Source organism: Shigella sp. SIG3, assembly GCF_053555855.1.
The window spans coordinates 1-57,671 of record NZ_JBQZXE010000011.1; the positions used below are offsets into that span (position 1 = coordinate 1).

At 51.6% G+C, this 57,671-nt stretch carries 46 protein-coding genes, 1 tRNA gene and 3 pseudogenes; 30 read left to right on the plus strand and 20 right to left on the minus strand.

The genetic code is table 11. The features are described from left to right. From ACUU1I_RS04125 to rcsC, 4 genes and pseudogenes are all read left to right on the plus strand, one after another. Nucleotides 1–2,266: pseudogene (locus ACUU1I_RS04125) on the plus strand (alpha-2-macroglobulin family protein); the annotation flags it as partial. Continuing rightward, nucleotides 2,267–3,916 carry a YfaQ family protein gene (locus ACUU1I_RS04130; RefSeq protein WP_001104552.1) on the plus strand — a complete coding sequence of 550 codons (1,650 nt, stop codon included), beginning with the start codon at nucleotides 2,267–2,269 and terminating at the stop codon, nucleotides 3,914–3,916. It begins immediately after the preceding pseudogene. A 4-nt stretch (nucleotides 3,917–3,920) separates the two neighbouring features. After that, nucleotides 3,921–4,697, plus strand: a complete 777-nt coding sequence (locus ACUU1I_RS04135) for a YfaP family protein (protein WP_001225871.1) — start codon at nucleotides 3,921–3,923, stop codon at nucleotides 4,695–4,697. A 274-nt stretch (nucleotides 4,698–4,971) separates the two neighbouring features. After that, nucleotides 4,972–7,821 carry a two-component system sensor histidine kinase RcsC gene (rcsC, locus tag ACUU1I_RS04140; RefSeq protein WP_005069833.1) on the plus strand — a complete coding sequence of 950 codons (2,850 nt, stop codon included), beginning with the start codon at nucleotides 4,972–4,974 and terminating at the stop codon, nucleotides 7,819–7,821. Nucleotides 7,822–8,020: 199 nt separating this feature from the next. Here rcsC and rcsB read toward each other — a convergent pair whose 3' ends face one another. Together rcsB and rcsD are read right to left on the minus strand one after the other, a co-directional pair. Continuing rightward, entirely contained in the window at nucleotides 8,021–8,671 is a 651-nt protein-coding gene (rcsB, locus tag ACUU1I_RS04145) for a response regulator transcription factor RcsB (protein WP_001419944.1), read from the minus strand. 16 nt (nucleotides 8,672–8,687) lie between these two features. Continuing rightward, nucleotides 8,688–11,360: a phosphotransferase RcsD gene (gene rcsD / locus ACUU1I_RS04150; RefSeq protein WP_001249095.1), complete on the minus strand. Its 2,673-nt coding sequence runs from the start codon at nucleotides 11,358–11,360 to the stop codon at nucleotides 8,688–8,690. Nucleotides 11,361–12,097: 737 nt separating this feature from the next. Between rcsD and ompC the strand changes: the two genes are divergently transcribed. From ompC to mqo, 6 genes and pseudogenes are all read left to right on the plus strand, one after another. Continuing rightward, nucleotides 12,098–13,219: a porin OmpC gene (ompC, locus tag ACUU1I_RS04155; protein ID WP_000865562.1), complete on the plus strand. Its 1,122-nt coding sequence runs from the start codon at nucleotides 12,098–12,100 to the stop codon at nucleotides 13,217–13,219. A 111-nt stretch (nucleotides 13,220–13,330) separates the two neighbouring features. Continuing rightward, a complete protein-coding gene (apbE, locus tag ACUU1I_RS04160) occupies nucleotides 13,331–14,386 on the plus strand; it encodes an FAD:protein FMN transferase ApbE (RefSeq protein WP_000406130.1) in 1,056 nt (351 codons plus the stop codon). 73 nt (nucleotides 14,387–14,459) lie between these two features. Then, on the plus strand, nucleotides 14,460–15,524 hold the full coding sequence (gene ada / locus ACUU1I_RS04165) for a bifunctional DNA-binding transcriptional regulator/O6-methylguanine-DNA methyltransferase Ada (RefSeq protein ID WP_000786340.1): 1,065 nt from the start codon (nucleotides 14,460–14,462) through the stop codon (nucleotides 15,522–15,524). Continuing rightward, nucleotides 15,524–16,118, plus strand: a pseudogene (gene alkB, locus ACUU1I_RS04170) (DNA oxidative demethylase AlkB). The gene ada and the pseudogene alkB overlap by 1 nt, the downstream one beginning before the upstream one ends. Before the next feature lie 75 nt (nucleotides 16,119–16,193). Further along, a complete protein-coding gene (yojI, locus tag ACUU1I_RS04175) occupies nucleotides 16,194–17,837 on the plus strand; it encodes a microcin J25 efflux ABC transporter YojI (RefSeq protein ID WP_000422173.1) in 1,644 nt (547 codons plus the stop codon). A gap of 340 nt (nucleotides 17,838–18,177) precedes the next feature. Continuing rightward, nucleotides 18,178–19,679: pseudogene (gene mqo, locus ACUU1I_RS04180) on the plus strand (malate dehydrogenase (quinone)). 149 nt (nucleotides 19,680–19,828) lie between these two features. Here the strand turns inward: mqo and eco are convergent. Both eco and yojO read right to left on the minus strand, forming a co-directional pair. After that, a complete protein-coding gene (gene eco / locus ACUU1I_RS04185; RefSeq protein ID WP_000712256.1) occupies nucleotides 19,829–20,338 on the minus strand; it encodes a serine protease inhibitor ecotin in 510 nt (169 codons plus the stop codon). A 113-nt stretch (nucleotides 20,339–20,451) separates the two neighbouring features. Further along, nucleotides 20,452–20,616 carry a protein YojO gene (gene yojO, locus ACUU1I_RS04190; protein WP_001296837.1) on the minus strand — a complete coding sequence of 55 codons (165 nt, stop codon included), beginning with the start codon at nucleotides 20,614–20,616 and terminating at the stop codon, nucleotides 20,452–20,454. A gap of 108 nt (nucleotides 20,617–20,724) precedes the next feature. On the opposite strand from yojO, the gene napF reads away from it, so the two are divergent. The 15 genes from napF to ccmH are packed head-to-tail and all read left to right on the plus strand — an operon-like array spanning nucleotide 20,725 to nucleotide 32,864. Continuing rightward, complete coding sequence (gene napF / locus ACUU1I_RS04195; protein ID WP_000686742.1) at nucleotides 20,725–21,219, plus strand: ferredoxin-type protein NapF; 495 nt, start codon at nucleotides 20,725–20,727, stop codon at nucleotides 21,217–21,219. After that, entirely contained in the window at nucleotides 21,209–21,472 is a 264-nt protein-coding gene (gene napD / locus ACUU1I_RS04200) for a chaperone NapD (protein ID WP_000557378.1), read from the plus strand. The genes napF and napD overlap by 11 nt, the downstream gene beginning before the upstream one ends. Beyond that, nucleotides 21,469–23,955: a periplasmic nitrate reductase subunit alpha gene (gene napA, locus ACUU1I_RS04205; RefSeq protein WP_000778079.1), complete on the plus strand. Its 2,487-nt coding sequence runs from the start codon at nucleotides 21,469–21,471 to the stop codon at nucleotides 23,953–23,955. The genes napD and napA overlap by 4 nt, the downstream gene beginning before the upstream one ends. A 6-nt stretch (nucleotides 23,956–23,961) precedes the next feature. After that, nucleotides 23,962–24,657, plus strand: coding sequence for a ferredoxin-type protein NapG (napG, locus tag ACUU1I_RS04210; protein ID WP_000091291.1), 696 nt, complete (start codon nucleotides 23,962–23,964; stop codon nucleotides 24,655–24,657). Continuing rightward, nucleotides 24,644–25,507: a quinol dehydrogenase ferredoxin subunit NapH gene (napH, locus tag ACUU1I_RS04215; RefSeq protein ID WP_000013513.1), complete on the plus strand. Its 864-nt coding sequence runs from the start codon at nucleotides 24,644–24,646 to the stop codon at nucleotides 25,505–25,507. Before napG ends, napH begins: the two co-directional genes overlap by 14 nt. Next, nucleotides 25,504–25,953 carry a nitrate reductase cytochrome c-type subunit gene (gene napB, locus ACUU1I_RS04220; RefSeq protein ID WP_000835174.1) on the plus strand — a complete coding sequence of 150 codons (450 nt, stop codon included), beginning with the start codon at nucleotides 25,504–25,506 and terminating at the stop codon, nucleotides 25,951–25,953. Before napH ends, napB begins: the two co-directional genes overlap by 4 nt. 9 nt (nucleotides 25,954–25,962) lie before the next feature. Then, the gene (gene napC / locus ACUU1I_RS04225; protein WP_000528367.1) at nucleotides 25,963–26,565 is read left to right on the plus strand and encodes a cytochrome c-type protein NapC; all 603 of its coding nucleotides are present in this window, start codon (nucleotides 25,963–25,965) and stop codon (nucleotides 26,563–26,565) included. A 12-nt stretch (nucleotides 26,566–26,577) separates the two neighbouring features. Next, entirely contained in the window at nucleotides 26,578–27,201 is a 624-nt protein-coding gene (gene ccmA, locus ACUU1I_RS04230) for a cytochrome c biogenesis heme-transporting ATPase CcmA (RefSeq protein ID WP_000525602.1), read from the plus strand. Next, nucleotides 27,198–27,860 (plus strand): heme exporter protein CcmB, encoded by a 663-nt coding sequence (gene ccmB / locus ACUU1I_RS04235; RefSeq protein ID WP_000971730.1) that lies wholly within the window; start codon nucleotides 27,198–27,200, stop codon nucleotides 27,858–27,860. Before ccmA ends, ccmB begins: the two co-directional genes overlap by 4 nt. 41 nt (nucleotides 27,861–27,901) lie before the next feature. Then, the gene (gene ccmC / locus ACUU1I_RS04240) at nucleotides 27,902–28,639 is read left to right on the plus strand and encodes a heme exporter protein CcmC (RefSeq protein ID WP_001295447.1); all 738 of its coding nucleotides are present in this window, start codon (nucleotides 27,902–27,904) and stop codon (nucleotides 28,637–28,639) included. Then, entirely contained in the window at nucleotides 28,636–28,845 is a 210-nt protein-coding gene (gene ccmD / locus ACUU1I_RS04245) for a heme exporter protein CcmD (RefSeq protein ID WP_000186540.1), read from the plus strand. The genes ccmC and ccmD overlap by 4 nt, the downstream gene beginning before the upstream one ends. Continuing rightward, nucleotides 28,842–29,321, plus strand: a complete 480-nt coding sequence (gene ccmE / locus ACUU1I_RS04250) for a cytochrome c maturation protein CcmE (protein ID WP_001026418.1) — start codon at nucleotides 28,842–28,844, stop codon at nucleotides 29,319–29,321. The genes ccmD and ccmE overlap by 4 nt, the downstream gene beginning before the upstream one ends. Further along, complete coding sequence (gene ccmF / locus ACUU1I_RS04255) at nucleotides 29,318–31,261, plus strand: cytochrome c-type biogenesis heme lyase CcmF (RefSeq protein WP_000982459.1); 1,944 nt, start codon at nucleotides 29,318–29,320, stop codon at nucleotides 31,259–31,261. Before ccmE ends, ccmF begins: the two co-directional genes overlap by 4 nt. Further along, on the plus strand, nucleotides 31,258–31,815 hold the full coding sequence (gene dsbE / locus ACUU1I_RS04260; RefSeq protein WP_000824439.1) for a thiol:disulfide interchange protein DsbE: 558 nt from the start codon (nucleotides 31,258–31,260) through the stop codon (nucleotides 31,813–31,815). Before ccmF ends, dsbE begins: the two co-directional genes overlap by 4 nt. Then, on the plus strand, nucleotides 31,812–32,864 hold the full coding sequence (ccmH, locus tag ACUU1I_RS04265; protein WP_001211575.1) for a cytochrome c-type biogenesis thiol:disulfide oxidoreductase CcmH: 1,053 nt from the start codon (nucleotides 31,812–31,814) through the stop codon (nucleotides 32,862–32,864). Before dsbE ends, ccmH begins: the two co-directional genes overlap by 4 nt. A 210-nt stretch (nucleotides 32,865–33,074) precedes the next feature. Here the strand turns inward: ccmH and narP are convergent, their stop codons facing one another. Then, the gene (gene narP / locus ACUU1I_RS04270; protein WP_005069774.1) at nucleotides 33,075–33,722 is read right to left on the minus strand and encodes a nitrate/nitrite response regulator protein NarP; all 648 of its coding nucleotides are present in this window, start codon (nucleotides 33,720–33,722) and stop codon (nucleotides 33,075–33,077) included. Nucleotides 33,723–34,041: 319 nt separating this feature from the next. Between narP and yejO the strand changes: the two genes are divergently transcribed. Beyond that, nucleotides 34,042–36,633, plus strand: coding sequence for an autotransporter YejO (yejO, locus tag ACUU1I_RS04275; RefSeq protein WP_005063684.1), 2,592 nt, complete (start codon nucleotides 34,042–34,044; stop codon nucleotides 36,631–36,633). Between the two features lie 102 nt (nucleotides 36,634–36,735). On the opposite strand, the gene ACUU1I_RS04280 is transcribed toward yejO, so the two are convergent. The 3 genes from ACUU1I_RS04280 to ACUU1I_RS04290 form a co-directional block, all read right to left on the minus strand. Beyond that, nucleotides 36,736–36,812: transfer RNA gene (locus tag ACUU1I_RS04280), tRNA-Pro, on the minus strand. Nucleotides 36,813–36,886: 74 nt separating this feature from the next. Next, nucleotides 36,887–38,647 (minus strand): LPS biosynthesis-modulating metalloenzyme YejM, encoded by a 1,761-nt coding sequence (gene yejM, locus ACUU1I_RS04285; RefSeq protein WP_000256211.1) that lies wholly within the window; start codon nucleotides 38,645–38,647, stop codon nucleotides 36,887–36,889. A gap of 19 nt (nucleotides 38,648–38,666) precedes the next feature. After that, entirely contained in the window at nucleotides 38,667–38,894 is a 228-nt protein-coding gene (locus tag ACUU1I_RS04290; protein WP_001135672.1) for a YejL family protein, read from the minus strand. 181 nt (nucleotides 38,895–39,075) lie between these two features. Here ACUU1I_RS04290 and yejK point away from each other — a divergent pair, with 181 nt between their 5' ends. After that, on the plus strand, nucleotides 39,076–40,083 hold the full coding sequence (gene yejK / locus ACUU1I_RS04295) for a nucleoid-associated protein YejK (RefSeq protein WP_000050789.1): 1,008 nt from the start codon (nucleotides 39,076–39,078) through the stop codon (nucleotides 40,081–40,083). Between the two features lie 138 nt (nucleotides 40,084–40,221). Here the strand turns inward: yejK and rplY are convergent, their stop codons facing one another. Both rplY and ACUU1I_RS04305 read right to left on the minus strand, forming a co-directional pair. Then, nucleotides 40,222–40,506 (minus strand): 50S ribosomal protein L25, encoded by a 285-nt coding sequence (gene rplY, locus ACUU1I_RS04300; RefSeq protein WP_000494183.1) that lies wholly within the window; start codon nucleotides 40,504–40,506, stop codon nucleotides 40,222–40,224. A 124-nt stretch (nucleotides 40,507–40,630) separates the two neighbouring features. Then, a complete protein-coding gene (locus ACUU1I_RS04305) occupies nucleotides 40,631–42,391 on the minus strand; it encodes a DEAD/DEAH box helicase (protein ID WP_000578070.1) in 1,761 nt (586 codons plus the stop codon). A gap of 149 nt (nucleotides 42,392–42,540) precedes the next feature. On the opposite strand from ACUU1I_RS04305, the gene rsuA reads away from it, so the two are divergent. From rsuA to ACUU1I_RS04320, 3 genes are all read left to right on the plus strand, one after another. Continuing rightward, nucleotides 42,541–43,236 carry a 16S rRNA pseudouridine(516) synthase RsuA gene (gene rsuA / locus ACUU1I_RS04310; protein WP_001234850.1) on the plus strand — a complete coding sequence of 232 codons (696 nt, stop codon included), beginning with the start codon at nucleotides 42,541–42,543 and terminating at the stop codon, nucleotides 43,234–43,236. Between the two features lie 27 nt (nucleotides 43,237–43,263). Then, nucleotides 43,264–44,454, plus strand: a complete 1,191-nt coding sequence (bcr, locus tag ACUU1I_RS04315) for a multidrug efflux MFS transporter Bcr (RefSeq protein WP_000213400.1) — start codon at nucleotides 43,264–43,266, stop codon at nucleotides 44,452–44,454. Between the two features lie 332 nt (nucleotides 44,455–44,786). After that, a complete protein-coding gene (locus ACUU1I_RS04320; RefSeq protein ID WP_000202798.1) occupies nucleotides 44,787–45,131 on the plus strand; it encodes a YejG family protein in 345 nt (114 codons plus the stop codon). Between the two features lie 3 nt (nucleotides 45,132–45,134). Here the strand turns inward: ACUU1I_RS04320 and yejF are convergent, their stop codons facing one another. The 10 genes from yejF to yeiP all read right to left on the minus strand — a co-directional run bounded on the left by yejF (nucleotide 45,135) and on the right by yeiP (nucleotide 57,574). After that, nucleotides 45,135–46,724 (minus strand): microcin C ABC transporter ATP-binding protein YejF, encoded by a 1,590-nt coding sequence (yejF, locus tag ACUU1I_RS04325; RefSeq protein WP_000194904.1) that lies wholly within the window; start codon nucleotides 46,722–46,724, stop codon nucleotides 45,135–45,137. A gap of 1 nt (nucleotide 46,725) precedes the next feature. After that, nucleotides 46,726–47,751 (minus strand): ABC transporter permease, encoded by a 1,026-nt coding sequence (locus ACUU1I_RS04330; protein WP_000088916.1) that lies wholly within the window; start codon nucleotides 47,749–47,751, stop codon nucleotides 46,726–46,728. Further along, the gene (locus ACUU1I_RS04335) at nucleotides 47,751–48,845 is read right to left on the minus strand and encodes a microcin C ABC transporter permease YejB (RefSeq protein WP_000501600.1); all 1,095 of its coding nucleotides are present in this window, start codon (nucleotides 48,843–48,845) and stop codon (nucleotides 47,751–47,753) included. The genes ACUU1I_RS04330 and ACUU1I_RS04335 overlap by 1 nt, the downstream gene beginning before the upstream one ends. Beyond that, a complete protein-coding gene (locus tag ACUU1I_RS04340; RefSeq protein ID WP_005069754.1) occupies nucleotides 48,846–50,660 on the minus strand; it encodes an extracellular solute-binding protein in 1,815 nt (604 codons plus the stop codon). A gap of 81 nt (nucleotides 50,661–50,741) precedes the next feature. Next, nucleotides 50,742–52,298 (minus strand): cyclic di-GMP phosphodiesterase, encoded by a 1,557-nt coding sequence (locus ACUU1I_RS04345; protein ID WP_000470564.1) that lies wholly within the window; start codon nucleotides 52,296–52,298, stop codon nucleotides 50,742–50,744. A 180-nt stretch (nucleotides 52,299–52,478) separates the two neighbouring features. Next, nucleotides 52,479–53,045, minus strand: a complete 567-nt coding sequence (gene mepS / locus ACUU1I_RS04350; RefSeq protein WP_000241008.1) for a bifunctional murein DD-endopeptidase/murein LD-carboxypeptidase — start codon at nucleotides 53,043–53,045, stop codon at nucleotides 52,479–52,481. Nucleotides 53,046–53,456: 411 nt separating this feature from the next. After that, complete coding sequence (gene lpxT / locus ACUU1I_RS04355) at nucleotides 53,457–54,170, minus strand: Kdo(2)-lipid A phosphotransferase (protein WP_005063524.1); 714 nt, start codon at nucleotides 54,168–54,170, stop codon at nucleotides 53,457–53,459. Between the two features lie 38 nt (nucleotides 54,171–54,208). Beyond that, the gene (yeiR, locus tag ACUU1I_RS04360) at nucleotides 54,209–55,195 is read right to left on the minus strand and encodes a zinc-binding GTPase YeiR (RefSeq protein ID WP_000198834.1); all 987 of its coding nucleotides are present in this window, start codon (nucleotides 55,193–55,195) and stop codon (nucleotides 54,209–54,211) included. A gap of 117 nt (nucleotides 55,196–55,312) precedes the next feature. Then, on the minus strand, nucleotides 55,313–56,779 hold the full coding sequence (locus ACUU1I_RS04365; protein ID WP_000848226.1) for a mannitol dehydrogenase family protein: 1,467 nt from the start codon (nucleotides 56,777–56,779) through the stop codon (nucleotides 55,313–55,315). 222 nt (nucleotides 56,780–57,001) lie between these two features. Then, a complete protein-coding gene (yeiP, locus tag ACUU1I_RS04370) occupies nucleotides 57,002–57,574 on the minus strand; it encodes an elongation factor P-like protein YeiP (protein ID WP_001136824.1) in 573 nt (190 codons plus the stop codon). Between the last annotated feature and the right edge of the window lie 97 nt (nucleotides 57,575–57,671).

Here is a 57,671-nt window from a genome sequence, read left to right on the forward strand (position 1 = left end):
AATTAACCTCGTCGCTGAAAGGTAAACCTGTTTCTGCGCAGCTAACGGTAGGCGTGGTCGATGAAATGATCTACGCGCTGCAACCAGAAATCGCGCCGAATATCGGCAAATTTTTCTATCCGCTGGGGCGTAACAATGTGCGTACCAGCTCCAGTCTGTCGTTTATCAGCTATGACCAGGCGCTCTCCAGCGAGCCGGTTGCGCCTGGCGCGACTAACCGCAGCGAGCGGCGAGTAAAAATGCCTGAACGTCCACGGCGTGAAGAGGTGGATACCGCGGCATGGATGCCGTCACTCACAACCGATAAACAAGGCAAAGCGTATTTCACGTTCCTGATGCCTGATTCGTTAACCCGCTGGCGTATCACCGCGCGTGGGATGAACGGCGACGGGCTGGTCGGGCAGGGGCGTGCTTATCTGCGTTCGGAAAAAAATCTCTACATGAAGTGGAGTATGCCAACGGTGTATCGCGTGGGCGACAAACCGGCGGCAGGACTGTTTATCTTCAGTCAGCAGGATAACGAACCGGTGGCGCTGGTGACTAAATTTGCAGGCGCTGAGATGCGCCAGACGCTGACGCTGCACAAAGGGGCGAATTATATTTCGCTGACGCAGAATATTCAGCAATCTGGCTTGTTAAGTGCAGAACTGCAACAAAATGGGCAAGTGCAGGACAGCATTAGCACAAAACTGTCTTTTGTGGACAACAGCTGGCCCGTTGAACAGCAGAAAAATGTCATGCTCGGCGGTGGCGAGAACGCGCTGATGTTGCCCGAGCAGGCGAGTAATATCCGGCTACAAAGTAGTGAAACGCCGCAGGAGATTTTCCGCAACAATCTTGATGCGTTAGTCGATGAACCGTGGGGTGGGGTGATCAACACCGGTAGCCGTCTGATCCCGCTCAGTCTCGCCTGGCGTTCGCTTGCCGATCATCAAAGTGCCGCCGCTAACGACATTCGTCAGATGATTCAGGATAACCGTCTGCGGCTGATGCAACTGGCGGGGCCCGGAGCGCGCTTTACCTGGTGGGGTGAAGATGGCAATGGTGACGCCTTCCTTACGGCATGGGCATGGTACGCCGATTGGCAGGCCAGCCAGGCGCTCGGCGTAACGCAACAACCGGAATACTGGCAGCATATGCTCGACAGTTATGCCGAGCAGGCGGATAACATGCCGTTATTGCATCGGGCGCTGGTGCTGGCGTGGGCACAGGAGATGAATCTGCCGTGCAAAACGTTGTTGAAAGGGGGGGATGAAGCTATCGCCCGGCGCGGAACTAAAGATGAAGATTTCTCTGAGGAAGACATCCGCGATATCAATGACAGCCTGATCCTCGATACACCGGAATCTCCACTGGCAGATGCGGTGGCAAACGTCTTAACCATGACGTTGCTGAAAAAAGCGCAGTTGAAGTCCACGGTGATGCCACAGGTTCAGCAATATGCGTGGGATAAAGCGGCAAACAGCAATCAGCCGCTGGCGCACACGGTTGTGCTGCTCAATAGCGGTGGTGACGCTACCCAGACGGCCGCTATTTTAATGGTTTGACCGCTGAGCAATCCACTATTGAGCGCGCGCTGGCCATGAACTGGCTGGCGAAATATATGGCGACAATGCCTCCAGTTGTTTTGCCTGCGCCTGCGGGCGCATGGGCTAAACATAAGTTAACTGGAGGGGGCGAAGACTGGCGTTGGGTTGGTCAGGGTGTGCCGGACATTCTCTCTTTTGGTGACGAATTATCGCCGCAAAATGTGCAGGTCCGCTGGCGTGAACCGGCAAAAACGGCTCAACAAAGTAACATTCCGGTGACCGTTGAACGCCAGTTGTATCGGCTTATCCCCGGTGAAGAAGAGATGAGCTTTACTCTGCAGCCGGTGACCAGCAATGAGATTGACAGCGATGCGCTGTATCTCGATGAAATTACGCTTACCTGCGAGCAGGATGCAGTTCTGCGCTATGGTCAGGTGGAAGTACCGCTCCCGCCGGGAGCCGACGTTGAGCGCACAACATGGGGCATTTCAGTCAATAAACCCAACGCCGCGGAACAGCAGGGGCAATTGCTGGAAAAAGCGCGTAATGAAATGGGCGAACTGGCCTATATGGTGCCGGTGAAAGAACTGACGGGAACGGTCACTTTCCGCCATTTGCTGCGCTTCTCGCAAAAAGGGCAATTCGTTCTGCCTCCTGCTCGTTATGTGCGTTCCTATGCACCTGCGCAGCAAAGTGTCGCGGCAGGGAGTGAATGGACCGGGATGCAGGTGAAATAAGTGAACTGGCGCAGAATCGTCTGGCTATTGGCGTTGGTTACTCTGCCAACGCTTGCGGAGGAGACGCCGTTACAACTGGTGCTGCGCGGTGCGCAGCACGATCAACTGTATCAGCTGTCGTCATCAGGCGTGACCAAAGTCTCAGCATTACCTGACTCGCTCACCACGCCGTTAGGGAGTTTGTGGAAACTGTATGTTTACGCCTGGCTGGAGGATACCCATCAACCGGAGCAGCCCTACCAGTGTCGCGGAAACTCCCCGGAAGAGGTTTATTGTTGTCAGGCTGGGGAGAGCATAACGCGCGATACCGCGCTGGTACGTTCCTGTGGGCTCTATTTTGCGCCGCAGCGGTTGCATATTGGCGCAGATGTGTGGGGGCAATACTGGCAACAGCGTCAGGCACCTGCGTGGTTAGCGTCTCTTACAACGCTGAAGCCAGAAACCTCGGTAACGGTTAAATCGCTGCTTGATTCATTAGCGACGTTACCTGCGCAAAACAAAGCTCAGGAAGTCTTACTGGATGTGGTGCTGGACGAGGCGAAAATCGGTGTCTCATCCATGCTCGGTAGTCGGGTACGGGTGAAAACCTGGAGCTGGTTTGCCGATGATAAACAGGAAATCCGTCAGGGTGGTTTTGCTGGCTGGTTAACCGATGGTACACCGCTGTGGGTTACTGGCAGTGGCACCAGCAAAACGGTACTAACCCGTTATGCGACGGTGCTTAATCGGGTTTTGCCAGTGCCGACGCAGGTTGCCAGTGGGCAATGTGTAGAGGTGGAGCTGTTTGCCCGCTATCCGCTGAAGAAAATCACAGCGGAAAAGAGTACGACGGCAGTAAAACCCAGCGTACTTAATGGGCGCTATCGTGTGACGTTTACTAATGGTAACCACATTACGTTTGTCAGCCACGGTGAGACGACCTTACTGAGCGAAAAGGGCAAACTGAAATTGCAGTCGCATCTCGATCGTGAAGAGTACGTTGCCAGAGTTCTGGATCGCGAGGCGAAAAGTACGCCACCTGAGGCAGCGAAAGCCATGACTGTGGCGATACGTACTTTTTTACAGCAAAACGCCAATCGGGAAGGTGATTGCCTGACCATCCCCGGCAGCAGCGCCACGCAGCGTGTTTCTGCTTCGCCAGCGACCACGGGGGCGCGAACGATGACCGCCTGGACGCAGGAGCTCATCTATGCAGGCGATCCGGTTCATTATCATGGCAGTCGCGCTACCGAAGGGACACTTTCCTGGCGGCAAGCCACGGCCCAGGCGGGGCAGGGGGAGCGTTACGACCAGATACTCGCGTTTGCTTATCCCGACAACAGCCTTAGCCGCTGGGGAGCTCCACGCTCAACCTGCCAGTTATTACCCAAAGCGAAAGCCTGGCTGGCGAAAAAAATGCCGCAGTGGCGGCGTATATTACAAGGCGAGACGGGGTACAACGAACCAGACGTGTTTGCGGTCTGTCGTTTAGTCTCAGGTTTCCCCTATACCGATCGGCAGCAGAAACGGCTGTTTATTCGTAACTTCTTTACGCTTCAGGATCGGCTGGATTTAACCCATGAGTATCTGCACTTGGCCTTTGATGGTTATCCCACCGGGCTTGATGAGAACTATATCGAAACGCTGACCCGACAATTATTAATGGACTAATGCTATGCGAAAGATTTTTCTTCCGTTGTTACTGGTGGCACTTTCGCCTGTCGCTCACAGTGAAGGTGTGCAGGAAGTCGAGATTGACGCACCGCTCTCTGGCTGGCATCCGGCAGAGGGCGAAGATGCCAGTTTTTCACAATCGATCAATTACCCGGCGTCGTCCGTCAACATGGCAGATGATCAAAATATCTCAGCGCAGATCAGCGGCAAAATAAAGAATTATGCTGCGGCGGGTAAAGTTCAGCAGGGCCGGCTGGTGGTCAACGGTGCCAGTATGCCGCAGAGAATTGAATCCGATGGTTCATTTGCACGCCCTTATATTTTCACTGAAGGCAGCAACAGCGTGCAGGTCATCAGCCCGGATGGGCAAAGCCGGCAAAAAATGCAGTTTTACTCAACGCCGGGTACAGGAACTATTCGTGCACGTTTACGGCTGGTTCTCTCGTGGGATATGGACAATACCGATCTCGATCTCCATGTTGTCACGCCCGATGGCGAACACGCCTGGTACGGTAACACCGTGCTGAAAAACAGTGGTGCACTGGATATGGATGTCACGACGGGGTACGGACCCGAGATTTTCGCCATGCCAGCACCAGTTCACGGGCGCTATCAGGTGTATATCAACTACTATGGTGGGCGCAGCGAAACGGAATTGACGACCGCCCAACTGACGCTGATCACCGATGAAGGATCGGTCAATGAGAAACAGGAAACATTTATTGTACCGATGCGTAATGCTGGCGAGCTGACGCTGGTGAAAAGTTTTGACTGGTGATCCATCCCTTCACACAACCTGGCTCTCTCTTTTTTCAGATAAGACTGCTGGGCGATCTGCCGACGCCAGGATATAACCATTAACAAGCGTCGGCAGATTGGTCATTTCTTATTTTTCGTACTGAGAACTGTCCATCTACTCCGGCTTTCCTGGTTAAGGCAATGGTTTCTAAGCGATACGCATTATTGCAATGGTGACAGAACATTGCGGTAACACGCTTTTACCGCTACCTTAACCACACTCCATCGGTCACCTGAGGCGGAGCTTCGCCCCTTTGAAATACCTTGCTTCTTTTCGTACAACCCTGAAAGCCTCGCGCTACATGTTCAGAGCATTGGCGTTAGTGCTCTGGCTGTTGATTGCTTTTTCATCCGTTTTTTACATCGTTAATGCGTTACATCAGCGAGAATCGGAAATTCGTCAGGAATTTAATCTGAGTTCCGATCAGGCTCAGCGCTTTATTCAACGCACCTCTGATGTGATGAAAGAGCTTAAGTACATCGCCGAAAATCGCTTATCGGCAGAAAACGGTGTGCTTTCCCCGCGTGGACGAGAAACGCAGGCGGATGTGCCTGCGTTTGAACCGCTGTTTGCCGACTCCGATTGTTCCGCAATGAGTAACACCTGGCGAGGTTCTCTGGAGTCATTGGCGTGGTTTATGCGCTACTGGCGCGATAATTTTTCTGCGGCTTACGATCTCAACCGGGTATTTTTAATCGGCAGTGATAACCTCTGCATGGCCAATTTCGGTCTGCGTGATATGCCAGTGGAACGCGATACCGCGTTGAAAGCGTTGCATGAACGCATCAATAAATATCGAAATGCACCACAAGATGATAGCGGCAGTAACCTCTACTGGATCAGCGAAGGTCCGCGCCCTGGCGTCGGGTATTTTTACGCGTTGACGCCAGTTTATCTGGCGAACCGGTTGCAGGCGCTTTTGGGTGTCGAGCAGACCATCCGGATGGAGAACTTTTTCTTACCGGGTACGTTGCCGATGGGGGTTACCATTCTTGATGAAAATGGTCATACCCTGATTTCGCTTACCGGACCAGAAAGTAAAATTAAGGGCGATCCTCGCTGGATGCAGGAACGCTCCTGGTTTGGCTATACGGAAGGGTTCCGGGAGCTGGTGCTGAAGAAAAATCTGCCACCCTCATCGCTAAGCATCGTGTATTCGGTGCCGGTTGATAAGGTGCTGGAACGCATTCGCATGTTGATCCTTAACGCAATTTTGCTGAATGTGCTTGCCGGAGCTGCATTGTTTACTCTCGCGCGGATGTACGAGCGACGTATTTTCATTCCGGCGGAAAGCGACGCCCTGCGACTGGAAGAACATGAGCAGTTCAATCGCAAGATTGTCGCCTCCGCGCCAGTGGGTATCTGCATTTTGCGTACCGCTGATGGCGTCAATATTTTAAGTAACGAACTGGCGCATACCTATCTCAATATGCTTACGCATGAGGACCGCCAACGACTGACGCAAATTATCTGTGGGCAGCAGGTCAATTTTGTTGATGTCCTGACCAGCAACAATACCAATCTGCAAATCAGCTTCGTCCATTCGCGCTATCGTAATGAAAACGTGGCCATTTGTGTGCTGGTGGATGTTTCTTCGCGCGTGAAGATGGAAGAGTCGTTGCAGGAGATGGCACAAGCAGCGGAACAGGCGAGCCAGTCAAAATCGATGTTCCTTGCCACCGTCAGTCATGAGCTGCGAACGCCGCTGTATGGCATTATCGGTAACCTGGATCTGTTGCAAACCAAAGAGTTACCGAAAGGCGTCGATCGTCTGGTGACGGCAATGAACAACTCTTCCAGCCTGTTGTTGAAAATTATCAGCGATATTCTCGATTTCTCGAAGATTGAATCGGAACAGTTGAAGATCGAACCGCGTGAGTTTTCACCGCGTGAAGTGATGAACCACATCACCGCCAACTATTTACCGCTGGTGGTACGCAAGCAGTTAGGCTTGTACTGCTTTATTGAACCGGATGTGCCAGTGGCCTTAAATGGCGACCCGATGCGTTTACAGCAGGTCATCTCCAACCTGTTGAGTAACGCCATAAAATTCACCGATACCGGCTGTATAGTTTTGCATGTTCGCGCTGATGGCGATTATCTCTCTATCCGTGTTCGCGATACCGGCGTGGGGATTCCGGCGAAAGAAGTGGTGCGCTTGTTTGATCCCTTCTTCCAGGTTGGAACGGGCGTACAGCGAAACTTCCAGGGGACCGGTCTGGGTCTGGCGATTTGTGAAAAACTGATCAGCATGATGGACGGCGATATCTCGGTAGATTCAGAACCGGGAATGGGCAGCCAGTTTACCGTGCGTATTCCGTTGTACGGCGCTCAGTACCCGCAGAAAAAAGGCGTGGAAGGGTTGAGTGGTAAACGCTGCTGGCTGGCGGTCCGCAATGCGTCGCTCTGTCAGTTCCTGGAAACCAGTTTGCAGCGCAGCGGCATCGTCGTTACAACATACGAAGGGCAGGAACCGACTCCCGAAGATGTGTTAATCACTGACGAGGTAGTGAGTAAAAAATGGCAGGGCAGAGCGGTAGTGACCTTCTGTCGTCGCCATATTGGTATTCCGCTGGAGAAAGCGCCAGGGGAGTGGGTACACAGTGTGGCTGCTCCGCATGAGCTACCGGCATTGTTGGCGCGTATTTATTTGATCGAGATGGAGAGCGACGATCCTGCTAACGCTCTGCCGTCGACGGACAAAGCGGTCAGCGATAACGACGATATGATGATTCTGGTCGTGGATGATCATCCGATTAACCGACGTCTGCTGGCAGATCAGTTGGGATCGTTGGGCTATCAATGTAAAACCGCGAATGATGGCGTCGATGCGCTTAATGTACTTAGTAAGAATCATATTGATATCGTGCTTAGCGACGTCAACATGCCAAATATGGATGGTTACCGCTTGACGCAACGCATTCGTCAGTTGGGACTGACGTTGCCGGTAATCGGAGTAACTGCTAATGCGTTGGCTGAAGAGAAGCAGCGGTGTCTGGAGTCCGGTATGGACAGCTGCCTCTCGAAGCCGGTAACGCTGGATGTGATAAAAAAGACGCTGACGGTATATGCCGAGAGGGTCAGGAAATCGCGGGATTCGTAGGACGGATAAGGCGTTTACGCCGCATCCGGCATTCAGTGCAAATGCCAGATAAGACACTGACGCGTCTTATCTGGCCTACTTTAATGTAATCTGTTGAAATAATGGGAATCGTAGGCCGGATAAGGCGTTTACGCCGCATCCGGCAATCGGTGCAAATGCCAGATAAGACACTAACGCGTCTTATCTGGCCTACAGATGATTAGTCTTTATCTGCCGGACTTAAGGTCACAGAAGAGAGATAATTCAGCAGGGCGATATCGTTCTCGACGCCCAGCTTCATCATCGCAGATTTCTTCTGGCTACTGATGGTTTTAATACTGCGGTTCAGCTTTTTAGCGATCTCGGTCACTAGGAGGCCTTCCGCAAACAGGCGCAGAACTTCACTCTCTTTTGGCGAGAGACGCTTGTCACCGTAACCACCAGCACTGATTTTTTCCAACAGGCGAGAAACGCTTTCCGGGGTAAATTTCTTCCCTTTCTGCAGCGCGGCGAGAGCTTTCGGCAGATCGGTCGGTGCACCTTGTTTCAGCACGATCCCTTCGATATCCAGATCCAATACCGCACTAAGAATCGCCGGGTTGTTGTTCATAGTCAGAACAATGATCGACAGGCTTGGGAAATGGCGCTTGATGTACTTGATTAAGGTAATGCCATCGCCGTACTTATCGCCAGGCATGGAGAGATCGGTAATCAACACATGCGCATCCAGTTTCGGCAGGTTGTTGATCAGTGCTGTAGAGTCTTCAAATTCGCCGACAACATTCACCCACTCAATTTGCTCAAGTGATTTGCGAATACCGAACAAGACTATCGGATGGTCATCGGCAATAATTACGTTCATATTGTTCATGTAATAGGCTACCTTGCTACAGCAAGCTCTTGACATAACTGTCAATGTCGCTGATGTATTTTTCTATTCTTGGAACATCCTTCTCACGAATCAGATGTTCCAGCGTTTCACATAACTGCTTGCCGGGTACCAGATTTAGCATGGCAAATACGCCTTTAAGACGATGAGCCGTTTGGGCTAACGCAGCAAAGTCACTGGTTGCTGCTTCAGTATACAGCCTCTTAACATCATCCGGTACTGTGTCTACAAAGAGCGCATAATAGCCGCTGGCATGGAGTTGCGCATTTTCATCTCCGCCCAGAGGCGATTCTGTCACCTCTTCCTGCGCCAGTTGCACTTCAATTAATTGTAAGACCGCTTCCTGCATAGCGTTGCTCATATTGAAGTTGACGCACAATTGACCAGGCCCAATTTCTCGTACGCCAGACTCATCATCGCTTAAAAGCAAGCCAGAGGCAGTAAGATTAGACGGATTATCCGTTAAAAAGATATCATAATCTTGACTAATTAATCTTTCATCGGGTGTGATACAGGTTGCACCCCAATTTTCTAACAGGCGAGTGACAATATTCCGAATTTCTGCCGAAGTAACATCCACCATTACGCAGACATCATCCAGTAAACGCTCTTCTTCCTCTTCAACTTCCGGGTCAGCGGCGAGCATTTTGATATGCACAGAGTAGCGTGTACCAAGCCCATCCCGCGTTTTGATGTTTAAATGACCGCCCAGTTTACGTGCCAGTTGATCGCTCAGCCAGAATGCCAGCGGGTCCGCCTTTCCATAACGATCGTTTTGGGTCTGGTTGATAAACGGGAAGTGCAAATTATCCATTTCATGAATACTTACGCCTTCTCCCGTGTCCAGAATGCGGAATGTCAGGCGGTCTTCAGAGGACTCATCCTGATCAACCTCAAGGGTGATTTTTCCCAATTGCGTTGAGGTCACGGCATATTGCATCAGTAGCAGCAAAATACGTCGTAAGGCATCGCGATCGCCGCGGCGCATATCGTGTGCTTTCAGATGATTGTTAATCAGCAGTTGCAGACCTTTACGCTTGATGGCAGGCAACACTGAAGGCACAACTTCATCAATTAAATCCTGCACGGAGAACAGCACCGTCTCACTTTTCCAGCTATCATCCGCAAGCATGTTCGCTAACTGTATTTCTTCGACCAGCCGCACCAGCACATCTGCCTGATTCGCCAGTTGTTTGCTTTCCGGGGCGTTGAGTTTAGCCGCACTCTCCGCCAGGGACTGTGCGGGTTCTTTCAGCGCATCGCCAATGTTTTTCATAAAGGTCATCCGCCCCTGCTGGTTTTTCTCATACAGACGCTGCGCCTGCTTGAGTTTCTTGTTTACCAGCACTTCGCGATCCTGATCGCGAATAATGAGAATTTGTGTGCGCGGCGCGACCTGGCTGCGGAACATGCGGATCTCATACAGCTCGTTATTGATCGTCGCCTGAATAATCCCCTGATGCTGTTCCGCCATGGTGGTGATGTTTTGCAGATTCAGATGCGGCAGCAAATGATCGGCAATTTTGTTACTTATGACAGTGCGGTTCGATTCCTGATCGTGAACCAGCAGGCCGAGCGGCAACAGTGAGACTATCTCTTCATTAATTGCCCGTAAAATGCGCAATTCGTTATTGACCGCCGTGCTGGGGACGCTTTCTGTACTGCGGCTGGAGAAATGGCGGAATGTGGTATAGCCAAATAACGCCAGCGCCAGCAAACCGATGTTCAGCAGCAGTGGCAGCAGAATGTTTTGCAACGTATCCAGCAATAAGGTGCCATAAGGAACCTGCCAGACCAGGCGCATATCGGTAGAGTTGAGTGCCGAGGAGATTTCAATCTTCGTACTGTTAAAGTGGATACTGACGCTATCCGTCCCTTCTTTCTCATTATCATTGTTTCCCGTTGCCGTCGCGTCTGGCTCAAGGCGGAAACTGTCCAGCGGCATACCCGGTGGGATCAAATCATTAATCGGCAGATCAAAAGCCACGACCGTTGCCAGATGTCCCGGCTGGTTGAACGTGGTACGCAAGGTAAAGTAATGACCGTTCTGCCAGGCCAGGCGGCGCATGTTAGAAAAACTTTCGCGTTCATCGAGGGCGTTGGCCTGTTGCAACATTTCTGCACGACGTGAATCAACAATGTCACTGACGGTCGATTCTTTAAATCCGGAGGTGAGATCTTTAAGGGGTAGGGTTGAGATCAGCACCAGACTGTTATCCTGACCATTCAGGTAATACATCGACCACGGTACATTTTCTGCACCCCACAATGTATCCAGATAAGTGGACATCCGCTGAGTCATCTCAAGCGTTGAGTTGTCGTGAGAGCCAAAGATTAACGCTTCCGTTTTGCGGCGTGGTTTCTCCAGATAGTAGACATCCTGTTTCAGGCGCGTCTCTTGTAAACCTTCGCCGGAGGAGGGGGAGGTCGTCGCGGCAATGTTGTCGTAGATCTGCCTGGTCACGTAACGCCAGGTATCGACGCGCTTTTGGATTGCGTGGGTAATGTCGACAATCTGGTAACTTTTATCTTTCAGCCAGGCGTTAACGGCACTTTGTACCATTACCCCCATCGTCACCAGTAACACAATGATCAACAGTAAAAAGAAGCGGGTAATGCTCCCCGGTAGGAGTGAAAAGCGGGTCGTGGCCGTTGTCTCTTTCTGACGCATTCGTGTTTATGACCTGTTAAAACTTCGCGAAGTGATAGGGCAGTATAAAGGGTACAGTGTGAAATTCCAGACTCTTACCTGATTGATGATTCTCTATTCTCCCGTGATATTTATCATCCTGTATGGGGGGAAATAGATGTACAAGCGCCATTTTGCTGTACAAATAACCTACAAAAAGCCCAACGAAATTAATTGTAAATAAACAAAGATTGCTGGAAATTATGCTGATGTTAATTATTTGTGAAATAGTTAACAAGCGTTATAGTTTTTCTGTGGTAGCACAGAATAATGAAAAGTGTGTAAAGAAGGGTAAAAAAACCGAATGCGAGGCATCCGGTTGAAATAGGGGTAAACAGACATTCAGAAATGAATGACGGTAATAAATAAAGTTAATGATGATAGCGGGAGTTATTCTAGTTGCGAGTGAAGGTTTTGTTTTGACATTCAGTGCTGTCAAATACTTAAGAATAAGTTATTGATTTTAACCTTGAATTATTATTGCTTGATGTTAGGTGCTTATTTCGCCATTCCGCAATAATCTTAAAAAGTTCCCTTGTATTTACATTTTGAAACATCTGTAGCGATAAATGAAACATCTTAAAAGTTTTAGTATCATATTCGTGTTGGATTATTCTGCATTTTTGGGGAGAATGGACTTGCCGACTGATTAATGAGGGTTAATCAGTATGCAGTGGCATAAAAAAGCAAATAAAGGCATATAACAGAGGGTTAATAACATGAAAGTTAAAGTACTGTCCCTCCTGGTCCCAGCTCTGCTGGTAGCAGGAGCAGCAAACGCTGCTGAAGTTTACAACAAAGACGGCAACAAATTAGATCTGTACGGTAAAGTAGACGGCCTGCACTATTTCTCTGACGACAAGTCTGTAGATGGCGACCAGACCTACATGCGTCTTGGCTTCAAAGGTGAAACTCAGGTTACTGACCAGCTGACCGGTTACGGCCAGTGGGAATATCAGATCCAGGGCAACAGCGCTGAAAACGAAAACAACTCCTGGACCCGTGTGGCATTCGCAGGTCTGAAATTCCAGGATGTAGGTTCTTTCGACTACGGTCGTAACTACGGCGTAGTTTACGACGTAACTTCCTGGACCGACGTACTGCCAGAATTCGGTGGTGACACTTACGGTTCTGACAACTTCATGCAGCAGCGTGGTAACGGCTTCGCAACCTACCGTAGCACCGACTTCTTTGGTCTGGTTGACGGTCTGAACTTCGCTGTTCAGTATCAGGGCAAAAACGGTAGCCCGGAAGGTGAAGGCATGACCAACAACGGTCGTGAAGCTCTGCGTCAGAACGGTGACGGCGTTGGCGGTTCTATTACTTATGATTACGAAGGCTTCGGTATCGGTGCTGCAGTTTCCAGCTCCAAACGTACTGATGACCAGAACTTCGGTCTGAACCGTTATGATGAGCGTTACATCGGTAATGGCGACCGCGCTGAAACCTACACCGGTGGTCTGAAATACGACGCGAACAACATCTACCTAGCTGCTCAGTACACCCAGACCTACAACGCAACTCGCGTAGGCAACTTGGGTTGGGCGAACAAAGCACAGAACTTCGAAGCTGTTGCTCAGTACCAGTTCGACTTCGGTCTGCGTCCGTCCCTAGCTTACCTGCAGTCTAAAGGTAAAAACCTGGGTGTCATCAATGGTCGTAACTACGACGACGAAGATATCCTGAAATATGTTGATGTTGGTGCGACCTACTACTTCAACAAAAACATGTCCACCTACGTTGACTACAAAATCAACCTGCTGGACGACAACCAGTTCACTCGTGACGCTGGCATCAACACTGATAACATCGTAGCTCTGGGTCTGGTTTACCAGTTCTAATCTCGATGGATATCGAACAAAGGGCCTGCGGGCCCTTTTTTCATTGTTTTCAGCGTACAAACACAGTTTTTTGGTGTACTCTTGCGACCGTTCGCATGAGGATAATCACGTATGGAAATAAGCTTTACCCGCGTGGCACTGCTGGTTGCCGCGCTCTTCTTTGTTGGTTGCGATCAAAAACCACAACCCGCCAAAACCCACGCTACTGAAGTTACCGTTCTTGAAGGCAAAACCATGGGTACCTTCTGGCGTGCCAGCATCCCGGGCATTGATGCCAAACGCAGTGCCGAACTTAAAGAAAAGATTCAGACCCAGCTGGACGCCGACGATCAGCTGCTTTCGACCTATAAAAAAGATTCCGCGCTGATGCGCTTTAACGACTCGCAAAGTTTGTCGCCGTGGCCGGTAAGTGAAGCGATGGCCGATATCGTCACCACCTCGCTGCGCATTGGGGCAAGGACCGATGGTGCGATGGATATTACCGTCGGGCCGCTGGTGAATCTGTGGGGCTTTGGCCCGGAACAACAGCCGGTTCAAATTCCGAGCCAGGAACAGATCGATGCGATGAAAGCCAAAACCGGCTTACAGCACCTGACGGTCATCAATCAGTCGCATCAGCAATATCTGCAAAAAGACCTGCCGGATTTATATGTCGATCTCTCCACCGTCGGTGAAGGTTATGCGGCGGATCACCTGGCACGCTTGATGGAGCAGGAAGGGATTTCCCGCTATCTGGTGTCGGTGGGCGGCGCGCTGAACAGCCGTGGTATGAACGGTGAAGGCCAGCCGTGGCGGGTAGCGATTCAAAAACCAACCGATAAAGAAAACGCGGTTCAGGCTGTGGTGGATATCAACGGTCATGGGATTAGCACTTCTGGCAGCTACCGTAACTATTACGAACTGGACGGCAAACGTCTTTCCCATGTTATCGATCCGCAAACCGGGCGTCCCATCGAACACAATCTGGTATCCGTGACGGTGATTGCTCCGACGGCGCTGGAAGCCGATGCCTGGGATACTGGCTTGATGGTACTCGGGCCGGAGAAAGCCAAAGAGGTTGTTCGCCGGGAAGGGCTGGCGGTTTATATGATCACCAAAGAAGGCGATAGCTTTAAAACCTGGATGTCACCACAGTTTAAAAGCTTCCTTGTCAGCGAAAAAAATTAAAGCGCAAGATTGTTGGTTTTTGCGTGATGGTGACCGGGCAGACTAAAGGCTATCCTTAACCAGGGAGCTGATTATGAAAAACGCCACATGCTTAACTGACGATCAACGCTGGCAATCTGTCTTAGCCCGCGACCCGGATGCCGACGGCGAATTCGTTTTCGCCGTGCGCACCACGGGTATCTTTTGCCGTCCGTCTTGCCGCGCCAGACATGCCTTGCGGGAAAATGTCTCCTTCTACGCAAATGCCAGCGAGGCACTCGCCGCCGGATTTCGCCCCTGCAAACGTTGTCAGCCAGACAAAGCCAATCCCCGGCAACATCGGTTGGATAAAATCACCCACGCGTGTCGACTGCTGGAACAGGAAACGCCTGTAACGCTGGAAGCCTTAGCCGACCAGGTGGCGATGAGTCCATTTCATCTACATCGGTTGTTTAAAGCTACTACCGGAATGACGCCTAAAGCCTGGCAACAGGCCTGGCGCGCTCGCCGTTTGCGCGAATCGCTGGCGAAAGGGGAGAGCGTGACGACGTCTATTCTTAACGCCGGATTCCCCGACAGCAGCAGTTACTACCGCAAAGCCGATGAAACGCTGGGCATGACGGCTAAACAATTCCGTCACGGTGGCGAAAATCTGGCGGTGCGTTACGCGCTGGCTGATTGTGAGCTGGGTCGTTGCCTGGTGGCAGAAAGCGAGCGGGGGATTTGCGCGATATTGCTGGGCGATGATGACGCGACATTAATCAGCGAGTTGCAGCAGATGTTTCCCGCTGCCGACAACGCGCCTGCCGATCTGACGTTTCAGCAACATGTGCGTGAAGTGATCGCCAGCCTCAATCAACGCGATACGCCGCTGACGTTACCGCTGGATATTCGCGGCACTGCTTTTCAGCAACAAGTCTGGCAGGCACTGCGCACGATACCTTGTGGTGAAACCGTCAGTTATCAGCAACTGGCTAACGCCATCGGCAAACCGAAAGCGGTACGGGCCGTTGCCAGCGCCTGTGCCGCCAACAAGCTGGCTATCGTAATACCCTGTCATCGAGTGGTCCGTGGTGATGGCACACTTTCCGGTTACCGCTGGGGCGTGTCGCGTAAAGCGCAACTGCTGCGCCGCGAAGCTGAAAATGAGGAGAGGTAATGTTGGATCTGTTTGCCGATGCTGAACCGTGGCAAGAGCCACTGGCGGCTGGTGCGGTAATTTTACGGCGTTTTGCTTTTAATGCTGCGGAGCAACTAATCCGCGATATTAATGACGTTGCCAGCCAGTCGCCGTTTCGCCAGATGGTCGCTCCAGGCGGATATACCATGTCGGTGGCGATGACCAACTGTGGGCATCTGGGCTGGACGACCCATCGGCAAGGTTATCTCTATTCGCCCATTGATCCGCAAACAAATAAACCGTGGCCCGCCATGCCACAAAGCTTTCATGATTTATGTCAACGTGCGGCTACGGCGGCGGGCTATCCAGATTTCCAGCCAGATGCTTGTCTTATCAACCGCTACGCTCCTAGCGCGAAACTGTCGCTGCATCAGGATAAAGACGAACCGGATCTGCGCGCGCCAATTGTTTCTGTTTCTCTGGGCTTACCCGCGATTTTTCAATTTGGTGGCCTGGGGCGGTGAATCGCGGCTGTTTTATCACGGTATTCAACCGTTGAAAGCGGGGTTTCATCCACTCACCACCGACTGCCGCTACAACCTGACATTCCGTCAGGCAGGTAAAAAAGAATAAAAATAAGAATTATTATTGCTGTGCGCGCGAAGATGTTTAAACTGCGGGCTGTAATTCATTGTCCGGGTTTTCTGCATGGAACTTCTTGTACTTGTCTGGCGGCAGTATCGCTGGCCATTTATCAGTGTGATGGCGCTAAGCCTCGCCAGTGCGGCATTAGGCATTGGCTTAATTGCTTTTATCAATCAGCGCCTTATCGAAACGGCGGATACCAGTCTGCTGGTGTTACCGGAGTTTCTGGGATTATTGCTGCTGTTGATGGCAGTCACTCTCGGATCGCAACTGGCGCTCACCACTTTGGGGCATCACTTCGTTTACCGACTGCGTAGTGAATTTATCAAGCGGATTCTGGATACCCACGTCGAGCGCATTGAACAACTCGGTAGCGCCTCGTTGCTGGCGGGATTAACCAGCGATGTGCGCAATATCACCATTGCTTTTGTGCGTCTGCCGGAACTGGGGCAGGGGATCATTCTCACTATCGGTTCATCGGCGTATCTGTGGATGCTGTCGGGCAAAATGTTGCTGGTAACGGCTATCTGGATGGCGATCACCATCTGGGGCGGTTTTGTGCTGGTGGCGCGGGTGTACAAACATATGGCGACCCTACGTGAAACCGAAGACAAGCTGTACACGGATTTTCAAACTGTACTTGAAGGGCGCAAAGAGCTGACTCTGAACCGGGAACGCGCCGAGTATGTGTTTAACAACCTCTACATCCCCGATGCGCAAGAGTATCGCCATCATATTATTCGCGCAGACACCTTCCATCTTAGTGCCGTGAACTGGTCAAACATCATGATGCTGGGCGCTATCGGCCTGGTGTTCTGGATGGCGAACAGTCTCGGTTGGGCTGATACCAACGTTGCTGCGACCTATTCGTTGACGCTGTTATTCCTGCGTACGCCGCTGCTTTCGGCGGTTGGCGCATTGCCGACGCTGCTGACGGCGCAGGTGGCGTTTAACAAGCTGAACAAATTCGCGCTCGCGCCTTTCAAAGCTGAGTTTCCGCGCCCGCAGGCGTTTCCCAACTGGCAAACGCTGGAGCTGCGTAACGTGACGTTTGCTTATCAGGATAACGCGTTTTCCGTTGGTCCGATTAATCTCACCATCAAACGTGGCGAGCTGCTGTTTCTGATTGGCGGCAACGGTAGCGGAAAATCGACGCTGGCGATGTTGTTGACGGGCTTGTATCAGCCACAAAGCGGCGAAATCTTGCTGGATGGCAAACCTGTCAGCGGCGAACAACCGGAAGATTATCGCAAACTGTTTTCGGCAGTGTTTACCGATGTCTGGCTGTTTGATCAACTGCTGGGGCCGGAGGGGCAACCCGCTAACCCGCAACTGGTTGAGAAGTGGCTGGCGCAGCTGAAAATGGCTCATAAGCTTGAGTTAAGCAACGGGCGTATTGTTAACCTGAAGTTATCAAAAGGGCAGAAAAAACGCGTGCCGCTGTTGCTGGCGCTGGCAGAAGAACGCGATATTATCCTGCTGGATGAATGGGCGGCGGATCAGGATCCACACTTCCGTCGTGAGTTTTATCAGGTGTTGCTGCCGCTGATGCAGGAGATGGGTAAAACTATTTTCGCTATCAGTCATGATGATCATTACTTTATCCACGCCGACCGCCTGCTGGAAATGCGCAATGGGCAACTTAGCGAGCTGACGGGCGAAGAGCGCGATGCCGCTTCGCGTGATGCCGTTGCCCGGACGGCATAATATTACGACGCTGACCTGGCGGACTGCTGCCGTCAGGTCAATATGCTAAAAATCCCTTCATTTCTAATAACCCTATAATTAATCAACGAAATTATAATGTTTCTAAAATTAGAATATAATTTATAAACATTATTTAAATGTTGTTACTTAAGTGTTACCGTTGATGCCGCGCAAATCTCACCTGCAATAAAGCGACTAAAAGTAAGGCATTAACAAGATGAAAAAAGTGACTGCCATGCTCTTCTCGATGGCCGTGGGGCTTAATGCCGTTTCGATGGCGGCAAAAGCGAAAGCGTCCGAGGAGCAGGAAACTGATGTACTGTTGATTGGCGGCGGCATTATGAGCGCCACGTTGGGGACCTATTTACGCGAGCTGGAGCCTGAATGGTCGATGACCATGGTGGAGCGCCTGGAGGGGGGCGCGCAGGAGAGTTCGAACGGCTGGAACAACGCCGGAACCGGGCATTCTGCACTGATGGAACTGAACTACACCCCGCAAAACGCCGATGGCAGCATCAGTATTGAAAAAGCAGTCGCCATTAACGAAGCATTTCAGATTTCCCGCCAGTTCTGGGCGCACCAGGTCGAGCGCGGCGTGCTGCGTACTCCGCGTTCATTTATCAATACCGTTCCGCATATGAGCTTTGTCTGGGGCGAGGATAACGTTAATTTCCTGCGCGCCCGTTACGCCGCGTTGCAACAAAGCTCGCTGTTTCGCGGTATGCGTTACTCTGAAGATCACGCGCAGATCAAAGAGTGGGCACCGTTAGTGATGGAAGGGCGCGATCCGCAACAGAAATTGGCACTGATGTGAACTATGGTGAGATCACCCGCCAGTTAATTGCTTCCTTACAGAAGAAATCTAACTTCTCGCTGCAACTCAGCAGCGAAGTCCGCGCCCTAAAGCGTAATGACGATAACACCTGGACCGTTACCGTTGCCGATCTGAAAAACGGCACTGCACAGAACATCCGCACCAAATTTGTCTTTATCGGCGCGGGCGGTGCGGCGCTGAAGCTGTTACAGGAATCGGGGATTCCGGAAGCGAAAGACTACGCCGGTTTCCCGGTGGGCGGACAGTTCCTTGTTTCGGAAAATCCAGACGTGGTTAATCGCCATCTGGCGAAAGTTTACGGTAAAGCATCCGTTGGCGCACCACCGATGTCGGTTCCGCATATCGATACCCGTGTTCTGGACGGTAAACGCGTAGTGCTGTTTGGGCCATTTGCCACCTTCTCAACCAAATTCCTCAAAAACGGTTCATTGTGGGATCTGATGAGTTCCACCACCACCTCTAACGTGATGCCGATGATGCACGTCGGGCTGGATAATTTCGATCTGGTGAAATATCTGGTGAGTCAGGTGATGTTGAGTGAAGAGGATCGTTTTGAAGCGTTGAAAGAGTACTATCCGCAAGCGAAAAAAGAGGACTGGCGTTTGTGGCAAGCGGGGCAGCGTGTGCAGATTATCAAGCGTGATGCCGAGAAAGGTGGCGTACTGCGTCTGGGTACCGAAGTGGTCAGTGACCAGCAAGGGACCATTGCGGCGCTGCTGGGGGCATCGCCAGGGGCGTCAACCGCCGCGCCGATTATGTTGAATCTGCTGGAAAAAGTATTTGGCGATCGCGTTTCCAGCCCGCAATGGCAGTCTACGTTGAAAGCGATCGTTCCGTCTTATGGACGCAAGCTGAACGGTGATGTAGCGGCAACAGAACGCGAGTTGCAGTACACCAGCGAAGTGCTGGGGCTGAAATACGACAAACCGCAAGCAGCAGATAGTACGCCGAAACCGCAGTTGAAACCGCAACCCGTTCAAAAAGAAGTGGCGGATATTGCGTTGTAATGATGTGCCACATCCGGCATGGTATGCCGGATGTGGCGTATACTGATAAGACGCGCCAGCGTCGCATCAGGCAACCGGCTCGGGCGTTAGATGTTGGATGCGGCGTAACCGCCTTATCCAACCAACGGGGTGCCGTACTTCACAACAGTTTAGCGAACTTCCGCGTTGTCAATTTTCTCTTCCGCCTTCCAGACGCGGTATTTCACATCTACATTGTCTGGCGTATACACCACGATCGGCAGCTTGCTGTTGTAACGCAGCATTCCAGCATCGCCCAGATACGCGGTGACAAATTTCTTCTCTTTCTTGCCATCCGGGCAGGCCATCATCGTGGAAACCGGCGAGCTAACTTTATCAAAGACATAATAATCATAGCCCCAGCCTTCCAGCGTTTTGCTTTCCAGCTTCCCGCCGAGACGATGCAAATTGCAATCGACTTCCAGCGTCTGACCGATTAACAGTTCTACTTTCAGGGTAGATTCATCTTCTTGCGGGGTTAACTGAATCACCTGACGCTTCATGCCTGTTTCAGCTTGTGGATAAGGCGCGATTTTTTCCAGTGGCTGGACGCTTTCTGCCGCCCAGGCGGAAGTGGTAGCGAAAGCGGCAAACAATACTGCAGGTAGAATGGTCTTCATTTTTTTGCTTTCCTTCTTCATTTATAGGTTTTCACCGATGATGTCGCTGAAGGTTAACATATTCATCAGATTTATTAATTTGCTTTATGAATAACTTAAAGAACATTCAGACAATTTTACCTGCTCTTTTAGTGTTAAATTCTGATGAGGGAGCAAACAAGCAGAAATATCTCTGGTGAATTAATCGCTATATAAATATGTTTATAACCATTTGAAATGTGAGCAAAAGCCCGTTTTTGCCACGCTTCCCGCCACTCTTTTGATCCTGCTACAGGTTTTACCCCGATCGGGGTATGCATCTTTGACACATCCTTTAATATCTTAGCGGCTATAAAAATGGCTTATTAATTATGCGGTCTATTTGGTTGCTCTCAATTTTCAGAGCGCGTTAATGATGGAAGGTCAATGTGAAGATTGATGCATCCCGTCGGGGCATACTCACTGGTCGCTGGCGCAAAGCCAGTAACGGTATCCGTCCGCCCTGGTCCGGTGATGAATCTCATTTTCTGACCCATTGCACCCGCTGCGACGCCTGTATTAATGCTTGTGAAAACAACATTCTGCAACGCGGCACGGGTGGCTATCCGAGCGTTAATTTCAAAAATAACGAGTGCAGCTTCTGTTACGCCTGCGCGCAGGCTTGCCCCGAATCGCTATTTTCTCCGCGCCACACCAGGGTCTGGGATTTGCAGTTCACCATCGGGGACGCGTGCCTGGCGTATCAGTCAGTTGAATGCCGCCGCTGTCAGGATAGCTGTGAGCCAATGGCAATTATCTTTCGCCCGACGCTCTCCGGGATCTACCAGGCGCAACTTAATAGCCAACTTTGCAACGGATGTGGAGCATGTGCAGCCAGCTGTCCGGTATCAGCCATAACTGCGGAGTATCTCCATGCACACTAACTGGCAAGTTTGCAGCCTGGTCGTGCAGGCCAAAAGCGAACGAATTTCAGACATCAGCACCCAACTGAACGCCTTTCCCGGCTGTGAAGTTGCTGTCAGCGACGCGCCGAGCGGTCAGTTGATTGTGGTGGTGGAAGCAGAAGACAGCGAAACGCTGATCCAAACCATTGAGTCAGTACGCAACGTAGAGGGCGTGCTGGCGGTGTCGCTGGTTTATCACCAGCAGGAAGAGCAAGGTGAGGAAACACCATGAAACTCAGTCGTCGTAGCTTTATGAAAGCTAACGCCGTTGCGGCCGCTGCGGCGGCTGCCGGTCTCAGCGTGCCGGGCGTTGCCCGCGCCGTTGTTGGTCAGCAGGAAGCCATTAAATGGGATAAAGCGCCGTGCCGTTTCTGCGGTACTGGTTGCGGCGTTCTGGTCGGAACGCAGCAGGGGCGTGTGGTGGCCTGTCAGGGCGACCCGGACGCACCGGTTAACCGTGGCCTGAACTGCATTAAGGGCTATTTCCTGCCCAAGATCATGTACGGTAAAGACCGTTTGACGCAGCCGCTGCTGCGTATGAAAAACGGTAAATATGACAAAGAAGGCGAATTTACCCCAATCACCTGGGATCAGGCCTTCGATGTGATGGAAGAGAAATTCAAAACCGCCATGAAAGAAAAAGGGCCGGAATCGATCGGTATGTTCGGTTCTGGTCAGTGGACTATCTGGGAAGGTTATGCCGCGTCCAAGCTGTTCAAAGCGGGCTTCCGTTCGAACAACATCGACCCGAACGCACGTCACTGTATGGCGTCGGCAGTAGTTGGCTTTATGCGTACCTTTGGTATGGATGAGCCGATGGGCTGCTATGACGACATCGAGCAGGCTGACGCGTTTGTGCTGTGGGGCGCTAACATGGCGGAGATGCACCCGATCCTCTGGTCACGCATCACTAACCGTCGTCTCTCTAACCAGAACGTCACCGTGGCGGTGCTTTCTACCTACCAGCATCGTAGCTTCGAGCTGGCGGATAACGGCATCATCTTTACGCCGCAATCTGACCTGGTGATCCTGAACTACATCGCCAACTATATCATTCAAAACAATGCGATAAATCAGGACTTCTTCAGCAAGCACGTTAACCTGCGCAAAGGGGCGACGGACATCGGCTACGGTTTACGTCCGACCCATCCGCTGGAAAAAGCAGCGAAGAATCCGGGTTCTGACGCCTCCGAACCGATGAGCTTTGAAGATTACAAAGCCTTCGTTGCTGAGTATACGCTGGAAAAAACCGCTGAAATGACCGGCGTGCCGAAAGACCAGTTAGAACAACTGGCGCAGCTGTATGCCGATCCGAACAAGAAAGTCATCTCCTACTGGACGATGGGCTTCAACCAGCATACCCGTGGTGTGTGGGCCAACAACCTGGTCTACAACCTGCACCTGCTGACCGGCAAAATTTCCCAGCCGGGTTGCGGTCCGTTCTCCCTGACCGGGCAACCTTCTGCGTGTGGTACTGCGCGTGAAGTGGGCACCTTTGCTCACCGTCTGCCTGCGGACATGGTGGTAACTAACGAGAAACATCGTGATATCTGTGAGAAGAAGTGGAATATCCCGAGCGGCACCATTCCGGCGAAAATCGGTCTTCATGCGGTGGCACAAGACCGTGCGCTGAAAGACGGCAAGCTGAATGTTTACTGGACCATGTGTACCAACAACATGCAGGCCGGGCCGAACATCAATGAAGAGCGTATGCCGGGCTGGCGCGATCCGCGCAACTTCATCATCGTCTCCGATCCGTATCCGACAGTCAGTGCGCTGGCCGCCGACTTGATCCTGCCGACCGCAATGTGGGTAGAGAAAGAGGGCGCTTACGGTAACGCCGAACGCCGTACTCAGTTCTGGCGTCAGCAGGTACAGGCGCCAGGCGAAGCGAAATCGGATCTCTGGCAGTTAGTCCAGTTCTCCCGCCGCTTCAAAACTGAAGAAGTATGGCCGGAAGAGCTGCTGGCGAAGAAACCGGAACTGCGTGGCAAAACGCTGTACGAAGTTCTGTATGCCACCCCCGAAGTGAGCAAATTCCCGGTATCCGAACTGGCGGAAGATCAGCTGAACGATGAATCCCGCGAGCTGGGCTTCTATCTGCAAAAAGGGCTGTTCGAAGAGTACGCATGGTTTGGTCGCGGTCACGGTCACGATCTGGCACCGTTCGATGACTACCACAAAGCGCGCGGTCTGCGCTGGCCGGTGGTGAATGGTAAAGAAACACAGTGGCGTTACAGCGAAGGTAACGACCCGTACGTGAAAGCGGGCGAAGGCTATAAGTTCTACGGTAAACCGGATGGCAAAGCGGTGATCTTCGCACTGCCGTTCGAACCGGCGGCGGAAGCACCGGATGAAGAGTACGACCTGTGGCTCTCTACCGGACGCGTTCTGGAGCACTGGCACACCGGCAGTATGACTCGCCGTGTGCCGGAACTGCACCGCGCCTTCCCGGAAGCGGTCTTGTTTATTCACCCGCTGGATGCGAAAGCGCGCGATCTGCGCCGTGGCGACAAAGTGAAAGTGGTTTCTCGCCGTGGCGAAGTGATCTCGATTGTTGAAACGCGCGGTCGTAACCGTCCGCCACAGGGCCTGGTGTACATGCCGTTCTTCGACGCCGCACAGCTGGTTAACAAACTGACGCTGGATGCGACCGATCCGCTCTCGAAAGAGACGGACTTCAAGAAGTGCGCGGTCAAACTGGAGAAGGTGTAAGCCATTATGTCCCGGTCAGCGAAACCTCAAAATGGTCGCCGCCGCTTTCTGCGCGATGTCGTTCGCACAGCAGGCGGGCTGGCTGCCGTGGGTGTGGCGCTGGGGTTACAACAGCAAACCGCACGCGCATCTGGCGTGCGGTTGCGCCCGCCCGGAGCCATAAACGAGAACGCCTTTGCCAGTGCCTGTGTGCGTTGCGGTCAGTGTGTTCAGGCTTGCCCTTACGACACCTTAAAACTGGCGACGCTGGCCTCTGGTCTGTCGGCGGGCACGCCATATTTTGTCGCACGGGATATTCCTTGCGAAATGTGTGAGGACATTCCGTGCGCCAAAGTGTGCCCAAGCGGTGCGCTGGATCGTGAGATTGAATCGATCGACGACGCGCGGATGGGGCTGGCGGTACTGGTGGACCAGGAAAACTGTCTCAACTTTCAGGGGCTGCGCTGCGATGTTTGTTATCGCGAATGCCCGAAAATTGATGAGGCCATCACCTTGGAGCTGGAGCGCAACACGCGTACCGGTAAGCACGCCCGCTTTCTGCCGACGGTTCACAGCGACGCCTGTACCGGTTGCGGTAAGTGCGAAAAAGTATGCGTGCTGGAACAACCGGCAATCAAGGTGTTACCGCTGTCACTGGCGAAAGGGGAGTTAGGTCACCATTACCGCTTCGGCTGGCTGGAGGGGAACAATGGCAAATCGTAAACGTGACGCCGGGCGCGAGGCGCTGGAGAAAAAAGGCTGGTGGCGCAGTCACCGTTGGCTGGTGTTACGTCGCCTTTGTCAGTTCTTCGTGCTGGGGATGTTTTTGAGCGGTCCATGGTTTGGTGTGTGGATCTTGCACGGCAACTACAGCAGTAGCCTGTTATTCGACACCGTTCCGCTGACCGATCCGCTGATGACGCTGCAAAGTCTTGCCAGTGGTCATCTGCCTGCCACGGTGGCGTTGACCGGTGCGGTGATTATCACCGTGCTCTACGCCTTGGCGGGAAAGCGATTATTTTGCAGCTGGGTCTGCCCGCTGAACCCGATTACCGACTTAGCGAACTGGTTACGCAGGCGCTTTGACCTCAATCAGTCTGCGACGATCCCTCGCCACATTCGCTACGTGCTGTTGGTGGTCATTCTGGTGGGATCAGCCTTAACTGGCACGCTCATTTGGGAATGGATCAACCCCGTTTCTCTGATGGGGCGTAGCCTGGTAATGGGCTTCGGCAGCGGCGCGCTGCTTATTCTCGCGCTGTTTTTATTTGATCTACTGGTCGTTGAACACGGCTGGTGCGGGCACATTTGTCCGGTTGGCGCGCTGTATGGCGTGCTGGGTAGCAAAGGTGTGATTACCGTTGCGGCCAGCGATCGGCAGAAATGTAACCGCTGTATGGATTGTTTTCATGTTTGCCCGGAACCGCATGTGCTACGTGCCCCGGTGCTGGATGAACAAAGCCCGGTGCAGGTCACCAGCCGCGATTGCATGACGTGCGGTCGCTGCGTGGATGTCTGTTCTGAGGATGTATTTACAATAACTACACGATGGAGTTCGGGAGCGAAATCATGAAAAGCCATGACCTGAAGAAAGCGCTGTGTCAATGGACGGCGATGCTGGCCCTGGTGGTAAGCGGCGCGGTTTGGGCGGCTAATGGCGTCGATTTTAGCCAGTCGCCGGAAGTATCCGGGACGCAGGAAGGGGCCATTCGGATGCCAAAAGAGCAGGATCGGATGCCGCTGAACTATGTGAATCAGCCGCCAATGATCCCGCATAGCGTTGAAGGTTATCAGGTAACGACCAATACCAATCGCTGCTTGCAGTGCCACGGTGTCGAAAGCTATCGCACCACTGGCGCGCCGCGTATCAGTCCTACTCACTTTATGGACAGCGACGGCAAAGTGGGCGCGGAAGTGGCTCCGCGTCGTTATTTCTGTCTGCAATGTCACGTACCGCAGGCCGATACCGCGCCAATCGTGGGGAATACCTTTACCCCATCAAAAGGTTACGGGAAATAAGAGGTTATTATGGGAAATTCTGACCGTAAGCCTGGTCTGATTAAGCGCCTGTGGAAATGGTGGCGTACCCCCAGCCATCTGGCGCTGGGGACGCTGCTGTTGATCGGTTTTGTTGGCGGCATCGTCTTCTGGGGGGGCTTTAACACCGGGATGGAAAAAGCCAATACCGAAGAGTTCTGCATTAGCTGCCACGAAATGCGCAACACGGTGTATCAGGAATACATGGATTCCGTGCACTACAACAACCGTAGCGGCGTCCGTGCGACCTGTCCGGATTGTCACGTTCCGCACGAGTTTGTGCCGAAGATGATACGCAAGCTCAAAGCAAGTAAAGAGCTGTATGGTAAAATTTTTGGCGTTATTGACACGCCGCAGAAATTTGAAGCTCATCGTCTGACGATGGCACAGAATGAGTGGCGGCGCATGAAGGACAATAACTCGCAGGAGTGCCGTAACTGTCACAACTTCGAGTATATGGATACAACCGCCCAGAAATCGGTTGCCGCGAAGATGCATGACCAGGCGGTGAAAGATGGGCAAACCTGTATTGATTGCCATAAAGGGATCGCGCACAAGCTGCCCGATATGCGTGAAGTCGAGCCAGGTTTTTAACAGGGTTATTGCGTGGGTATGCTTGAAGCCAGAGAGGTACTTTGTGAGCGGGATGAACGAACCTTATTTAGTGGCTTGTCATTTACGCTGAACGCAGGAGAGTGGGTACAAATCACCGGTAGCAACGGCGCGGGGAAGACAACGCTTCTCCGTTTGCTGACGGGGTTGTCTCGCCCTGACGCTGGCGAGGTTCTCTGGCAAGGGCAGCCCTTGCATCAGGTACGCGACAGCTACCATCAAAACCTGTTATGGATAGGCCATCAGCCGGGGATCAAAACCCGGCTGACGGCGTTAGAAAATCTGCACTTTTATCATCGCGATGGCGATGCCGCACAATGTCTGGAAGCCTTGGCGCAGGCCGGGCTTGCCGGATTCGAAGATATTCCGGTAAATCAACTTTCTGCCGGGCAACAACGCCGCGTCGCTTTAGCGCGTCTGTGGTTGACCCGTGCCACATTATGGATCCTCGACGAGCCTTTTACCGCGATTGACGTTAACGGCGTCGATCGTCTGACCCAGCGTATGGCGCAGCATACGGAGCAGGGGGGGATTGTGATTCTGACTACCCACCAGCCGCTCAACGTTGCTGAAAGTAAAATTCGCCGCATTTCACTGACGCAAACGAGGGCCGCATGATGTTCTGGCGTATTTTCCGTCTTGAACTGCGCGTAGCGTTTCGCCATAGCGCCGAAATCGCCAACCCGCTGTGGTTCTTCCTGATTGTAATTACCCTTTTTCCGCTCAGTATCGGTCCGGAGCCGCAACTGCTGGCGCGTATTGCACCGGGCATTATCTGGGTTGCTGCGCTGCTTTCATCCTTGCTGGCGCTGGAACGACTGTTCCGTGACGATTTGCAGGACGGCAGTCTTGAACAATTGATGTTGTTGCCGTTACCCTTGCCCGCCGTTGTGCTGGCGAAGGTGATGGCGCACTGGATGGTAACCGGTCTGCCGTTACTCATCCTTTCGCCACTGGTAGCAATGCTACTGGGAATGGATGTTTATGGCTGGCAAGTGATGGCGCTGACGCTGCTGCTGGGAACGCCTACGCTTGGCTTTCTCGGTGCACCGGGCGTGGCGCTGACAGTGGGACTTAAGCGCGGTGGTGTGCTGCTCAGCATACTGGTGTTACCGCTGACTATCCCATTACTCATCTTTGCCACCGCCGCGATGGACGCGGCTTCTATGCATTTGCCCGTTGATGGGTATCTGGCAATTTTAGGCGCGTTGCTGGCAGGCACCGCGACATTAAGTCCTTTTGCGACGGCGGCAGCGTTACGAATCAGCATTCAATAACGCTGGATTACTGATTTTTGTTCGAGTCTGGTATCGAAACTATGTGGAAAACACTGCATCAACTGGCGATCCCACCACGGCTGTATCAAATCTGTGGCTGGTTTATACCGTGGCTGGCAATTGCCAGTGTGGTCGTGCTTACCGTCGGCTGGATCTGGGGATTCGGCTTTGCTCCGGCTGATTATCAGCAGGGAAATAGCTACCGCATTATCTACCTGCATGTGCCTGCGGCGATCTGGTCGATGGGCATTTATGCATCAATGGCGGTGGCGGCGTTTATTGGCCTTGTCTGGCAGATGAAAATGGCCAACCTGGCGGTGGCGGCGATGGCCCCCATTGGTGCCGTGTTTACCTTTATTGCCCTGGTTACCGGCTCTGCATGGGGAAAACCGATGTGGGGCACCTGGTGGGTATGGGATGCACGTCTGACTTCTGAACTGGTGCTGCTGTTTTTGTATGTGGGTGTGATTGCCCTGTGGCACGCCTTCGACGACCGCCGTCTGGCGGGCCGTGCGGCAGGTATCCTGGTGCTGATTGGCGTGGTGAATCTGCCGATTATTCATTACTCCGTGGAGTGGTGGAACACCCTGCATCAGGGATCAACGCGGATGCAGCAAAGTATCGATCCGGCGATGCGTTCGCCGCTGCGCTGGTCGATTTTTGGCTTCCTGCTCCTGTCTGCCACGCTGACGCTGATGCGGATGCGTAATTTGATTTTGCTGATGGAAAAACGCCGTCCGTGGGTGAGTGAACTGATACTGAAAAGAGGCCGTAAATGACCCCTGCATTTGCTTCCTGGAATGAATTTTTCGCAATGGGCGGTTACGCCTTTTTTGTCTGGCTGGCGGTGGTGATGACCGTTATTCCGCTGGTGGTTTTGGTCGTGCACTCGGTGATGCAACATCGCGCAATTCTGCGTGGTGTGGCGCAACAGCGGGCGCGTGAGGCGCGTTTACGTGCTGCGCAACAGCAGGAGGCTGCATGAATATTCGCCGTAAAAACCGCTTGTGGATTGCCTGTGCCGTGTTGGCAGGGCTGGCGCTGACTATCGGTCTGGTGCTATATGCGCTGCGCTCGAATATCGATCTCTTTTATACGCCGGGGGAAATTCTCTACGGCAAGCGTGAAACTCAGCAGATGCCGGAAGTCGGTCAGCGTCTGCGCGTTGGCGGGATGGTGATGCCGGGTAGCGTGCAGCGCGATCCCAATTCGCTGAAAGTGACCTTCACCATTTACGATGCTGAAGGCTCAGTGGATGTCTCTTACGAAGGCATTTTGCCGGATCTGTTCCGTGAAGGGCAGGGCGTTGTGGTGCAGGGCGAGCTGGAAAAAGGCAATCATATCCTCGCGAAAGAAGTGCTGGCGAAACACGACGAAAACTACACGCCGCCAGAAGTTGAGAAAGCGATGGAAGCTAACCACCGTCGCCCGGCGAGTGTTTATAAGGACCCAGCATCATGATGCCGGAAATTGGAAACGGGCTGCTGTGCTTGGCGTTAGGGATTGCGCTGCTGCTGTCCGTGTATCCGCTATGGGGCGTGGCGCGCGGAGATGCGCGCATGATGGCGTCTTCCCGCTTGTTTGCCTGGCTGCTGTTTATGTCTGTGGCTGGCGCATTTCTGGTGCTGGTCAATGCTTTCGTGGTCAACGACTTTACCGTCACCTATGTTGCCAGCAACTCCAATACCCAGCTTCCGGTGTGGTATCGCGTGGCGGCTACCTGGGGCGCGCATGAAGGTTCGCTTCTGCTGTGGGTGCTGCTGATGAGCGGCTGGACCTTTGCGGTGGCGATTTTTAGTCAGCGTATTCCGCTGGATATTGTGGCCCGTGTACTGGCGATAATGGGGATGGTCAGCGTCGGCTTTTTGCTGTTCATTCTCTTTACCTCTAACCCGTTCTCACGCACGCTGCCGAACTTCCCGATTGAAGGGCGCGATCTTAACCCGCTGTTACAGGATCCGGGGCTGATCTTCCATCCGCCTCTGCTTTATATGGGGTACGTGGGTTTCTCGGTGGCGTTTGCTTTTGCCATTGCTTCTTTGCTGAGCGGGCGTCTGGACAGCACTTATGCGCGTTTTACTCGCCCGTGGACGCTGGCGGCGTGGATTTTCCTGACGCTCGGCATTGTGCTCGGTTCCGCATGGGCCTATTACGAACTCGGCTGGGGTGGCTGGTGGTTCTGGGATCCGGTAGAAAACGCCTCGTTTATGCCGTGGCTGGTGGGGACTGCACTGATGCACTCACTGGCGGTCACTGAACAACGCGCCAGCTTCAAAGCGTGGACATTACTGCTGGCAATCAGTGCCTTCTCGTTGTGTCTGTTGGGGACTTTCCTCGTGCGTTCCGGCGTGCTGGTATCGGTACACGCGTTTGCGTCTGATCCGGCGCGCGGTATGTTTATCCTCGCCTTTATGGTGCTGGTGATTGGCGGTTCGCTGCTGCTGTTTGCCGCGCGTGGACACAAAGTTCGCTCACGCGTAAACAATGCGCTGTGGTCGCGGGAATCTTTGCTGTTAGCGAACAACGTTTTGCTGGTCGCCGCGATGCTGGTGGTGTTGCTGGGGACGCTGCTGCCGCTGGTGCACAAGCAACTTGGACTGGGCAGTATTTCGATTGGCGAACCGTTCTTCAACACCATGTTTACCTGGCTGATGGTGCCGTTTGCGCTACTGCTTGGTGTCGGTCCTCTGGTGCGCTGGGGGCGCGATCGCCCACGTAAAATCCGCAATTTATTGATTATCGCCTTCATCTCTACGCTGGTGCTGTCTCTGCTGTTGCCGTGGCTGTTCGAAAGCAAAGTTGTGGCGATGACGGTGCTCGGCCTGGCAATGGCCTGCTGGATTGCGGTGCTGGCAACTGCGGAAGCTGCGCTGCGTATTTCACGCGGCACGAAAACCACCTTCAGTTATTGGGGGATGGTGGCGGCTCACCTGGGGCTGGCAGTGACAATTGTTGGCATTGCCTTTAGCCAGAATTATAGCGTTGAGCGTGATGTGCGCATGAAGTCCGGCGATAGCGTCGATATTCATGAATATCGCTTCACCTTCCGTGATGTCAAAGAGGTGACTGGCCCGAACTGGCGCGGCGGTGTGGCGACTATTGGCGTAACGCGAGAGGGTAAACCGGAAACGGTGCTGTATGCGGAAAAACGTTATTACAACACTGCCGGGTCGATGATGACCGAAGCGGCAATTGACGGCGGCATCACGCGTGACCTGTACGCCGCGCTCGGTGAAGAGCTGGAAAACGGCGCGTGGGCCGTGCGTCTTTACTACAAACCATTTGTTCGCTGGATTTGGGCGGGCGGGCTGATGATGGCGTTGGGCGGACTGCTGTGTCTGTTTGATCCTCGCTATCGTAAGCGCGTGAGTCCGCAAAAAACTGCGCCGGAGGCCGTATGAAGCGCAAAGTATTGTTAATTCCGTTGATTATCTTCCTGGCGATTGCCGCGGCGCTGCTGTGGCAGCTGGCGCGTAATGCCGAAGGGGATGATCCGACCAATCTGGAATCGGCGCTCATTGGCAAGCCTGTGCCGAAGTTTCGTCTCGAATCACTGGACAATCCGGGGCAGTTTTATCAGGCGGATGTGCTGACTCAGGGCAAACCAGTACTGCTTAACGTCTGGGCGACTTGGTGTCCGACCTGCCGTGCGGAACATCAATATCTGAATCAGCTTTCAGCGCAGGGCATTCGCGTGGTCGGCATGAACTATAAAGACGATCGCCAGAAGGCAATCAGCTGGCTGAAAGAGCTGGGCAATCCTTACGCGCTAAGCCTGTTTGATGGCGACGGCATGTTAGGGCTGGATCTCGGTGTCTATGGCGCGCCAGAAACCTTCCTTATTGACGGCAACGGTATCATTCGCTATCGCCATGCGGGCGATCTCAATCCTCGCGTCTGGGAAGAAGAGATCAAGCCGCTGTGGGAGAAATACAGTAAGGAGGCCGCACAATGAGGTTTTTATTGGGCGTGCTGATGCTGATGATCTCCGGCTCAGCGCTGGCGACCATCGACGTGTTGCAGTTTAAAGATGAAGCACAGGAACAACAGTTCCGTCAGCTCACTGAAGAACTGCGCTGCCCGAAATGCCAGAACAACAGCATTGCCGATTCCAACTCGATGATTGCCACCGACCTGCGTCAGAAAGTGTATGAACTGATGCAGGAAGGTAAAAGTAAAAAAGAGATTGTCGATTATATGGTGGCGCGTTACGGCAACTTCGTCACTTACGATCCGCCGTTAACGCCGCTGACCGTGCTGCTGTGGGTGCTGCCAGTAGTGGCTATTGGCATTGGCGGTTGGGTCATATACGCCCGCTCGCGGCGTCGGGTACGCGTGGTGCCGGAAGCGTTTCCTGAACAAAGCGTGCCGGAAGGTAAGCGTGCCGGATATGTTGTTTATCTGCCGGGTATTGTGGTGGCGTTAATTGTGGCTGGCGTCAGCTACTACCAGACTGGCAATTATCAGCAGGTGAAAATCTGGCAGCAGGCCACGGCACAGGCTCCGGCGTTGCTGGACAGGGCGCTGGACCCGAAAGCCGATCCGCTCAACGAAGAAGAGATGTCGCGCCTTGCGCTGGGGATGCGTACTCAACTGCAAAAAAATCCGGGAGATATAGAAGGCTGGATTATGTTGGGCCGCGTTGGCATGGCGCTGGGTAACGCCAGTATCGCCACCGATGCATACGCTACTGCGTATCGCCTCGATCCGAAGAACAGCGATGCCGCACTGGGATACGCTGAAGCGTTGACTCGTTCATCTGATCCCAACGACAACCGCCTCGGCGGTGAACTGCTACGTCAGCTGGTGAGAACGGACCATAGCAATATCCGTGTGCTAAGCATGTATGCGTTTAATGCCTTTGAGCAGCAGCGATTTGGCGAAGCCGTTGCCGCGTGGGAGATGATGTTGAAACTCTTACCTGCCAACGATACTCGCCGTGCGGTGATTGAACGTAGTATCGCGCAGGCGATGCAACATTTGTCGCCGCAGGAGAGTAAATAAAAAGAGGCCCGATGGTGATGCCATCGGGCTAGACTGATGACAAAGTGCGCTTAGTTTATGCCGGATGCGGCGTGAACGCCTTATCCGGCCTACAAAATTGTGTAAATTCAATAAATTGATCGATCCACGTAGGCCTGATAAGCGTAGCGCATCAGGCAGTTTTGCGTTTGTCATAAATCTCAGCCCGATGATAAATCCATCGGGCTATTTTTATTGTGCCCCGCGTTGTTGCAGGAACAGAATGGTGGCCGCCACGCGTGAGCGGACATTGAGTTTACGCAGCAGATTGCGAATATGTACTTTTACTGTCTGCTCGGAAATATTCAACACCGATGCAATCTGTTTATTTGACAGCCCCTGTGCCAGCTCGTGCAGAACATCCAGCTCGCGCTCCGTCAGCACGCTGAAGGGATCTTCTTCCGCGCCAAACATTTCACGTTCACGTAAGTACTGATTGACGCGTTCGCTAAAGACTTTGTTGCCTTTCGCTCCGGTACGAATCGCTTCCAGCAATACTTCCGGGTCGCTGTCTTTCAACAGATAACCGTCTGCGCCTGCGTCTATCAGCGCAAAGACATCGCTGGAGGCATCGGATACGGTCAGGATAATAATTTGCGCGGTAACGCCATCCCTGCGCAAGGCATTGAGGGTATCCAGGCCACTCATACCTTTCATATTGAGATCCAGCAAGATCACGTCGATATCCAGTCTATTCGCCAGATCGATCGCGCTCGCGCCGTCGCCCGCTTCGGCGACCACTTCAAAGCCAGGATCAAGCTCCAGTAACTGACGAACACCGCGTCGCATAAGTGGATGATCATCCACAATCATCACCTGAAAAGGCGTTGCTTCAGGCATAGTAGTCTCCTGAGGTTTTATTAGAATCATTATGTTTGAGCGTAGCGTTGGTAACGCTACCAGGCGCGTGAATGTTACCCCATTTTATGTATGGACATGTAGTGAAAACTACAACCTTGTCGTTCGCTTTGGCATCATTTTCATTATAAAGACGGAATTTTGCATCAGCTTCTCATCAAGAAAAACAACTAAAAAATCAATCACAATACTTGTGCATTTCTTTAAACAGTTTTTAAAAACTGACTCCGGGTATGGAGCTATGGGTATTTTCTGTACCCAATGCTTTTAACTGCAATTAATTTCATAGGATGAAAGCTCAATGCATCAATCTGGTTCTGTTTCTCTTTGTCGTTCCGCAATATCTGTTCTGGTGGCTACAGCGTTATATTCACCCATAGCATTGGCATCAACAGTTGAGTATGGTGAGACAGTTGATGGTGTTATCCTGGAAAAAGATATCCAGCTGGTTTATGGGACCGCCAATAATACGAAAATCAATCCTGGCGGAGAACAGCATATAAAAGAATTTGGTGTAAGTAGTAATACTGAAATTAACGGAGGGTATCAATACATTGAAATGAATGGTACCGCAGAATACTCAGTATTAAATGATGGTTATCAAATTGTTCAAATGGGTGGCGCGGCAAACCAGACTACCCTCAATAATGGTGTGCTACAGGTTTATGGCCCAGCGAATGATACCACGATTAAAGGCGGGCGCTTAATCGTTGAAAAAGATGGGGGGACCGTTTTTGCCGCTATCGAAAAGGGAGGACTACTGGAGGTTAAAGAGGGGGGATTTGCGCTTGCGGTAGATCAGAAAGCAGGCGGTGCTATTAAAACAACCACGCGGGCCATGGAGGTATTCGGAACAAACCGTCTCGGTCAGTTCGATATCAAGAATGGTATTGCTAATAATATGTTGTTGGAAAACGGCGGAAGTTTGCGAGTTGAAGAAAATGACTTCGCTTATAATACTACTGTGGATAGTGGCGGCTTACTGGAGGTTATGGATGGCGGGACTGCAACTGGCGTTGATAAAAAAGCAGGCGGGAAATTAATTGTCTCAACGAATGCGCTGGAAGTGAGTGGTACAAACAGTAAAGGCCAATTTAGTATAAAGGATGGTGTGTCAAAAAATTATGAACTGGATGATGGTTCCGGGCTCATTGTTATGGAGGACACGCAGGCTATTGACACTATCCTTGATGAGCATGCCACTATGCAATCGCTGGGAAAGGATACTGGTACGAAAGTGCAGGCAAATGCGGTATATGATCTCGGTCGATCAGACCAGAATGGAAGTATCACGTATTCCTCAAAAGCCATCTCTGAAAATATGGTAATCAACAATGGCCGCGCTAATGTCTGGGCTGGCACAATGGTTAACGTGTCAGTCAGAGGGAATGATGGCATTCTTGAGGTCATGAAGCCGCAAATAAATTATGCACCCGCTATGTTGGTGGGTAAGGTAGTGGTTTCTGAGGGCGCTTCTTTTAGAACGCATGGTGCCGTGGATACCAGCAAAGCGGACGTTTCGCTCGAAAATAGCGCATGGACCATCATTGCCGATATCACTACGACGAACCAAAACACTCGCCTCAACTTAGCCAACCTTGCGATGTCCGGCGCAAATGTGATTATGATGGCTGAGCCAGTGACTCGTTCATCTGTGACGGCAAGTGCGGAAAATTTCATTACGTTGACCACCAATACCCTGTCGGGAAACGGCAATTTTTATATGCGTACCGATATGGCCAATCATCAGAGCGATCAGCTCAACGTCACCGGTCAGGCAACAGGTGATTTCAAAATATTCGTGACGGACACCGGTGCCAGCCCGGCAGCAGGAGATAGCCTTACACTGGTAACAACGGGCGGCGGTGATGCTGCATTTACGTTGGGCAATGCCGGAGGCGTTGTTGATATCGGTACGTATGAATATACCTTGCTGGATAATGGCAACCATAGCTGGAGCCTCGCAGAGAATCGCGCGCAAATTACCCCTTCAACCACCGATGTGCTGAACATGGCAGCCGCACAACCGCTGGTATTTGATGCAGAACTGGACACCGTGCGTGAGCGTCTTGGTAGCGTAAAAGGCGTTAGTTACGATACGGTGATGTGGAGTTCGGCAATTAACACCCGCAACAACGTGACCACTGATGCGGGAGCTGGTTTTGAGCAAACATTGACGGGCCTGACGCTCGGTATCGATAGCCGTTTCTCCCGTGAAGAAAGCAGTACAATTCGCGGCTTGTTCTTTGGTTACTCTCATTCTGATATTGGTTTTGATCGCGGCGGAAAAGGTAATATCGATAGCTATACCCTGGGGGCTTATGCCGGTTGGGAGCATCAGAACGGTGCCTATGTTGATGGGGTGGTGAAAGTTGACCGTTTTGCCAACACCATCCATGGCAAGATGAGTAATGGGGCAACAGCGTTTGGCGATTACAATAGTAACGGCGCGGGTGCTCATGTTGAGAGCGGGTTCCGTTGGGTTGACGGATTGTGGAGTGTTAGACCCTATCTGGCCTTTACCGGCTTTACCACAGATGGTCAGGACTACACGTTATCAAACGGCATGCGCGCGGATGTGGGAAATACCCGGATATTACGCGCTGAAGCGGGAACGGCGGTAAGCTATCACATGGACCTGCAAAACGGTACGACGCTGGAACCCTGGCTGAAAGCCGCCGTGCGTCAGGAATACGCCGATTCTAACCAGGTGAAAGTTAATGACGATGGCAAATTTAATAATGATGTGGCTGGAACCAGTGGCGTTTATCAGGCTGGGATAAGGTCATCGTTTACCCCGACGTTAAGCGGTCATTTGTCAGTCAGCTATGGCAATGGCGCAGGGGTAGAATCGCCGTGGAATACTCAGGCGGGTGTGGTCTGGACGTTCTGATAACAGAAAATAAACAGGCTGTGATGTGTCACGGTCTGTTTATCGAATTAATTGCAGATATAAAAAAACCAACCGTAAGGGTTGGTTTTTTCTTGGGATTTTTGGTCGGCACGAGAGGATTTGAACCTCCGACCCCCGACACCCCATGACGGTGCGCTACCAAGCTGCGCTACGTGCCGACTCGTGGCTGCTAATACTACCGTTTTCCACACCGATTGCAAGTAAGATATTTCGCTAACTGATTTATAATTAATCAGTTAGCGATAAAACGCTTCTCGTCTGTCAGCACTTGCAATAACAAACTTAACTGTGGTTTTTCATCTTTCACTCTTTCACCACGTAAGTTGTAAGTGCGGTATTTACCGTTATTGTTCAGCACCAGCGTCTTTTTCGGGGTGGTAATTGCCAGCGTATCGTTATCCGCAGCAGTAACCCAGTAATGACGGCGTTGAGGGTTGAACAAATCCTGACCTTGCGAATATTCGCTGGCAGGTGTGCTGACATGCAGCAGGCGTTGCATCAGCGTCGTCATCAGATCGGTATGATCAGTCAGAGCATTAATACGCTGCGCCGGCGTGCCTGGCCAGTGAATCACTAATGGCACCTGCAGATGACCGTGGGACCAGTCAAAGGTTTCTTCCTCTTCGCTCAGTGGAATACCCCGACCGGCAGTGATAATCACCACCGTATTGTCCAGTTTGCCAGAATCACGCAGTGCATTGAGCACGCGTTTGATCTGGTCATCGACATTGCCTGCCGCCCGGCTATATTTCCGTGCAAATGCCTGCTGATTGCTGTCGTCAATGTTAGTGCCATTGAAAGAAACCCACGAGAACCAGCGGTTATCTTCTTGTGCGTAGCGGCCCAGCCAGTTGATCCACTGCGTGGCGGTCTGATCGTCAGATTGGGTGCGTACGCTCGGCATCGAGAAATCTGACAACAATGCCTGGCGATACAGCGGGCTGGTAAAGCCATCTGATGAGAATAACCCCAGCTGATAGCCTTGCTGATTAAGCGCAGTAATTAATGCCGCAGGCGTACGGGTCGACAGAATGCCGTCCATATAGCTCGGCGAGATGCCATAGAACAGGCCAAAGATGCCGTTGTCTGTAGTGTTGCCGGAGCTCATATGGCGCGTGAACGAAATATTTTGCTCAGCAAAACCTGCCAGCGCAGGCATCTGCTTCTCGAAGCGTGAGTAGTTCAGGCCATCGACAGTAATCAACAGCACATTCTGCCCGGTGCCCATATCGCGATAGCGCAGTTCGCTTAACGGATACTGTACGGAAACGGTGTCTGGATTACCTTGCTCAATAAGACGGCGTTGATACTCCTGCGCATCAAGCAGGCCATGCTTCTCAAGGAAACGTCGCGCCGTCATCGGGTACGAAAGCGGCAGGTTAGCGCGCTGCATGGTGATCGGGCGATAGAAGTTGGCATCGGCCCAGATATACACCACATGCGAGGCGATAAAGGCGATAAATAAGAATGCGGCCAGCGGGCGCGCGAAGCGTCGACGACGCGTCAGGCTGCGCAGCTTTTGCCAGCTCCACGTCGCAAACACCAGTTCAAGCAATAAAATAACCGGCACGCTGATGAACATCAGCTGCCAGTCGCGCGCCATCTCATTTTCGTCTGGGTTGATAACCAACTGCCAGACGATGGGATTAAGATGGAGATGGAAACGAGTAAAGACTTCGCTATCGATCAGTAATAGCGTCATTCCCGCCGTCGCCAGAATGACGGACAAAAACCTCATCAGCCTCTGGGAGCCGACGATAAAGGTCAGCGGGAAGAGGATCAGCAAGTAGGTGGCGAACACCAGGAAGCTGAAATGGCCGATAATGCTTACGTAGGAATAAATGCGACCAGCAAGCGTTGTCGGCCAGTCGGCGATAAACAGGTAACGGCTGCCAATGACGAGCGAAAGCAGAATATTGAACAGTGCAAACCAGTGCCCCCAACTGACCATCTGGGAGACTTTTTCACGGTAGCGCTGACGATGAGTTACCATAACCTGTTATCTGTTTCCCTTAGTGCGCTTTGTCTTCGTTGATAGAGGACTGTAAGGCGCGGGCAAAAGAGTTGGCAATTGCCTGGCGTTGGGCCGGGGCAATGCTGGTGTTGATAAGGTTAGTGACCATGTTGCCTAACACCATCAGGGAAAGGTCGGTCGGAGCCTTATGTTTTTCCAGTACGTTGAGCAGCTCTGCGAGCAATTGTTCAACCTGTTCATTACTGTAGCGGGAAATTTGTGGCATAAATCGAAATCAGTTAGTTGATGAAAGGGCAACATATTACCGTAGCAACGGTTTTTTTTCTGCTTTTTTATGCGTTAAATCATTCTCGTTACGCTGCCTTCTGTAAAATGACCGCCATCTTTTATTGCGTCGCTTAACCGGCGGTGGTTGAATACCGCCCGGTCTTAAAGGAGAGTTTATCATGAGTCTGGATATCAACCAGATTGCTCTGCACCAGCTTATCAAGCGTGATGAGCAGAACCTTGAGCTGGTGTTGCGCGATTCATTGCTGGAACCGACAGAAACCGTCGTTGAGATGGTGGCAGAACTGCATCGGGTCTATAGCGCCAAAAATAAAGCTTACGGCTTGTTTAGCGAAGAGAGTGAACTGGCGCAGACGCTGCGCTTACAGCGTCAGGGCGAAGAGGACTTTCTGGCATTTAGCCGCGCGGCAACCGGTCGCCTGCGTGACGAATTAGCGAAATATCCTTTTGCTGACGGTGGATTCGTGCTGTTTTGCCACTACCGTTATCTGGCGGTGGAGTATCTGCTGGTGGCAGTTCTGAGCAACCTGAGCAGTATGCGCGTTAACGAAAATCTCGACATCAACCCAACCCATTATCTTGATATCAATCATGCGGATATTGTTGCGCGTATCGATTTAACCGAATGGGAAACCAATCCAGAGTCCACCCGCTATCTCACTTTCCTGAAAGGGCGAGTAGGGCGCAAAGTGGCGGATTTCTTTATGGATTTCCTCGGGGCCAGCGAAGGATTGAACGCGAAAGCGCAAAACCGTGGGCTGTTGCAAGCGGTTGATGATTTCACTGCCGAAGCACAACTGGATAAAGCAGAGCGACAGAACGTGCGCCAGCAGGTTTATAGCTACTGTAATGAGCAGCTGCAGGCAGGCGAAGAGATCGAACTGGAATCGCTGTCGAAAGAGCTGGCAGGCGTAAGCGAAGTGAGCTTCACGGAGTTTGCGGCTGAAAAAGGCTACGAACTGGAAGAGAGCTTCCCGGCAGACCGTAGCACACTGCGTCAGTTGACGAAGTTTGCCGGTAGCGGCGGTGGCTTGACTATTAACTTTGATGCGATGCTGTTAGGTGAACGCATCTTCTGGGATCCAGCAACCGATACCTTGACCATTAAAGGCACGCCGCCGAATTTGCGCGACCAATTGCAGCGCCGGACGTCTGGCGGCAATTAATCGGTTTTGTGTTCTGAATGCCAGATGCGGCGTGAACGCCTTATCTGGCCTGCAAAAAATAGCAATACCGTAATCAGGCATAATCTGCAGATACAAAAAACCCCGCCGGAGCGGGGTTTTTTACAACTTATTCAGCAATTAAGCGCGAACGAAGTCGATGTGCTGCAGCTTCGGTTTGTACGGGTGACGCTGTACGTCCTGAGCTTTAACTTTGATTTCTTTACCGTCAACAACGATGGTCAGAACTTCGCTGTAGAATTCAGCTTTAGCTTGCATGTTCATGACTTTGTCGTGATCCAGCTCGATAGCCAGCGGTGCTTCTTTGCCACCGTAGATGATTGCCGGGAACTTGTTAGCGGCACGCAGGCGGCGGCTCGCACCCTTACCCTGCTCTTTACGTACTTCTGCGTTGATAGTAAACATTTCTTTCTCTCTTAAATTAATCCTGCTACAGGCGACCCAGCAACAGGTAAGTGATCTGCTTTGCGTATGCAAAAGCGGGCGAGATTCTATACTCAATCGCCTTATACATCAATCAAAACTACCATTAACCGCGTAATTCGTGCGCCCGACGAAAACGACCTTCGTAATCGAACACTTTTTCACGCACTTGCCAGTACTGACCTTTCATGCGGGCGACGACAAAATCCGGATGTCGCAGTAAGGCTTGCTGGGCGAGGATATCGGCGGCGGTGATCCAGCGCAGAGGGATGCCCGGTGTGCGCGTATGCGGGCGGATAAAAAGCTGCTCGAAGGCGGTACGCTGGGCGGGCGTTTGCAGACGGAAACGCTCACTCACATCCGCGCCGTCTTCATCGTAATAGGTGATTTTCAACCATTCGCCTTTCTCGTCGTGCCCATGCTGCAAAGACATGCCGCTACAGCGTAATACCAGCGCATCTTTCAGTCGTAGCGCCGCTTTTAACATATCATCCGGATCAACCAGTACCGTGTCACATTCGCGGCAGCGGCGAGCGGCAATATCATTTTCTGCGTTACATTGCGGGCAATTTTTAAAACGGAAACGGAAGTCACACTGTTCGCGATGACCGTCGTCATCTTCAAACCATCCCTGACAGCGGCGACCAAAGTGTTCAATCAATGTCCCGTCGGCGGTCGTTTTCCCCCAAAAGGTGTTGGCAAAACCGCAGGCAGGGCAGAAAACCTGTACCGGAACGTTGTCACTTTTGCCTTTCGGTGTACCAACTTCCGGCGCGTAGAGATCGTGAGGATTACCCGCATAATCAAGAATTAAACAATCAGTCTTGCCCGGAGCGAGACGCAGACCGCGCCCGACAATTTGTTGGTAAAGACTCACTGATTCGGTAGGGCGCAGAATGGCGATAAGATCGACGTGCGGGGCGTCAAATCCGGTGGTCAGTACTGCGACGTTGACCAGATAGCGAAAACGCTGGGCTTTAAAATCTTCAATTAACACATCGCGCTCAGCGCCGGGGGGGTCGCCAGTAATCAGTGCAGCATCTTCGGCAGGCAGTAATCCCACAATCTCTTTTGCGTGTTCAACGGTGGCGGCGAAAATCATTACCCCTTTGCGCTTTTCGGCGAACTCCATGATCTGGCTGATGATATGTGGCGTAATGCGTTGCTGTTTTTTCAGCTCACGGTTGAGATCAGCTTCGCTGAACAGCCCGTTACTCTGTGCCTGCAAGCGGCTGAAATCGTATTGCACTACTGGCATATCCAGTCGTTCTGGCGGCGTCAGATAGCCGTGTTTAATCATATAACGCAGCGGCAGCTCATAAATGCAGTCACGGAAAAGGGCTTTCTCATCGCCGCGTACCATGCCGTGATAATGGAACTGGTAGATCCAGCCTTTGCCCAATCGAAAAGGCGTGGCAGTCAGCCCCAGCAGGCGTAAGTGGGGATTCACTTTAGTCAGGTGAGTGAGGATTTGCTGATACTGGCTCTCTTCATCGTCACCAATACGGTGGCATTCATCGACAATCAACAGCGAAAATTCACCCTGAAAGGCATCAAGATTACGGGCGACCGACTGAACGCTGCCAAATACCACTTTACCGTGGCTCTCTTTGCGCTTTAGCCCGGCGGCAAAAATATCGGCTTCCAGCCCCAGCGCCTGATACTTTGCATGGTTTTGCGCCACCAGTTCTTTAACGTGTGCCAGCACCAGTACGCGACCACGCGCCAGCCGTGCCAGTTCCGCTATCACCAGGCTTTTACCTGCGCCGGTGGGCAGCACGATAACGGCAGGGGTTTTATGACGACGAAAATGGTTGAGCGTGGCATCCACGGCTTCTTGCTGATATGGGCGGAGTGTAAAAATCATGGTTTCGCGTAGGTAGATTATTCTGCTAATAGTATGCCACGGTTCTTTTTCCCTTGAGGGAAGTTATTAGACCGCTATACTGGGCAGACAACAGTTCAGATTTTCGGGTCATTACCCGACCTCCGTTTTTTACAGGCAAAATCACACACATGCGACTTGATAAATTTATCGCACAGCAACTCGGCGTTAGCCGTGCTATTGCCGGGCGTGAAATCCGCGGCAATCGTGTCACCGTCGATGGCGAAATCGTTCGTAATGCAGCGTTCAAACTGCTCCCTGAACATGATGTCGCTTACGATGGCAACCCGCTGGCGCAGCAACACGGTCCACGTTACTTCATGCTCAATAAGCCTCAGGGCTATGTTTGCTCCACGGACGACCCGGATCACCCGACGGTGCTCTATTTTCTGGATGAACCGGTAGCGTGGAAACTGCACGCCGCAGGACGTCTGGATATCGATACCACCGGTCTGGTGCTGATGACTGATGATGGTCAGTGGTCGCACCGCATTACTTCTCCGCGCCATCATTGCGAGAAGACCTATCTGGTGACACTGGAATCACCTGTAGCTGACGATACGGCAGAGCAATTTGCTAAAGGCGTGCAGCTGCATAACGAAAAAGATCTCACTAAGCCGGCGGTGCTTGAAGTGATTACCCCAACGCAGGTTCGTCTGACCATCAGCGAAGGGCGTTATCATCAGGTGAAACGCATGTTCGCCGCCGTGGGTAACCACGTGGTTGAGCTGCATCGTGAACGTATTGGCGGTATTACGCTGGATGCTGATTTAGCCCCCGGTGAATATCGTCCGTTAACTGAAGAAGAAATTGCCAGCGTCGTCTAACTTTTCAATGACTTTCAGGAGCCCGTTGTGACCACCCGACAGCATTCGTCGTTTGCTATTGTTTTTATCCTTGGCCTGCTGGCCATGTTGATGCCGCTGTCGATTGATATGTATCTGCCCGCGCTACCGGTAATTTCAGCGCAGTTTGGCGTATCGGCGGGCAGTACGCAGATGACCCTCAGTACTTATATTCTGGGCTTTGCGTTGGGGCAGTTAATCTACGGGCCGATGGCAGACAGCTTCGGGCGTAAGCCGGTGGTTCTTGGCGGGACGCTGGTGTTTGCCGCCGCCGCGGTGGCGTGTGCGTTGGCACAAACCATCGATCAGCTGATTGTGATGCGTTTCTTCCACGGGCTGGCTGCGGCTGCGGCCAGCGTGGTTATCAACGCTTTGATGCGTGATATTTACCCGAAAGAAGAGTTCTCGCGGATGATGTCGTTTGTCATGCTGGTGACGACCATTGCACTGCTGATGGCACCGATAGTTGGCGGCTGGGTGCTGGTGTGGCTGAGCTGGCATTACATCTTCTGGATCCTGGCATTAGCGGCGATTCTGGCTTCGGCAATGATTTTCTTCCTGATTAAAGAAACCTTACCACCGGAGCGTCGTCAGCCATTTCACATTCGTACCACTATTGGTAACTTTGCGGCGCTGTTCCGCCATAAACGTGTCCTGAGCTACATGCTTGCCAGTGGTTTCAGCTTTGCCGGGATGTTCTCATTCTTAAGCGCCGGACCGTTTGTTTATATTGAAATTAACCACGTCGCGCCGGAAAACTTTGGTTATTACTTTGCGCTAAACATTGTTTTTCTGTTCGTGATGACCATCTTTAACAGCCGCTTCGTCCGCCGCATTGGCGCGTTAAATATGTTCCGCTCGGGGTTGTGGATACAATTTATTATGGCAGCGTGGATGGTCATCAGTGCGCTGCTGGGGCTGGGATTCTGGTCGCTGGTGGTTGGCGTTGCGGTGTTTGTGGGCTGCGTGTCGATGGTGTCATCCAATGCGATGGCGGTCATTCTTGATGAGTTTCCCCATATGGCGGGAACGGCATCTTCGCTGGCAGGAACCTTCCGTTTTGGCATAGGGGCAATTGTTGGCGCATTGCTTTCTCTTGCGACCTTTAACTCTGCATGGCCGATGATTTGGTCAATTGCATTCTGCGCAACCAGCTCCATTCTCTTCTGTCTGTACGCCAGTCGGCCGAAAAAACGGTGATCTATTGCACAACGAGGAAGGTAAAAGGCTTCCTTTGTTGATGCATGTCAACCACAAATCTATCATTTCCCCGATATATGTTTATTTTATGTAAAATCAATTTATGTAAAAAGTCACATCATTGTAGTTAAAAAGGTTGAGTTAGATCGCAGAAACGGGTACATATAGCCCCGCAAACGTGACCACGCCCGCAGATATTACTTAAATCAGAGCCATAGAGGCCACGCAGGCGAGGCATCAATCTTTACGATCTGTATAAAGACGGATTGTTGATGATGTGTTAAAATTGATGTAAACAAATTGTGAAGCGAATGTACTTCCGGGGAAAATAAGTGACTTCATTACAACTCTCAATCGTCCATCGACTGCCGCAGAACTATCGCTGGTCTGCTGGTTTCGCAGGTTCGAAGGTTGAACCGATTCCGCAAAATGGACCGTGCGGTGACAACAGCCTGGTGGCGCTTAAATTGCTTAGCCCGGATGGTGATAATGCATGGTCGGTGATGTATAAACTAAGCCAGGCGTTAAGCGACATCGAAGTTCCATGTTCGGTGTTGGAGTGTGAAGGTGAGCCGTGCCTGTTTGTAAATCGCCAGGACGAGTTTGCTGCAACATGCCGATTGAAAAATTTTGGTGTGGCAATTGCCGAACCCTTTTCAAACTACAATCCTTTTTAAGCGTCAGCTCAACGCCAGTAACTGACGCGTATACTCCTGCTGCGGTGTGGCAAACACGCGCGCGCACGGTCCTTGTTCCACTACTTCCCCTTGTCGCAGTACGATAACCTGATGACATAACGCGCGGACAACGTGCAAATCGTGGCTGATAAACAAATAGGCCAGTTGATGCTTTTGTTGCAATGATTTCAAAAGCGTCAATATTTGCGCCTGTACCGTTTTGTCGAGTGATGATGTCGGTTCATCAAGTATGATCAGCGAGGGCTTAAGAATTAATGCCCTGGCAATCGCAATACGTTGTCGCTGACCACCAGAGAACTCCGCCGGATAACGGTGGCGTGTTTCAGGATCTAATCCCACTTCATGCATCACGGCTATCACTTGTTGTTCGCGTTGTGCGGCAGAAAGCGTCGGCTGGTGAACCCGTAAGCCTTCCTCAATAATCTGCAAAACGTTGAGTCGTGGGTTGAGCGAGGAGTTTGGATCCTGAAATACCACCTGAATACGATGACGAGTAGGTAACAGCTGGCGGCGATTTAAATCTTGCAGTGGCTGACCGTCAAAGACGATGCTGCCCTGAGAGGTAATCAGTCGCAGCAGCGCCAGTCCCGTCGTGCTTTTCCCGGAACCAGACTCGCCCACTAAACCCAGTGTTTCACCCGCCCGTAGCGTAAAACTGATGTTTTTCACCACCACATTATGATCCACAATGCGCTTCAAAATCCCTTTGCGAATGGGGAAGGCAACCTGAAGCTGTTCAACATCCAGCAACGTTGAGGCAGGTTCTGGCAACGGTACCGGATCGCCTGACGGTTCACTGTTGAGTAGCTTTTGTGTGTAAGGATGAGTGGGTGAGGCAAATAGCGTAGCGGCGTTATTTTGCTCGACACAGCGACCGTTTTGCATTACCGCCACGCGGTGGGCCAGTTTTCTGACAATGCTGAGGTTATGAGTAATAAACAGCATGCCCATATTCAGCTCGCCTTGCAGTTCGCGCAACAGCTGTAAAATCTGCGCCTGGACAGAGACGTCCAGTGCGGTGGTCGGTTCATCGGCAATTAATAATTCCGGTCGCGTTAACAGCGCCATCGCAATCATCACCCGCTGGCGTTCGCCGCCGGAGAGCTGATGCGGATAATCTGTCAGCCGTTTTGCCGCCTGGCGGATACCGACGCGATCAAGGCAGTTAAGAATTTCGCCACGAGCCGCTTCCCGACGCATCCCGCGGTGGAGTGAAAGCACTTCATAAAGCTGTTTTTCCAGGGTATGCAATGGATTTAACGACAGCATCGGTTCCTGAAAAATCATGGCGATCTTATTACCGCGTACACCGCGCAACGTTTGATCGCTGGCATGAAGCAGCGATTCGCCATGAAAACGAATATCGCCGGAGAGATATTCAACCGGCGGGGAAGGGAGCAGGCGTAAAATTGACAGCGCGGTAACGCTTTTGCCTGAACCTGACTCACCCACCAGCGCCAGCGTTTCGCCAGCCTCAATCTGTAGTGAAACATCATTGACTACTGTACGTACGGTTTGCTGATGGCGAAAACCCACCGACAAATTTTCAATCGCTAACAGAGTTTGCGTCATGCTACACCGCCTTATTAGGATCAAATGCGTCGCGGACGGCTTCACCAATAAAGATCAGCAAAGACAATAATATCGCCACCGACAAGAAGGCGGTGATCCCAAGCCACGGGGCCTGAAGGTTATTTTTCCCTTGTAACAGCAGTTCACCGAGTGACGGTGAACCGAGCGGTAGACCGAAGCCGAGGAAATCGAGCGAGGTCAGGGTGGTTATCGAACTACATAAAATAAACGGTAAAAAGGTGAGGGTCGCGACCATGGCATTAGGCAACATATGACGCAGGATGATACTGCGATCGCTGACGCCAAGCGCCTGTGCCGCACGAATGTAGTCGAAATTACGAGTACGTAAAAACTCCGCCCGCACCACGCCGACCAGACTCATCCAGCCAAACAAGACAGTAATTGCCAGCAGCCACCAGAAGTTAGGCTGTACGACGCTGGAAAGTAAAATAATCAAAAACAGCGTCGGCATCCCCGACCATACTTCAATAAAGCGTTGCCCCCAGAGATCGACTTTACCGCCGTAATAGCCTTGTAGCGCCCCCGCCAGCACGCCCATCACGCTGGAACAGAGAGTCAGCATCAGGCCAAACAGAACCGAGATCCGCGTGCCATAGAGAATGCGTGCCAGCACATCGCCGCCGTTTGCATCCGTTCCCAGCCAGTTTTGCCGGGAGGGTGGAGAAGGGAAGGGCTTATCGGTAGCAAAGTTGATACTGGTAGCACCAAAGCGAATCGGTGCCCACAGTACCCAGCCGTTATTTTCCAGCCGTTGTTTCAGCCACGGGTCCTGATAATCAGCCTGACTTGCCAGCGGGCCGCCAAAATCGCTTTCGCTGTAGTTTTTCAACAACGGGAAATACCAACTGCCGTCATAACGCACCAGCAACGGTTTATCGTTAGCGATAAGTTCAGAACACAAACTCAAACCAAACAAAACGAGGAAAATCCATAACGACCAGTAGCCGCGACGGTTATGACGAAAACGCGCCCAACGGGCCTGATTGACGGGGCTGAGTCGCGACATTAACGTCCCTCAAAATCTATACGCGGATCAACCAGCGTATAGCTGATATCACTGACAATATTCAGCAGCAGGCCAATCAGGGTGAAAATATACAAGGTACCAAACATTACAGGATAATCGCGCGAGACGGTCGCTTCGTAGCCCAGTAAGCCAAGACCATTGAGTGAAAACATCACCTCAATCAGCAGCGAGCCGGTAAAAAACATGCTGATAAACGTCGCCGGAAAACCGGCAATCACCAGCAGCATGGCGTTGCGGAACATATGTTTCCAGAGAATGTTTTTCTCACTTACCCCTTTCGCACGCGCGGTCACCACGTATTGCTTGCGCACTTCATCAAGGAATGAGTTTTTGGTCAGCATGGTCAGCGCCGCAAAGCCACCAATCACTGTCGCCAGCACCGGTAGCGTGATATGCCACAGATAATCGGTGATTTTCTGATACCACGGCAGCGAATCAAAGTTAGCGGAAACCAGGCCGCGTAGAGGGAACAGGTCGAAATAGCTGCCGCCCGCGAAGAAGACAATCAGCAGGATGGCAAACAAAAAGGCCGGAATGGCGTAGCCGATGATGATAAATGCGCTACTCCAGACGTCAAAGCGACTCCCATTATAAACAGCTTTGCGAATGCCTAACGGAATCGACACCAGATAGATAATCAGCGTGCTCCACAATCCGAGGGTGATGGAAACCGGCAGACTGTCTTTAATCAGCGTCAGCACCGACGCGCTGCGAAACAGGCTATCACCAAAATCAAAGCGGATGTAGTCCCAGAGCATTTTGAAGTAACGTTCGTGGATCGGCTTATCGAAACCGTAGCGATGAGTGATCTCAGCGATCACTTCTGGATCTAATCCGCGTCCGCCACGGTAATTACTGTCGCTGATATTGCCGACACCCGTTTGCGCATGGCTGGCACGAACACCTTCACCGCCTGCGCCGGGTAATACTCCGGCATTACCAAACTCAATGGCGGCGATGGCCTGATCGACCGGACCGCCAGGCGCAATTTGCACGATGAAAAAGTTGATAGTGATAATAGCCCATAACGTTGGGATCACCAGCAACAGACGGCGAATCAGGTAAGCGCCCATCTACTCTCCCTGTTGTCTGGCTGACGGCAGTTTGGCCGCTTTATTAACGTCATACCACCAGGTATCGATACCTAGGCTGTAAACAGGGCGTACAGCGGGTTGGGAGAATTTATCCCACCAGGCGAGACGGTCTTCCGCCATGTACCACATTGGCAGCATGTAATAATTCCACGTTAATACGCGATCCAGTGCTCGCCCCAACGGCAGTAATTTTTCTTTATTTCCCTGCGCGGCAATAATTTGGTTGATCAGCGAGTCGATAACCGGGCTTTGCACGCCGGGGGCATTATAAGTGGAATTGATATATTCCGATGACCAGGAAATCTGTAAATCGGAACTGGGCCACGGCATCGCCCGCCATAGGCGCGGCATCATGTCATAGTCGCGATTGCGCATGCGGTTAGTGATTTGCGAGTTATCCACCTTGCGAATGTCCATATTGATACCCAGCCGTTGCAGGCTGTGCTGGAACGGCAATACCCACTGACTATTGCTGCTTGCGGGAAGCAATAATTCAAAGCTGAGCGGCTGACCCGTTGTGGCATTAACGCGTTGCTGACCCTTCAGCACCCAGCCCGCTTCGTTGAGAAGTTTGTCGGCTTTTAACAGGTTGTCACGATCGTAGCCATCGCCTTTAGATACCGGCGGCTGGTAGATTTGTGTGAAGACTTCTGGCGGTAGATCTTTTTTCATTGGTGCCAGAAGCACCAGCTCCGCGGCGTCGGGGTAATTTCTGGCCGCGTATTCGGTATTTTGAAAATAACTGTTCGTGCGACTCCAGGCGTTGTAAAACAACGCCTTGTTCATCCATTCAAAGTCAAAGGCGAGAGTGATTGCTTCCCGCACCCGGCGATCGCTGAATACCGCACGTTGGATATTAAACGCCAGCCAGCGCGTATCCTGGGCTGATTCGTTCTTTTGCTCATCTTTGATGATGTATTTTTTATCGAAATTTTTACCGGTATAACGCGTGGCCCAGTTTTTAGCGTCGTTTTCCATACGCAAATCAAAGGCACCTGCTTTAAACGCTTCAAAGGCGACATTATCATCGAGGTAATAATCGTAGCGAATGGTGTCGAAATGCCAGCGTCCACGGTTTACCGGTAAGTTTGCTGCCCAGTAATCTTTCACGCGGGAATAGACAATATTTTGCCCCATTTTCCAGGACGTAACGTGGTACGGACCACTGGCAAGCGGAGGCGTGGCGAGCGGGTCGCTAAGTTTGTGATCCTTCCAGTACTTTTCTGGAAATACCGGCAGCGAAAACAGACTCAACATATCTTCTTTGCCGGGTTTAGCTAACTCAATGCGCACGGTTAACGGCGCAATGGCTTTGACGGTGGTGCCTTTGTAGACCAGACGAAATTGCGGCACGCCTTCGGTCAGAAATTTTTGAAAAGTAAACTCTACATCGCGGGCAGTAATGGGAGAACCATCATGAAAACGGGCGCGCGGATTAATAGCGACCTCCACCCAGGAATAATCGTCAGCATAGCGTGCACTTTCAGCAATCAGCGGGTAATAACTGCCTGGTTCGTCATCGGAAGTCGTAAATAACGTGTCGTACAGCTGCTCGGTGCGTGCGCCCGGGTTGCCGCGCAGTGCATAGCGGTTGAAATTATCGAAGGTACCGAGGGCTGACAACGTTATCTGCCCACCTTTTGGCGCGGCGGGGTTCACATAATCAAAATGGTTGAAATTAAACGCGTACCGGGGTTCGCCCAGCACGGCAAAGGTATAGCTTTCCTTGATAGCCTGCGCCTGCGCACCGAAGGTGAACAGAGCGATAAACAGCAGCAGTATGCGCACAATCATCTGCAACGGATTTCCTTTTACTCATCATTAGCCGCAATCCGGCATGCTTTCACTATGAATAATAAGGGACGTAAGCACACCTTACCACTGCGGCGTATACGGTTTCTTCAGCCAGCGAACAAAATCGTCCAGCGGTAACGGGCGACTAATCCAGTAGCCTTGCATGAAATTAACGCCGCGTTCGCTTAGCCATCGCGCTTGTTCCGGCGTTTCGACCCCTTCAGTAACTGTCAGCATATTGAGACGTTTCGCCAGCGTCAGCACCGCGTCAAGTACGGGTGAAGTGATCGTTTCCGTACCGATGGCGTTGATAAATCCACGGTCAATTTTCAGATAATCGAGCGTAAAACGCTCAAGATAGATAAGCGCGCTGTGCCCGGTGCCGAAGTCATCAATAGCAATTTCTACGCCGACCAAGTGCAGCCAGGCGAAGAGTTGTGTGGCTTCTTGCTCTTTCAGCATATCGCGCTCGGTAATTTCCAGCACAATCTGGAAATGGTGTGCGGGCAGGGAAGTGAGCAGTTTCTGGATATCTGCTTTAAAGCTTTCGCTGTGCAGATGGTCCGGCGCAATGTTAATGCCAAATTTGACGCCTACCGGCAGTACTTTTTCTAATTCTGCGGCATCGCGGGCAATTAACTCAAACAGGTGCTGAGTCAGCGGCACAATCATCTTTTGCGATTCGGCAAAGTTAATGAAGGCATCCGGGGGAATTTCTCCCGCTACAGGATGCCGCCAGCGTAGCAGTACTTCCAGGCCCGTTACCCGCAAAGCTTGTGTATCCACCACCGGTTGATACGCCACGTAAAATTGTTCGCGCTTGATGGCGGTCATGATTTCTCTGCCGGGGCGCATACGTACGCTCATCAGGTAATAGCAAAGCAGGCCAACGACAGTTCCACTCATGCCGCCCAGTAAAAATGCGTACCACACATCGTTCCATGTCCAGTCATCCGCATAAAGCCGAACGGTCAGAGGAATGCCCGCAATTTTAGTTTCACGGACCGGCATGTCGGTTAATTCATTAACGTTCATCAAACGTGAAGAAAAGGTAGATAGCGCAGTATTGCCAATAATGAGGGCGACGCCATCGTAATCTTCCTGCCGTGAACTATAAAAGAGAGAAGGCGTCAGGTTGAGATTCAGAGCGGCAAACACACCGCTATTTTTCAGCAAAGGGTTGCGATACCAGATGACGATTGCGGGTTTGTTCGGCACCATCGGCGTGCCGGGTAAGATCGCCATATCGACGTTTTTATTAATGTCGAGCGCCGGAATCAATTCATTGAGTGGAATGTCCATCTCACCAGTCGCAGATGAACAGAATGTTTTTTTATCTTTCACCAGCACAAACGTACGGACATTCATGCTAAACGCCGCGCGAGCGGTCAGTTCGGGGTTAGCCTGCTGGCAGGTATCTAAGGTCAGCGGCTGAAGCCGGTCAGTAGTGGATTTCAGGTCGGCAAAATAGGTATCGAGATACTTTTGTACGTCGATAATCAGTGTGTCGTATTTGACTTCGTGCTTATGCCTGGCCACTAAAAACTGAAGGCAGCTAACCAGTATCGCAATCATCACGCCTGCTACAATGCAGGTAAGCAGGAGCTTACGTCCAGAATTGGGAGCGCGTATGAACATGATTCCGTTAATTTCCTGAAATTACGACAACATTTAAAAGATAACAATGACCGGACTATAGCCTGGATCAAGACGCGGAAACATCATTTTCTCTGATGAATGAAAACAAAAAAGCACTGCCTAAGCAGTGCTTTCAGTTAACTCGTCAGGATAGCCAAGGGATTGCATCCAAACGGTTTATTAGCTGCGGCTGAGAACCCGGCGTGCTTCGTTGTAACGCTTCTTCCAGTACGGTTCATTCATGCTGGAAATAATAACACCACTGCTGGTGGAAGCATGGACAAACTGATTGTTGCCGATATAAATACCGACATGGCGTCCCGTTGAACCGGCACGGAACAGAACTAAATCACCCGTACGCAAATTACTGCGGGAAACAGATTTACCCATTTCCTGCTGTTCGTAAGTCGAACGCGGAAGTTCTAAGCCAAATTGCTCACGGAATGTACGCTGTACGAAACCAGAACAATCGATACCTTTTTTAGTGCTGCCGCCCAGACGATAACGTACGCCTTTCCAGTCAGCATACTGATCCATAATTCGCGATTTTACGTCGACATTACGAACCAGGTTTTCAAATTCATCCTGAGAAGCTTGCAGTGATGATGTTTCACTACCCATTGCACGTGTCTCAGGATGCATATTCTTTGCGGTGTTATTTGCACTACATGCAGAAAGCAGAACCGCTACTGCAATCGCGGGAATCCCGCGCAAGATATATCTCAAAATCGGTTGAGATTTGACCATGTTGTTTGTTTTCCCTTGAAGTCCTTAACGACAAATATCGTTATAAAAAAATGCCAGGCGACACGAGACTAATTACCTGGGCATGTTGAAACAATTCCTTAAGGCCAAATCTGTGGACTAACGCACAAAATTATATGCTGTGAGGATAATCTACCGCCGAGGCAAAACGAGTTCGAGATTACCCGATTGGTGCGGTCTTGGCGAGCGGTTTTACATGATTTTTTATAAGAAAAAGTGATACAGAAAGTTAATAAGCGGGGTTGGTCAATTAAAGTACAATTGAGTGAAACGCATGCAATCCATTCATTTACTTAGAGAATGATTTTTGCGTTCGATAGATGAAAGCACGGTGCGCATCATCAGGATTATCCTCACTATAAAAATAACCCTGATGATGTTAATTACTGTGAGTTATTTGTTTTGGAAATGTTTGTTTTTTCCTGGTAGTGATTTGTCAAAAAAGGTGATTAATCGATCACTTAATGGCGTCAGCAACACCCAGGGCAAACCGATCAATATCACGGTCATCGAACCGACAATGATGTCAGTAAACCAGTGTGCGCCAATCATTACTCTGGGAAATGCAAAAACCACAAAAATAATAAGGGCGATAAGGCCTGCAACTTTGCCGAAATAACGCCACATGAATGCCGAAAAAATAAGCAGCATCATGCCGTGATCGCCGGGAAAGCTATCTCGTGAGGCATCTTTCGTGGGAACAGAGAGCAGTTCGCTGACGCGGTTAATATCGGTAAAAGTCAATGTTGGGCTGGCCCGTTTTACAGGAATTAATGCCTGACCCAGCTGGTTTAATACCACTGCAGTTAATAGCATGACCAGACCCATAATCACGATACGTCGTCTGCCAGGGGCGTTTTCTTTCAGCCAGAAACTCAGCATCAACATACCCATCGCCAGCAGTGAACAACCGTCGAAGGCGCGATTGTTAGTCAATGCAACCAGCCATAAAAAGGCCTTACTTTCGACCAGTTTCTGATTAAAGAAATAAAAAATATCCGCATCAATCGGCAACCAGAATCCATGATTAACGGGAATATACCAGGAAAGAAACAGCGCGGGGCCGACAATATTCAACAACACTATTTGCGGCAAATTTTTAATCATATTTTCTCTAATTATCTTACTGAAAAACGCAGGCAACCTTACGCGGTAGTCGCTAAACGAAGCTTCAACAGCGCGCTCTGCAAGGCATTCCAGTCAGCTTCGCTGCTGGAAATCAGCTCAATACGGCTGTCCGGTGGCGCAACGTTTTGCGTTTCAATGTGCAGGTCATCGCCCTGACGGTTGATTCGTACCAGCCCTTCGGGAATACGCAGCACGCCTTTGACGCGTTCCACCGGTGCAAGTCGCGCCCATTCCAGAATGCCAATGGTGTCGAATACCGTATCAGCGTCGAATATCCAGCCGCAGGCCTGATATCCTTGCCCGCTGTTCAGACTGCGACGCCAGCGTTGATGCTCTGGCAGGCTTAACGCTGCTAACCCTTTTTTCACGACATGCTGATGAGAATGCGCGGCGCTGGCGGGCAACTCGGCTAAATTGCGACGCGGCAAATCCAGAAGATGACCGTCAACTTTCCCATGCTCACTGTGAATTAATTGTCGATCGCCACCATTTTGCTGCCACCAACGCTGTAGCGCTTGCTCACTTTCGGGCGTCGCACGGTCGGATTTATTGGCGACAATGATGTCTGCGGCAGCCAGCTGGTCACGGAAGTTTTCATTGCTGGCGCTTTTTTCGTCCAGCAGCAGGCGTGGATCGAGAATGCACAAGGTGGCGCGCAGATCTATCCACGGTTCATAGACTGGTGCGGTTAACAGATCGAGGAGCTGTTTCGGATGGCCCAGCCCGGTCGGCTCTATCAACAAGCGGTCTGGTTTTCCCTGACGCAGTAAGGTATTCAACCCTACCTGCATGGGTAAACCATTAACGCAGCACATGCAGCCGCCGGGGATCTCTTTCAGCAATGCGCCGCTATCGGCGAGCAAAGCACCATCAATTCCGACTTCCCCAAATTCATTAACCAGTACCGCCCATTTTTCGTTGGGATCTTTATGGGCTAACAGATGAAGAATCGACGTGGTTTTCCCGCTGCCGAGAAAACCGGTGATGAGGTTGGTCCTGGTCACAACGGCTCCGCAATACTCTGGTAAGTTAACTGAGCGTTAATCCTGGCTAAAAAAGGCAGAAAAGAGAAGGGGAGAGCGGACGAAGGTGAGCTTCATCCGCTTTAACCGCAGAAATCGTTAAATTTTGAGGGGGTTTAATAGCGCCTGATGTGCGCCGAATTGTACGATTTGTTGCCAGGCTTGTTCGATGGCCTGCACAAAATGCGGGTTATCTGGCAGATCATCACCGAAAACTTCACGCAGGGAAAGCAGGGCGGTTACGCGTTGTTCACTGCTGCTGCCCGCAACAAGTTCGCGAATTTTATCGCTAAGCGGATCGCGAACATCAATGGCATTTCCGGCATCATCAACGCCGCTGACGTAACGCATCCAGCCAGCAACGCCTAATGCCAGCAACGACCAGTCCGTTTCACGCCCCAGATGTATGCGAATACCTGCCAGCATACGTTGCGGTAATTTCTGGCTGCCATCCATCGCGATTTGCCAGGTCTTATGTTTCAGCGACGGATTAGCAAAACGTGCAATTAACTTATCCGCATATTGTGTTAAATCGACATCTTTAATTTGCAGTGTCGGCGCTTGCTCATCCAGCATTAATGTTCTGGCAGCATAGCGAAATACGCGATCCTGCATGCAATCACTGATATAGGCGAATCCTGAGAGGTAACCCAGATAAGCGAGAAAAGAGTGGCTGCCATTAAGCATACGCAGTTTCATCTCTTCCCATGGCAGGACATCATTCACCATTTGTACACCTGCGACTTCCCAGGCAGGACGCCCAGCGATGAAGTTATCTTCAACCACCCACTGGATAAACGGTTCGCAGCTAATCGCGCAGGGATCATTTACCCCCAGATGCTGGCTGATTTCTGCCAGTGATTCGTCGGTTGCAGCCGGAACAATGCGGTCGACCATGGTTCCCGGAAAACTGACGTGTTCTTTTATCCACCCGGCGAGTTCTGGCGAACGTTTTTCTGCCATTCTCAGCACCGCGTTTTTCACCACATGGCCATTGTCGGGAATATTGTCGCAGGAGAGCACGGTAAACGGTGTAAGGCCGCGCTCACGGCGGCGTTTCAGTGCTTCGACGAGAATACCCGGTGCGGAGTGAGGTTCTTCAGGGGTTTGTAGATCGTGAATAATCCGCGGATTACTGGTGTCGAGTGCACCGGTGGCCGGGTCAATACAATAGCCTTTTTCGGTAATCGTCAGGGAAACAATTGCCACCTGTGGCTCGCAAAATTTCTCAATAATTGCCGCTAAGGAATCCAGTTTTGCATTAAGGCATTCGTGAACGGCACCGACAATTATCACCTGATTGCCGTCCGCACCTTTCTCCAGCACGGTATATAAATGGTTCTGTGCGCGGAGCTGGCTCATCAGTTGATCACCGCTGAACAAGCTGATTTCACAGATCCCCCAGTCGCCGCCCTGGGCATTCAGCACACGATCGGTCAGTAACGCCTGATGAGCGCGGTGAAAGGCGCCAAAGCCAAAATGAACGATACGTGATTGCAACTGCTGGCGATCGTAGCGTGGAGCGTGTACATGATGCGGGAGCGTAACGGAGGCAATTGTCTTCATAGGAGTCACGTCTTAGTAACGATAAATTAACAATGACAGTGTAAAGTTATATGACAGCAATTGAAATTGGTCTGGATTGTTAATGCGATGAAGTGTGAGGGCGATCAATCAACGAGTGAAAATTGAGGGCGTAAGGTGTTCAGGAAGCGCAAAATAGAAGATTGGTATAATAAATTAAAAAAGGGACAGCCTGAGCTATCCCTTTTCTGCATGCGGCTGAAGTTAGTCAGCACGCCCCATATAACGGCGTTCTTCGATATGGATACGAATTTTTTCGCCCGGGCTTAAGTATTCTGGTACCTGAATCACCAGACCAGTGCTCAATGTCGCCGGTTTGTTACGGGCGCTGGCAGATGCCCCTTTGATGCCTGGTGCGGTTTCAACGATTTCCAGATCAACGGTCTGCGGCAGCTCAAGCGCCAGCAGTTGACCGTCCCAGGTCAGCACCTGCATGTCCGGCATGCCGCCCTCTGGCATAAACAGCAACTCTTCTTCAATCTGATCTTTGGTGAAGGTATACGGGGTATAGTCTTCTTTATCCATAAAGACATATTCGTTGCCATCGACATAGGAGAAGTCAACGTAACGGCGGGTCAGCGTCACGGTGTCAACGATATCATCACCTTTGAAACGCTCTTCTACTTTCAGCCCGGTACGGACATCAGAAAAACGCATTTTGTACAGCGTAGCGGCACCGCGGGCAGTGGGCGACTGAATATCAATATCCTTAGCCAGCAGCAGTTTGCCGTTGTAATTCAGTACCATACCTTTTTTAATTTCGTTCGCTCTTGGCATCGAAAAATTCCTGTAGTCGAAAATGTCAAAAATATCGCGACAAAGTACTCGCGATGGGCCTTTCGGGCAAGTGGTATTCGCACTTTTGCTGGTGCAA

Excerpts from the sequence above, each read along its gene's own strand:
- ACUU1I_RS04135 (WP_001225871.1), top strand. The coding sequence starts at position 3,921 with ATGCGAAAGATTTTTCTTCCGTTGTTACTGGTGGCACTTTCGCCTGTC.
- rcsB (WP_001419944.1), bottom strand. The coding sequence starts at position 8,671 with ATGAACAATATGAACGTAATTATTGCCGATGACCATCCGATAGTCTTG.
- rcsD (WP_001249095.1), bottom strand. The coding sequence starts at position 11,360 with ATGCGTCAGAAAGAGACAACGGCCACGACCCGCTTTTCACTCCTACCG.
- ompC (WP_000865562.1), top strand. The coding sequence starts at position 12,098 with ATGAAAGTTAAAGTACTGTCCCTCCTGGTCCCAGCTCTGCTGGTAGCA.
- apbE (WP_000406130.1), top strand. The coding sequence starts at position 13,331 with ATGGAAATAAGCTTTACCCGCGTGGCACTGCTGGTTGCCGCGCTCTTC.
- ada (WP_000786340.1), top strand. The coding sequence starts at position 14,460 with ATGAAAAACGCCACATGCTTAACTGACGATCAACGCTGGCAATCTGTC.
- yojI (WP_000422173.1), top strand. The coding sequence starts at position 16,194 with ATGGAACTTCTTGTACTTGTCTGGCGGCAGTATCGCTGGCCATTTATC.
- eco (WP_000712256.1), bottom strand. The coding sequence starts at position 20,338 with ATGAAGAAGGAAAGCAAAAAAATGAAGACCATTCTACCTGCAGTATTG.
- yojO (WP_001296837.1), bottom strand. The coding sequence starts at position 20,616 with ATGCATACCCCGATCGGGGTAAAACCTGTAGCAGGATCAAAAGAGTGG.
- napD (WP_000557378.1), top strand. The coding sequence starts at position 21,209 with ATGCACACTAACTGGCAAGTTTGCAGCCTGGTCGTGCAGGCCAAAAGC.
- napA (WP_000778079.1), top strand. The coding sequence starts at position 21,469 with ATGAAACTCAGTCGTCGTAGCTTTATGAAAGCTAACGCCGTTGCGGCC.
- napG (WP_000091291.1), top strand. The coding sequence starts at position 23,962 with ATGTCCCGGTCAGCGAAACCTCAAAATGGTCGCCGCCGCTTTCTGCGC.
- napH (WP_000013513.1), top strand. The coding sequence starts at position 24,644 with ATGGCAAATCGTAAACGTGACGCCGGGCGCGAGGCGCTGGAGAAAAAA.
- napB (WP_000835174.1), top strand. The coding sequence starts at position 25,504 with ATGAAAAGCCATGACCTGAAGAAAGCGCTGTGTCAATGGACGGCGATG.
- napC (WP_000528367.1), top strand. The coding sequence starts at position 25,963 with ATGGGAAATTCTGACCGTAAGCCTGGTCTGATTAAGCGCCTGTGGAAA.
- ccmB (WP_000971730.1), top strand. The coding sequence starts at position 27,198 with ATGATGTTCTGGCGTATTTTCCGTCTTGAACTGCGCGTAGCGTTTCGC.
- ccmC (WP_001295447.1), top strand. The coding sequence starts at position 27,902 with ATGTGGAAAACACTGCATCAACTGGCGATCCCACCACGGCTGTATCAA.
- ccmD (WP_000186540.1), top strand. The coding sequence starts at position 28,636 with ATGACCCCTGCATTTGCTTCCTGGAATGAATTTTTCGCAATGGGCGGT.
- ccmE (WP_001026418.1), top strand. The coding sequence starts at position 28,842 with ATGAATATTCGCCGTAAAAACCGCTTGTGGATTGCCTGTGCCGTGTTG.
- ccmF (WP_000982459.1), top strand. The coding sequence starts at position 29,318 with ATGATGCCGGAAATTGGAAACGGGCTGCTGTGCTTGGCGTTAGGGATT.
- dsbE (WP_000824439.1), top strand. The coding sequence starts at position 31,258 with ATGAAGCGCAAAGTATTGTTAATTCCGTTGATTATCTTCCTGGCGATT.
- ccmH (WP_001211575.1), top strand. The coding sequence starts at position 31,812 with ATGAGGTTTTTATTGGGCGTGCTGATGCTGATGATCTCCGGCTCAGCG.
- narP (WP_005069774.1), bottom strand. The coding sequence starts at position 33,722 with ATGCCTGAAGCAACGCCTTTTCAGGTGATGATTGTGGATGATCATCCA.
- yejO (WP_005063684.1), top strand. The coding sequence starts at position 34,042 with ATGCATCAATCTGGTTCTGTTTCTCTTTGTCGTTCCGCAATATCTGTT.
- yejM (WP_000256211.1), bottom strand. The coding sequence starts at position 38,647 with ATGGTAACTCATCGTCAGCGCTACCGTGAAAAAGTCTCCCAGATGGTC.
- ACUU1I_RS04290 (WP_001135672.1), bottom strand. The coding sequence starts at position 38,894 with ATGCCACAAATTTCCCGCTACAGTAATGAACAGGTTGAACAATTGCTC.
- yejK (WP_000050789.1), top strand. The coding sequence starts at position 39,076 with ATGAGTCTGGATATCAACCAGATTGCTCTGCACCAGCTTATCAAGCGT.
- rplY (WP_000494183.1), bottom strand. The coding sequence starts at position 40,506 with ATGTTTACTATCAACGCAGAAGTACGTAAAGAGCAGGGTAAGGGTGCG.
- ACUU1I_RS04305 (WP_000578070.1), bottom strand. The coding sequence starts at position 42,391 with ATGATTTTTACACTCCGCCCATATCAGCAAGAAGCCGTGGATGCCACG.
- rsuA (WP_001234850.1), top strand. The coding sequence starts at position 42,541 with ATGCGACTTGATAAATTTATCGCACAGCAACTCGGCGTTAGCCGTGCT.
- yejF (WP_000194904.1), bottom strand. The coding sequence starts at position 46,724 with ATGACGCAAACTCTGTTAGCGATTGAAAATTTGTCGGTGGGTTTTCGC.
- ACUU1I_RS04330 (WP_000088916.1), bottom strand. The coding sequence starts at position 47,751 with ATGTCGCGACTCAGCCCCGTCAATCAGGCCCGTTGGGCGCGTTTTCGT.
- ACUU1I_RS04335 (WP_000501600.1), bottom strand. The coding sequence starts at position 48,845 with ATGGGCGCTTACCTGATTCGCCGTCTGTTGCTGGTGATCCCAACGTTA.
- ACUU1I_RS04340 (WP_005069754.1), bottom strand. The coding sequence starts at position 50,660 with ATGATTGTGCGCATACTGCTGCTGTTTATCGCTCTGTTCACCTTCGGT.
- ACUU1I_RS04345 (WP_000470564.1), bottom strand. The coding sequence starts at position 52,298 with ATGTTCATACGCGCTCCCAATTCTGGACGTAAGCTCCTGCTTACCTGC.
- mepS (WP_000241008.1), bottom strand. The coding sequence starts at position 53,045 with ATGGTCAAATCTCAACCGATTTTGAGATATATCTTGCGCGGGATTCCC.
- lpxT (WP_005063524.1), bottom strand. The coding sequence starts at position 54,170 with ATGATTAAAAATTTGCCGCAAATAGTGTTGTTGAATATTGTCGGCCCC.
- ACUU1I_RS04365 (WP_000848226.1), bottom strand. The coding sequence starts at position 56,779 with ATGAAGACAATTGCCTCCGTTACGCTCCCGCATCATGTACACGCTCCA.
- yeiP (WP_001136824.1), bottom strand. The coding sequence starts at position 57,574 with ATGCCAAGAGCGAACGAAATTAAAAAAGGTATGGTACTGAATTACAAC.